At 63.4% G+C, this 57,671-nt stretch carries 48 protein-coding genes, 1 tRNA gene and 1 pseudogene (1 of these 50 running past the window's edge); 22 read left to right on the top strand and 28 right to left on the bottom strand.

What is annotated here, in order from left to right; all coding sequences use genetic code 11:
* From AC1DT7_RS08935 to AC1DT7_RS08915, 5 genes are all read right to left on the bottom strand, one after another.
* Positions 1-547: the 5' end (the start) of a spinster family MFS transporter gene (locus AC1DT7_RS08935; RefSeq protein ID WP_478035586.1), read on the bottom strand. It extends 806 nt beyond the left edge of the window; the window shows 547 of its 1,353 coding nt (coding positions 1-547); its start codon is at positions 545-547; its stop codon lies beyond the left edge, outside the window.
* Between the two features lie 89 nt (positions 548-636).
* Positions 637-3,618 carry a TonB-dependent receptor domain-containing protein gene (locus AC1DT7_RS08930; RefSeq protein WP_478035585.1) on the bottom strand — a complete coding sequence of 994 codons (2,982 nt, stop codon included), beginning with the start codon at positions 3,616-3,618 and terminating at the stop codon, positions 637-639.
* Positions 3,619-3,874: 256 nt separating this feature from the next.
* The gene (locus AC1DT7_RS08925) at positions 3,875-4,942 is read right to left on the bottom strand and encodes an acyl-CoA dehydrogenase family protein (RefSeq protein ID WP_478035584.1); all 1,068 of its coding nucleotides are present in this window, start codon (positions 4,940-4,942) and stop codon (positions 3,875-3,877) included.
* 159 nt (positions 4,943-5,101) lie between these two features.
* Positions 5,102-6,319 carry an acyl-CoA dehydrogenase family protein gene (locus AC1DT7_RS08920; RefSeq protein WP_478035583.1) on the bottom strand — a complete coding sequence of 406 codons (1,218 nt, stop codon included), beginning with the start codon at positions 6,317-6,319 and terminating at the stop codon, positions 5,102-5,104.
* Between the two features lie 183 nt (positions 6,320-6,502).
* On the bottom strand, positions 6,503-7,312 hold the full coding sequence (locus AC1DT7_RS08915) for a flagellin N-terminal helical domain-containing protein (RefSeq protein WP_478035582.1): 810 nt from the start codon (positions 7,310-7,312) through the stop codon (positions 6,503-6,505).
* A 253-nt stretch (positions 7,313-7,565) separates the two neighbouring features.
* On the opposite strand from AC1DT7_RS08915, the gene AC1DT7_RS08910 reads away from it, so the two are divergent.
* Entirely contained in the window at positions 7,566-8,789 is a 1,224-nt protein-coding gene (locus AC1DT7_RS08910; protein WP_478035581.1) for an MFS transporter, read from the top strand.
* Between the two features lie 30 nt (positions 8,790-8,819).
* On the opposite strand, the gene AC1DT7_RS08905 is transcribed toward AC1DT7_RS08910, so the two are convergent.
* Positions 8,820-9,611, bottom strand: coding sequence for an SDR family NAD(P)-dependent oxidoreductase (locus AC1DT7_RS08905; protein ID WP_478035580.1), 792 nt, complete (start codon positions 9,609-9,611; stop codon positions 8,820-8,822).
* Positions 9,608-10,222, bottom strand: a complete 615-nt coding sequence (locus AC1DT7_RS08900) for a glutathione S-transferase family protein (protein WP_478035579.1) — start codon at positions 10,220-10,222, stop codon at positions 9,608-9,610. The genes AC1DT7_RS08905 and AC1DT7_RS08900 overlap by 4 nt, the downstream gene beginning before the upstream one ends.
* 70 nt (positions 10,223-10,292) lie before the next feature.
* Between AC1DT7_RS08900 and AC1DT7_RS08895 the strand changes: the two genes are divergently transcribed.
* The 3 genes from AC1DT7_RS08895 to AC1DT7_RS08885 all read left to right on the top strand — a co-directional run bounded on the left by AC1DT7_RS08895 (position 10,293) and on the right by AC1DT7_RS08885 (position 14,824).
* Positions 10,293-11,891 (top strand): class I adenylate-forming enzyme family protein, encoded by a 1,599-nt coding sequence (locus AC1DT7_RS08895; RefSeq protein ID WP_478035578.1) that lies wholly within the window; start codon positions 10,293-10,295, stop codon positions 11,889-11,891.
* On the top strand, positions 11,888-12,664 hold the full coding sequence (locus AC1DT7_RS08890; RefSeq protein ID WP_478035577.1) for a thioesterase family protein: 777 nt from the start codon (positions 11,888-11,890) through the stop codon (positions 12,662-12,664). Before AC1DT7_RS08895 ends, AC1DT7_RS08890 begins: the two co-directional genes overlap by 4 nt.
* A 135-nt stretch (positions 12,665-12,799) precedes the next feature.
* On the top strand, positions 12,800-14,824 hold the full coding sequence (locus AC1DT7_RS08885) for an acyltransferase family protein (protein WP_478035576.1): 2,025 nt from the start codon (positions 12,800-12,802) through the stop codon (positions 14,822-14,824).
* Positions 14,825-14,886: 62 nt separating this feature from the next.
* Here AC1DT7_RS08885 and AC1DT7_RS08880 read toward each other — a convergent pair whose 3' ends face one another.
* Together AC1DT7_RS08880 and pdxR are read right to left on the bottom strand one after the other, a co-directional pair.
* Entirely contained in the window at positions 14,887-15,270 is a 384-nt protein-coding gene (locus AC1DT7_RS08880) for a hypothetical protein (RefSeq protein WP_478035575.1), read from the bottom strand.
* A gap of 89 nt (positions 15,271-15,359) precedes the next feature.
* Positions 15,360-16,772, bottom strand: a complete 1,413-nt coding sequence (gene pdxR / locus AC1DT7_RS08875) for a MocR-like pyridoxine biosynthesis transcription factor PdxR (protein ID WP_478035574.1) — start codon at positions 16,770-16,772, stop codon at positions 15,360-15,362.
* A gap of 88 nt (positions 16,773-16,860) precedes the next feature.
* On the opposite strand from pdxR, the gene AC1DT7_RS08870 reads away from it, so the two are divergent.
* The 6 genes from AC1DT7_RS08870 to AC1DT7_RS08845 all read left to right on the top strand — a co-directional run bounded on the left by AC1DT7_RS08870 (position 16,861) and on the right by AC1DT7_RS08845 (position 21,528).
* Entirely contained in the window at positions 16,861-17,280 is a 420-nt protein-coding gene (locus tag AC1DT7_RS08870; protein WP_478035573.1) for a cupin domain-containing protein, read from the top strand.
* Between the two features lie 11 nt (positions 17,281-17,291).
* Entirely contained in the window at positions 17,292-17,747 is a 456-nt protein-coding gene (locus AC1DT7_RS08865) for a carboxymuconolactone decarboxylase family protein (RefSeq protein ID WP_478035572.1), read from the top strand.
* Between the two features lie 51 nt (positions 17,748-17,798).
* Positions 17,799-18,440: an HD domain-containing protein gene (locus AC1DT7_RS08860; RefSeq protein ID WP_478035571.1), complete on the top strand. Its 642-nt coding sequence runs from the start codon at positions 17,799-17,801 to the stop codon at positions 18,438-18,440.
* Between the two features lie 157 nt (positions 18,441-18,597).
* A complete protein-coding gene (locus tag AC1DT7_RS08855) occupies positions 18,598-19,368 on the top strand; it encodes an EF-hand domain-containing protein (protein ID WP_478035570.1) in 771 nt (256 codons plus the stop codon).
* A gap of 94 nt (positions 19,369-19,462) precedes the next feature.
* Positions 19,463-20,182 (top strand): response regulator, encoded by a 720-nt coding sequence (locus AC1DT7_RS08850; RefSeq protein WP_478035723.1) that lies wholly within the window; start codon positions 19,463-19,465, stop codon positions 20,180-20,182.
* Positions 20,183-20,220: 38 nt separating this feature from the next.
* Positions 20,221-21,528: a sensor histidine kinase gene (locus AC1DT7_RS08845; protein WP_478035722.1), complete on the top strand. Its 1,308-nt coding sequence runs from the start codon at positions 20,221-20,223 to the stop codon at positions 21,526-21,528.
* 8 nt (positions 21,529-21,536) lie between these two features.
* Here AC1DT7_RS08845 and AC1DT7_RS08840 read toward each other — a convergent pair whose 3' ends face one another.
* Positions 21,537-22,460 carry a LysR family transcriptional regulator gene (locus tag AC1DT7_RS08840; RefSeq protein ID WP_478035569.1) on the bottom strand — a complete coding sequence of 308 codons (924 nt, stop codon included), beginning with the start codon at positions 22,458-22,460 and terminating at the stop codon, positions 21,537-21,539.
* A 101-nt stretch (positions 22,461-22,561) separates the two neighbouring features.
* On the opposite strand from AC1DT7_RS08840, the gene AC1DT7_RS08835 reads away from it, so the two are divergent.
* Positions 22,562-23,353, top strand: a complete 792-nt coding sequence (locus AC1DT7_RS08835) for an SDR family NAD(P)-dependent oxidoreductase (protein WP_478035568.1) — start codon at positions 22,562-22,564, stop codon at positions 23,351-23,353.
* 270 nt (positions 23,354-23,623) lie between these two features.
* Here AC1DT7_RS08835 and AC1DT7_RS08830 read toward each other — a convergent pair whose 3' ends face one another.
* Positions 23,624-25,450 carry a DUF885 domain-containing protein gene (locus AC1DT7_RS08830; protein WP_478035721.1) on the bottom strand — a complete coding sequence of 609 codons (1,827 nt, stop codon included), beginning with the start codon at positions 25,448-25,450 and terminating at the stop codon, positions 23,624-23,626.
* 202 nt (positions 25,451-25,652) lie between these two features.
* Here AC1DT7_RS08830 and AC1DT7_RS08825 point away from each other — a divergent pair, with 202 nt between their 5' ends.
* On the top strand, positions 25,653-27,533 hold the full coding sequence (locus tag AC1DT7_RS08825; protein ID WP_478035567.1) for an ABC-F family ATP-binding cassette domain-containing protein: 1,881 nt from the start codon (positions 25,653-25,655) through the stop codon (positions 27,531-27,533).
* A 23-nt stretch (positions 27,534-27,556) separates the two neighbouring features.
* On the opposite strand, the gene AC1DT7_RS08820 is transcribed toward AC1DT7_RS08825, so the two are convergent.
* The 6 genes from AC1DT7_RS08820 to AC1DT7_RS08795 form a co-directional block, all read right to left on the bottom strand.
* Complete coding sequence (locus AC1DT7_RS08820) at positions 27,557-27,883, bottom strand: hypothetical protein (RefSeq protein WP_478035566.1); 327 nt, start codon at positions 27,881-27,883, stop codon at positions 27,557-27,559.
* A gap of 1,062 nt (positions 27,884-28,945) precedes the next feature.
* Complete coding sequence (locus AC1DT7_RS08815; RefSeq protein ID WP_478035565.1) at positions 28,946-29,920, bottom strand: NADPH:quinone oxidoreductase family protein; 975 nt, start codon at positions 29,918-29,920, stop codon at positions 28,946-28,948.
* An 11-nt stretch (positions 29,921-29,931) separates the two neighbouring features.
* The gene (locus AC1DT7_RS08810; protein WP_478035564.1) at positions 29,932-31,167 is read right to left on the bottom strand and encodes a cytochrome P450; all 1,236 of its coding nucleotides are present in this window, start codon (positions 31,165-31,167) and stop codon (positions 29,932-29,934) included.
* A gap of 50 nt (positions 31,168-31,217) precedes the next feature.
* Positions 31,218-32,903, bottom strand: a complete 1,686-nt coding sequence (locus AC1DT7_RS08805; RefSeq protein ID WP_478035563.1) for a flavin-containing monooxygenase — start codon at positions 32,901-32,903, stop codon at positions 31,218-31,220.
* Positions 32,904-33,352: 449 nt separating this feature from the next.
* A complete protein-coding gene (locus AC1DT7_RS08800; protein WP_478035562.1) occupies positions 33,353-34,087 on the bottom strand; it encodes a Crp/Fnr family transcriptional regulator in 735 nt (244 codons plus the stop codon).
* 5 nt (positions 34,088-34,092) lie between these two features.
* Positions 34,093-35,235 carry an alpha-hydroxy acid oxidase gene (locus AC1DT7_RS08795; RefSeq protein ID WP_478035561.1) on the bottom strand — a complete coding sequence of 381 codons (1,143 nt, stop codon included), beginning with the start codon at positions 35,233-35,235 and terminating at the stop codon, positions 34,093-34,095.
* Positions 35,236-35,363: 128 nt separating this feature from the next.
* On the opposite strand from AC1DT7_RS08795, the gene AC1DT7_RS08790 reads away from it, so the two are divergent.
* Both AC1DT7_RS08790 and AC1DT7_RS08785 read left to right on the top strand, forming a co-directional pair.
* Positions 35,364-38,780, top strand: coding sequence for an indolepyruvate ferredoxin oxidoreductase family protein (locus AC1DT7_RS08790; RefSeq protein ID WP_478035560.1), 3,417 nt, complete (start codon positions 35,364-35,366; stop codon positions 38,778-38,780).
* A gap of 52 nt (positions 38,781-38,832) precedes the next feature.
* Positions 38,833-38,958 (top strand): hypothetical protein, encoded by a 126-nt coding sequence (locus tag AC1DT7_RS08785; RefSeq protein ID WP_478035559.1) that lies wholly within the window; start codon positions 38,833-38,835, stop codon positions 38,956-38,958.
* A gap of 55 nt (positions 38,959-39,013) precedes the next feature.
* On the opposite strand, the gene AC1DT7_RS08780 is transcribed toward AC1DT7_RS08785, so the two are convergent.
* The 4 genes from AC1DT7_RS08780 to AC1DT7_RS08765 all read right to left on the bottom strand — a co-directional run bounded on the left by AC1DT7_RS08780 (position 39,014) and on the right by AC1DT7_RS08765 (position 42,857).
* Positions 39,014-39,271: an FAD-binding oxidoreductase gene (locus tag AC1DT7_RS08780; RefSeq protein ID WP_478035558.1), complete on the bottom strand. Its 258-nt coding sequence runs from the start codon at positions 39,269-39,271 to the stop codon at positions 39,014-39,016.
* Positions 39,272-39,350: 79 nt separating this feature from the next.
* Positions 39,351-40,982 carry an AMP-binding protein gene (locus AC1DT7_RS08775; RefSeq protein WP_478035557.1) on the bottom strand — a complete coding sequence of 544 codons (1,632 nt, stop codon included), beginning with the start codon at positions 40,980-40,982 and terminating at the stop codon, positions 39,351-39,353.
* A gap of 43 nt (positions 40,983-41,025) precedes the next feature.
* A complete protein-coding gene (locus AC1DT7_RS08770; protein ID WP_478035556.1) occupies positions 41,026-41,667 on the bottom strand; it encodes a TetR/AcrR family transcriptional regulator in 642 nt (213 codons plus the stop codon).
* Positions 41,664-42,857 carry an iron-containing alcohol dehydrogenase gene (locus AC1DT7_RS08765; protein ID WP_478035555.1) on the bottom strand — a complete coding sequence of 398 codons (1,194 nt, stop codon included), beginning with the start codon at positions 42,855-42,857 and terminating at the stop codon, positions 41,664-41,666. Before AC1DT7_RS08765 ends, AC1DT7_RS08770 begins: the two co-directional genes overlap by 4 nt.
* A gap of 225 nt (positions 42,858-43,082) precedes the next feature.
* Here AC1DT7_RS08765 and AC1DT7_RS08760 point away from each other — a divergent pair, with 225 nt between their 5' ends.
* Both AC1DT7_RS08760 and AC1DT7_RS08755 read left to right on the top strand, forming a co-directional pair.
* Positions 43,083-44,714: a long-chain fatty acid--CoA ligase gene (locus AC1DT7_RS08760; RefSeq protein ID WP_478035554.1), complete on the top strand. Its 1,632-nt coding sequence runs from the start codon at positions 43,083-43,085 to the stop codon at positions 44,712-44,714.
* Positions 44,711-45,859, top strand: a complete 1,149-nt coding sequence (locus AC1DT7_RS08755; protein WP_478035553.1) for a CaiB/BaiF CoA transferase family protein — start codon at positions 44,711-44,713, stop codon at positions 45,857-45,859. Before AC1DT7_RS08760 ends, AC1DT7_RS08755 begins: the two co-directional genes overlap by 4 nt.
* Positions 45,860-45,869: 10 nt before the next feature.
* Here AC1DT7_RS08755 and AC1DT7_RS08750 read toward each other — a convergent pair whose 3' ends face one another.
* On the bottom strand, positions 45,870-46,775 hold the full coding sequence (locus AC1DT7_RS08750) for an MBL fold metallo-hydrolase (protein ID WP_478035552.1): 906 nt from the start codon (positions 46,773-46,775) through the stop codon (positions 45,870-45,872).
* Between the two features lie 35 nt (positions 46,776-46,810).
* Positions 46,811-49,084, bottom strand: a complete 2,274-nt coding sequence (locus AC1DT7_RS08745; protein WP_478035551.1) for a TonB-dependent receptor — start codon at positions 49,082-49,084, stop codon at positions 46,811-46,813.
* 494 nt (positions 49,085-49,578) lie between these two features.
* On the opposite strand from AC1DT7_RS08745, the pseudogene AC1DT7_RS08740 reads away from it, so the two are divergent.
* Positions 49,579-49,803, top strand: a pseudogene (locus AC1DT7_RS08740) (transposase); the annotation flags it as partial.
* Positions 49,804-49,961: 158 nt separating this feature from the next.
* Here AC1DT7_RS08740 and AC1DT7_RS08735 read toward each other — a convergent pair.
* Positions 49,962-50,046: transfer RNA gene (locus tag AC1DT7_RS08735), tRNA-Leu, on the bottom strand.
* 460 nt (positions 50,047-50,506) lie between these two features.
* On the opposite strand from AC1DT7_RS08735, the gene AC1DT7_RS08730 reads away from it, so the two are divergent.
* From AC1DT7_RS08730 to AC1DT7_RS08710, 5 genes are all read left to right on the top strand, one after another.
* Entirely contained in the window at positions 50,507-51,007 is a 501-nt protein-coding gene (locus AC1DT7_RS08730) for a Ros/MucR family transcriptional regulator (RefSeq protein ID WP_478035550.1), read from the top strand.
* Positions 51,008-51,185: 178 nt separating this feature from the next.
* Positions 51,186-52,193: an alpha/beta hydrolase gene (locus tag AC1DT7_RS08725; protein ID WP_478035549.1), complete on the top strand. Its 1,008-nt coding sequence runs from the start codon at positions 51,186-51,188 to the stop codon at positions 52,191-52,193.
* Between the two features lie 254 nt (positions 52,194-52,447).
* Positions 52,448-52,789, top strand: coding sequence for a hypothetical protein (locus tag AC1DT7_RS08720; protein ID WP_478035548.1), 342 nt, complete (start codon positions 52,448-52,450; stop codon positions 52,787-52,789).
* A 221-nt stretch (positions 52,790-53,010) separates the two neighbouring features.
* A complete protein-coding gene (locus tag AC1DT7_RS08715; protein ID WP_478035547.1) occupies positions 53,011-54,588 on the top strand; it encodes an alpha-N-arabinofuranosidase in 1,578 nt (525 codons plus the stop codon).
* 226 nt (positions 54,589-54,814) lie between these two features.
* Complete coding sequence (locus tag AC1DT7_RS08710) at positions 54,815-55,600, top strand: class I SAM-dependent methyltransferase (RefSeq protein ID WP_478035546.1); 786 nt, start codon at positions 54,815-54,817, stop codon at positions 55,598-55,600.
* Positions 55,601-55,615: 15 nt separating this feature from the next.
* On the opposite strand, the gene AC1DT7_RS08705 is transcribed toward AC1DT7_RS08710, so the two are convergent.
* The 4 genes from AC1DT7_RS08705 to AC1DT7_RS08690 all read right to left on the bottom strand — a co-directional run.
* On the bottom strand, positions 55,616-56,017 hold the full coding sequence (locus AC1DT7_RS08705; protein WP_478035545.1) for a hypothetical protein: 402 nt from the start codon (positions 56,015-56,017) through the stop codon (positions 55,616-55,618).
* A 115-nt stretch (positions 56,018-56,132) separates the two neighbouring features.
* The gene (locus AC1DT7_RS08700; RefSeq protein WP_478035544.1) at positions 56,133-56,666 is read right to left on the bottom strand and encodes a DUF805 domain-containing protein; all 534 of its coding nucleotides are present in this window, start codon (positions 56,664-56,666) and stop codon (positions 56,133-56,135) included.
* Positions 56,667-56,761: 95 nt separating this feature from the next.
* Positions 56,762-57,190 (bottom strand): DUF805 domain-containing protein, encoded by a 429-nt coding sequence (locus AC1DT7_RS08695; RefSeq protein WP_478035543.1) that lies wholly within the window; start codon positions 57,188-57,190, stop codon positions 56,762-56,764.
* A 168-nt stretch (positions 57,191-57,358) separates the two neighbouring features.
* Positions 57,359-57,671: integrase core domain-containing protein (locus AC1DT7_RS08690; RefSeq protein WP_478035542.1), on the bottom strand; the 313-nt coding region annotated here is incomplete at its 5' end.

Here is a 57,671-nt window from a genome sequence, read left to right as displayed (position 1 = left end):
CATAGAAATAGCCGATCGTCCCGCCGATGATCGTGCCGAACGCAGCGCCCAGCACCACACCGAGCGAATAGATCGCCATCGCGCTGGCCCGTTCGTGCGGGGCGTAGAGATCGGCGATCATCGAATGGCTCGGCGGGCTCGATCCAGCCTCGCCCACGCCGACGCCGACGCGGGCCAGCAGCAGTTGCGGGAAATTGCCGGCGATGCCGCAGATCGCGGTCATCGCGCTCCACAAGGCAAGCGAGAGGACGATGATCTTCTTTCGGCTCGTCCGGTCGGCCAGCCGCGCGACCGGGATGCCGAGCCCGGCATAAAAGACGGCAAAGGCAAAGCCGGAGAGGATACCGAGCTGCGTGTCGTTCAGCTGCAGGTCCTTGCGGATCAGCTCGAGCAGGATCGCGAGGATCTGCCGGTCCATATAGCTGAAGAAATAGACGAAGGTCAGCAGCCCGAGGGTCAGCCGCCGGCGCCGGAGCGCCACTTCATCGGCGGTTTCATAAGAAGCGGAGGACTGGACGGGCAGCGCCTGGGGGGAGGAAATCGCCATGTCTGGTTACTCAGTTACTGTGGGGGATCGGGGCAAAAAGCCCGCCGCCCCCACGGAGGGAGCGGCGAGCCAGGGGGATTCCACATTCATCAGAACTTCTTGGACAGGCCGACCTTGTAGTTGCGGCCCAGCGCGCTGCCGGTGAACGGGTCGTAATTGTAATCGAGCCGCGCGAAGGACGGGTCGCGATCGAAGATGTTCATCACCGTCAGGCTGAGCGTCGTGTCCCAGGGCAGTCTGGCGCGCAGGCTGAAATCGGCGGTGAAATAGGATTTGATGTCGGCACCCTGCATCAGGACGGGCGATCCCGGCAGGTCGGCGCGCGGCGCGAACGGCCCCGAATTGGTGTCGGCCCGCTGGTCGCGATATTTGTCGATATAGGTTCCGGTCAGCCGCGCATCGAAGATGCCGGCGCCAAGATCGATATAGGCCTGGCCCTTCCATTTCGGCACCGGATAGGCAGTGGTCTGGAAGTTGAGCTTGCCCGCCGCGTCGAACGCCTTCTGCACGACCACGCCTTCGACGACCTGATCCTCGCTCTTATATTCGATCGTGTAGGTCGCGGTGACGCCGGCGCCGAACCGCGCCGAGCCGATGTCGGTGCGGTAATTGGCCGCGAAATCGAGGCCGCTGTTCCTGATGCCCGATCCGTTGATGATCTGGGTGCGCAGCCGCGAGATGTTGGCGATCGAACAGGTGCCCGCCCCCGCAAAGCCGTTGCCGTCGTTGAACTGGAAGCGTTTGCGCAGATTGGCATAGGCCGGATCGGTACAGTTCGCGGCATTGGCAAACAGCGTGTTGACGATGCCCGCCACCGGCTCGAACAGGATCGAGTCCTTCAGCTTGTAGTTGAAATAATCGACGCTGGCGGAGAATCCGCCGAAATTGAGCAGCACGCCGCCCGAGATGTTGCGCGAGGATTCGGGCTTTAGGCCGGGGTTGTTGCCGACATCGACCGGGCGGAAACTGGTGCCGATCAGCTGGAGCGAAGTAACCGATCCATTTGTCAGATTCTCGTTGCGCGGCCCGCGGAACGTGGTGCCGATACCGCCGCGAAACGCCAGCCACGGCGTCGCCTGCAAACGCACGCGCGCCTGCGGATCGAACGTCGACCCAACCCCGCCGCCATAATCCTCGTAGCGCGCGGCAAGCTGCACGTTGAGGATGTCGAACACCGGCAATTGAAGCTCGCCATAGGTCGCGATCACGTCGCCCGAGGCGCGGGCATTGGCGTTGGTGCCGAGGAACCCCAGCGCGCCCGTCGCCGGCGGGTTCACGCCCGGCGTGGTCTGGTTGGGCCGGCACGCCCCGACATTGCCATTGAGGGGCGATTCACGGCACGGATTGACCGACAGATTATTGTTGTTGCCGTAGTTCACGCTGTAGGTGTCGCGCCGATATTGCGCTCCCACGCCGAACTGAACATCGCCGCCCGGCAGGCTGATCCCGGTCCGCCCGCTGATGCTCGCCTCACCGACGAACAGCGAGGTATCGGCCTGGCTCAGTGATTTGACGAAGAACCAGCGCGCCAGCTCGGCGCTGTTGGCGACGCTCGACACATAAGCCGGATTGGTCGCCCCCGTCGCCAGGTTGGACTGGACCGCATTGCCGAAAGGATTGAGCCAGAGGCACCCGTTCGCTCCGGGCGTGCTGCCCGTGCAGTTCGGCCCGCCCAGCCCGCGCAGCGCGAGCTGAACCCGGTCGCCGAACGAGTCATAGCCGTCGATATAGCGGTAATAATGGTGGTAGGTCGCGTTGATGTTGAAATCGAGGCCATCGGTCAGCTTGCCCGACAGGGTCGCGGTGAAGCGTTCCGATTCCGATTTGCGCAGGCCGACCGACGCACCGGGATCATTGCCATCCGGGTCGGAGAACATCGGATTCCCACCAGTCAGGAACGGCCGGTAGAGCAGGGTCGGGAACAGCACGCCGATGCCCGTCGGAATCTGGGTCGGGTTCTGCAGCTTGTACTGGACCAGCCCCGGATTGTTGGCCGGCACGAAGAAGCCACTCTGCGTGATGCCCGCCGCGGATGACGGCGCCTGGGTGAGCAGATACGAAGGTGAGGTGCGATAGTGCGGCACCGTGGACCGGCCGAACAGGGCGGTCACCTCGAGTTCGATATCCGGCGCCACGTCGACGCCAAGCTCGACATAGGCCTGGCCGCGCCGTTCGGTATCGACCAGTGCGTCATAGGGGCTGTACTGCGTCGCGCACCGGTTCTGTGCCGTGACGAAGCCGCCCAGCCCGACGCAGCTTAGGTCGGGCATCGGATTGGTGATCGCCGCGCCGGTCGGCCCCAGCGCGACGAAGGTCGCCGGGTTGCCGCCGCCGGTCCAACCGCCTTCCGGATTGACCGCAAACGGCTTTGTCGCAAAATCGCGTTCACGCGCCAGCAGCTCCCCGCGCGACTGGAAGCCCGCCGCGAGGAGCACGCGGAAGCCGTTCCCCTGATGGCCATAGCTTGCCGAGATGTCGTAATCGCCCACGCTGTCACTGACGAACTTGTAGTTGCCGGCGACCAGGAAGCCCTTCTGGTCTGCCTTGGTGATGAAGTTGACCACGCCCGCGACCGCGTCCGATCCATAGGTCGCGGCAGCGCCGTCCTTCAGCACCTCGATCCGCCCGATCGCCGCCTGCGGGATCATGTTGATGTCGATCGAGGGAATGCCGTTGCCGGCCGCGACCAGACGCTTGTTGTTGAGCAGCACCAGGGTGCGTTGCGGGCCAAGGCCCCGAAGGTTGACCGTCGCRATGCCTTCGGCGCCCTGCGACCGGCTGTCGAACTGGTTCGAATCGCCGAGCACGCCGTTGGAGGTCGGCAGCGCCTTCAGCATTTCGACGGCGGTCGGGCTGCCCTGTCTCAGCAATTCCTCCGAGGAGATGACATCGACCGGCAGCGCTGCGTCCTCAGGCGTGCCGCGGATCAGCGATCCGGTGACGACGATGTCGGGTGTGGTCTGACCGGCATCGTCCTGGCCGACGGCCGAGCTTTGAGCAAAGGCTGGTGTCGCAAGACCGAGCGCCAGGGCCGAAACGGCGCACGCCGTCAGATACTGCTTCCTGAGCATTTCTCTCTCCCCTGAGTCGGGATGTCGTATGATCCCGTACCGCAAGCTCGAATTGATAGAGAGATTGACGCTACGTCAAGTGAAAGACTCACCTTGAAACAGTACCTGTTCCACTGCACCGCCTTGTCGCACCTCCATAAACACTCCGCTTCGGCCAGAACCTATCTTCGAAATCGGCTATATCTCCCGCCCTTGCCGCACGAAAAAAGGCGCCGCCCGCGAGGGCGACGCCTGTTTTGAACGTCGGATCGATGCGTCAGTAGCCGTTGAGTCGGGCAAAGCGCTCGCGATGATAGGCGGCATTGCCCCACATCGTCTCGAGCACACGGGCCCGCTTGATATAGAAGCCGGCGTCATGCTCGTCGGTCATGCCGATGCCGCCATGGAGCTGGATCATCTCACGGCTGACCAGGTTGAGCGTATCGCCGGCGATCGCCTTAGCCAGGCTGACCGCCTGGTCGACGTCGGATCGGTTGGCGTCGATCGCCTCGAGAGCGCCCTCCACTGCCGAGCGCATCAGCTCGAGCTCCGTGAACATCTTTGCCATGCGGTGCTGCAGCGCCTGGAAGGTCGAGAGCTGCTGGCCGAATTGAACGCGTGTCTTGAGATAATCATTGGTCGCGGCGAAGGCCTGCTCCGCCATGCCGAGCATTTCTGCGCACAATGCGGCCGTCGCCCGGTCGATCACCTTCGCGGCCAGGTCGGTCCCGCCGAGCTTCTCGGCCGGTGCGCCGTCAAAGGTGACCTGCGCATGACTACGCGAATCCGCCATATGCCGCGTCGACCGCGTGACGCCCTCGCCCCCAGCGACGAGATACAGCCCGTCCACCGCCGCGACGACGAACAGTCCGGCACCGTCACCTTCGGCCACGAACTGCTTGGTGCCGCTGATCCTGCCGTCCGATACGCTGGTCGCGACCTTCGCCGGATCATGGATCGGCCCCTCGTCGATCGCCAGCGTCGCAACCACTTCGCCCGTGGCGATCTTCGGCAACCACGCCGCCTTCAGGGCATCCGATCCACCGAGCATGATCGCGGTCGCGGCAGCCGCGGTCGACGCCAGCGGCGACGCAGCCAGGTTGCGCCCGAGCTGTTCGAGCACCAGCCCCAGCGAGAGATAGCCGAATTCCGACCCGCCAAACGCCTCGGGCACCACTATCCCCGCCCAGCCCATCTGGCCCATCTCTGCCCAGGCGGCAGCGTCATATCCTTCCGCCGGCGCCGCATCGCGCATTCGGCGAAAGGCGCCTACCGGCACCTCATTGTCAGCCCACTCCCGCGCCATGTCGCGCAGCATCGTCTGTTCGTCGTTGAGTACGGCCATCATCCTGCCCCTTGAAACTGCTTCCGTCATGCCGGACTTGTTCCGGCATCCATCGATCCGCATGCGGTGCCGCCAGAAGCTCCAGCCCCCAGAACCTTCAACCCATCGTTCGCGGCACGATGGACCCCGGAACAAGTTCGGGGTGACGGCATTCAGCGGTTATTGGTGGTCGAGCATCCCCAGGATGCGCTTCGCGATCACATTGTTCTGGATCTCGGTCGATCCGCCATAGATCGACACCGCCTTGCCCCACAGCCAGGTGCGGGTCTGCGCCAGTTCCGCCTCGCTGAAGCCTTCGCCGTCCCAGCCCAGCCCGTTCATGCCCATGATCTCGATCGACAATTCGGCGCGATCCTGGGTGATGCGTGCGCCGACATTCTTCATGATCGATGTCGCCGCCGACGGCCCCTGGTTCGATTTCGCCTCCAGCGCCGCTCGGCGCAGGGTCAGCGCAAAGGCCCGGCTGTCCATCTCGTGCCGGACGATCCGCATGCGCAGGTCGCCATCGTTCAGCCGCCCCTGCTCGTCCGCGCCGCGATATTCCTTCGCCAGCGCGCCCATCGGTTTGCCGCCGAACAGGCGCCCGACGGATCCGCCGCCCGACAGATTCTGCCGCTCATGCTGGAGCAGCCTCTTGCCGATCGTCCAGCCCTCGCCCTCGCGGCCAACGAGATTGCCCTTCGGCACCTTCACATCGGTAAAGAAGGTCTCGCAGAAAGGTGACGCGCCGGAGATCATCTTGATCGGCTTCACCTCGACACCGGGAGACGTCATGTCGATCAGCAGAAAACTGATGCCTTCATGCTTTTTCGATTTGTCGGTCCGCACCAGCGCAAAGCACTTGTCGGCCCACTGCCCACCCGAGGTCCAGGTCTTCTGGCCATTGACGAGATAGTGGTCGCCCTTGTCTTCGGCGAACATCTGAAGGCTCGCGAGATCTGATCCGGCACCCGGTTCGGAATAGCCCTGACACCACCGCACCTCGCCTTTGGCGATGGCCGGGATATGCTCCAGCTTCTGCGCCTCGCTGCCATATTCGAGCAGGGTCGGGCCGAACATCATCACGCCCATCCCGCCGATCGGATTCCAGGCGCCGATACGCGCCATTTCCTCGCCCAGCACCCGCGCCTGCGCCCGGTCGAGCCCGCCGCCGCCATAGGCCGCGGGCCAGGTCGGTACGCCCCAGCCCTTTTCGCCGAACGCCTTTTTCCACGCCGCCTCGTCATCCGAAAGCGCGGTCGGTCCCTCGACCGTCGCCATCGGATTATCCTTGCCCTTCAGCGCGGGCGGAAAATGGGCCTCCAGCCACGCCCGCGCCTCGCGGCGGAAGGCGTCGATCGGGTTGACGGCGACGTCGGCGTCGGCGGCGCTGGCCATACATGCTCTCCTTCGGGACCGAATCTGAATTTCGGGTATGGTCGAGCATGTGACACAGATCGAATGACAAGCAAAGGGAGGAAAGGCCAAACGCGTTGCGCCGCGCTCGGCCCTTTCGGGCCGGCGCGGTGCATCGTGGAGTCCACGGGCGGCCCGGGGGCGGCGCCTCAGCCGCTGGCGAGCCTATTTCAGCAGCGAGAGCACGCCCTGCTGGGTCTGGTTGGCCTGGGCGAGCAGCGCCGTCGAGGCCTGGCTCAGGATCTGCGCCTTGGCGAGCGCGATCGTCTCGGTCGAGAAATCGACGTCCTCCACGCGGCTGCGCGCGTCGGTCAGGTTGCTGACATTGGTCGTCAGGTTGTTGACGACCGATTCCAGGCGTGCCTGGCCGGCGCCGATCGACGCGCGGGTCGTGTTGACGGCCTTGAGCGCCGTGTCGAGTGCTCCGAGCGCGGCAGTCGCCCCCGATGCGGTCGAAACGTTGGCACCCGTCACACCCGACAGGTCGAGCGCACTGATCTTCAGGCTAACCTTGTCGGTCGAGCCGGAGCCGGTCTGGATCGACACGTTCGTGTCGGAAGCGCCGAACAGCGTCACGCCGTTGAAGTTGGACTTCGATGCGATGTCGGTCAGCTGCGACTGCAATTCGGTGACTTCGGCCTGCAGGTTCTTGCGGTCGTCGTCGCTATAGGTGCCCGAAGCGGACTGGACCGACAATTCGCGGACGCGCTGCAGGATGTTGGTGACTTCGCTCAGCGCGCCGTCAGCGGTCTGGGCAAGCGAGATGCCGTCGTTCGCGTTGCGGATCGCCTGGGTCTGCCCCTTGATCTGCGAGGTCAGCGAGGAAGCGATGGCGGACCCTGCCGCGTCGTCCTTGGCGCTGTTGATGCGCTTGCCGGTCGACAGGCGCTCGATGCTGGTCTGCAGCGCCTTCGACGCCGCGTTCGATGCGTTGGTCGCGCGCAGCGCGGCGACGTTCGTTCCAATAACGGTCATGTTCAATCTCCGGACGTCCTCCCGCCGCCCCCAAAGCGATGGATCGAGCCGTCATCGAAGAGAACGGCAGGGTAAATGCGACATTAAGCAGATTATTTAAATTGGTCCGATCCGGATGAAAAAACAACGACTTGTGGGGACAGTTGTACCGCAGAACCCCTCTTGTCCTCGCCCGCCCGCTTGTGCATGTTCGGTGAATGTTCCGCAGGGCGTACGCGCCATCAAAAGACGCGAACGATTCTGGGGAGAATCCATGCGCTTCGATCATCGTGCCGTGCCGATCGTCCTTGCCGCCGTCCTGATCGATACGATCGGCTTCGGCATCGTCATGCCGGTTTTCCCGCATCTCATCACCAGCATCGGCCATGTCGATCTCGAACAGGCGACGCGGATCGCCGGCTACATGCTGGTCATGTTCGCGCTGGCCCAGTTTTTCGCCGGGCCGGTGCTCGGCAACCTCAGCGATCGTTTCGGCCGCCGCCCGGTGCTGATCGCCTCGATGCTCGCCTTCGGCATGGACTATGCCCTGATGGCCTGGGCGCCGACGCTCGCCTGGCTGTTTCTCGGCCGCGCCATCGCCGGGATCGCTGGCGCCGTCTATGGCCCGGCCAGTTCGGTGCTGGCGGACGTCACCCCGCCCGAGAAGCGCAGCGGCGTGTTCGGGCTGATCGGCGCCGCATTCGGCATCGGCTTCATCATCGGCCCGGCGATCGGCGGGCTGCTCGCCGATTTCGGCCCCCGCGCGCCCTTCGCTGCGGCGGCGATCCTCGCGCTGGCCAATGCGGCAGTGATGATCGTCGCCATGCCCGAAACGCTGGCACCGGAGAATCGTCGCCCGTTCAAGCTGCGCGATGCGCATGTCGTCGGGGCTTTCCGTCCGCTGTTCCATGCCGGCAATGCAGGCCCGCTGCTCGCTGCCTGGTTCGTCTGGCAGCTCGCGCATATGGTCTATCCTTCGACCTGGGCCTTCTGGGCCACGATCCGTTTCGATTGGGACGCCAAGGCGATCGGCTGGTCGCTTGCCTTTGTCGGGCTGGTCATGGCGCTGGTGCAGGGCGGGCTGACCGGCAAGATCATCGCCCGCGTGGGAGAGCGGCGCGCGCTGGTCATAGGCCTGATCTCGGCAGGCATCGCGTTCCTCGCCTTCGCCTTCGTCACGCAGAGCTGGCAGGCCTATATGCTGTTCCTTGTGAGCGCGCTTTCCGGCCTGATCTTTCCCGCGATGAACGGCCTGCTGTCGCGCATGGTCGACGCTTCGCACCAGGGCGCGCTTCAGGGCGGCATCGGCAGCATGGGCAGCGTCTCCTCGATCCTCGGCCCGCTCCTGCTGACCCAGGCGCTGGCGACCGGCGTCGATCACGGCTTTCCCGGCGCGGCGTTCCTGCTGGCGGGTATCCTGGCGTTCCTGTCGCTCGGAATCATCCTGTGGAAAGTGCTGGACCGGGTCCCGCCGCCAGAAGCCATAGAGGCTACTTAGCTCCTCCCCCGGGAACCCGGGAGGACTAGATTAGAGCTCCTTACCCGGCCTTCTCGACAGCCCGACATCCAGATGCGCGCCCGCATCGAGCAACAGCGTCTCGCCCGTCATCACCCGGTTGTCCGGGTCGAGCAGCATCACGACCGGTCCGGCAATGTCGTCGGCGCCAGCCGCCATCTCCATCGGCGTCTGCGCCGCGATCCGCGCATTCAGGGCGGCGAGCCCGGCCTCGCCCAGCCGCTTCTCGAACCAGCCGGTCCCGACATAACCGGGCGCGACCGCATTGACCCGGATCGCCGGTGCCAGCGCCCGGGCTAGGCTCTTGGTCATCGTCACCAGCGCGCCCTTGGACGCGGCATAGGCGACCGAGGATCCGTTGCCGAACACCCCGGCAACGGACGCGACATTGACGACCGCGCCGATGCCACCCTCTCGCATCGCCGGTGCGCAGGCCCGCACCATCTGGAACGGCGCGATGGTGTTCAGCCGGTAGATATGGATGAAGTCATCGGCCGACAGCGCCTCCAGATCCTCATGATTGGCGAATTTCGTGCGGCCCGCATTGTTGACCAGAAAGTCGATCCGCCCGAACGCCTCGATCGCCGCCGCGGCCAGCGTCCGGCAGGCGGAATCCTCGGCGATGTCGGCCTGCACCGCGACCGCCCCCTCGACCTCGGCCGCAAGCGCCTCGGCTTCGTCGCGGCTGCTCGCATAGTTGATGACGCAGCGCACGCCGCGCGCCGCGAGACGCCGCACGACTGCCGCGCCGATCCCGGTCCCCCCGCCGGTGACGATCGCGACCGCCCCCTGCATGTCGTTCATGCCCGGGCGCTCGGCCGGGCCGAAACCCGATCATGCCAGGCGCGCAGATTCTCCTGCTCGTCGGGAATGGCGATCCCGACGAACCCGGCGAAGTCGACCACCGACAACAGCACGATATCCGCCATCGAATATCCCCTGCCGTCCAGATAGTCGCGATCGGCCAGCGCCCGGTCGAACTCGCGCATCGCAGAGATCACGCGCGGCCGCTGGCTCTCCCCGAACTCGGTATATTGCGGCTTCACGACACGCGCCGTGAACGGGTGGCAATGCGCCCACACCATCGACAGCGGCACCATCAGGCGAAGCTCGGCCCGGCGGGTCCACATATCGACCTCGGCCATGCCCTGCGGCCCCTCGCCGAACATCGGCGGTTCGGGGTGCATCGCCTCGAACAGGCGGCAGATCGACACGCTCTCGGTCAGCACGCTGCCATTGTCGAGTTTCAGCGCCGGGATCTGCCCGAGCGGATTCACCTCGAGGAAAGCCTGGCCCTTATGCTCCCCCGCCACGATCGACAGGGTCTCGCTCGGCACGGTCAGTCCCTTTTCGGCGAGATAGATACGCACCCGGCGCGGATTCGGCGCCGGATTCACCGCGTCGTAGAACAGCATCGGCAACCCCTCCTCATTTTTTCGAAGATTGCGTATGGCATTTGCCGCGCGCCTCGCATAGCGCCGTGTCATGACAGCTGCCGATATGCTCGCGAGCGATTTCGCGACCCTGCCCGACCTGATCCGCGCCCATGCGAGCGAGCATGGCGGCAAGACCGCCCTTGCGGCGAGGGAGGGCAGCATCGACTATGCGACGCTCGACACGCTGATGGACCGCGTCGCCACGGCGCTTCAGCGCGACGGGGTAGCCCAGGGCCAGGCAGTCGCCATCGTTGCGGCTTCACGAATCGAGTATGGCGCCGTATTTCTGGGTGCGTTGCGCGCCGGCTGCGTCGCCGCACCGCTCGCGCCCTCCTCCACCCCGGAATCGCTCTCGGCGATGATCGCCGACTGCGGCGCCCCGATCGTGTTTGTCGATGATGACGCTGCAGAAGCTTTGGCGGGCCAGGACATCAAGGCGAAGGTCGTCCATTTTCCTACTTCCCCGGCGAAGGCCGGGGCCCAGTTGGGGGACCTGCGTAACGGGACCCCGGCCTTCGTCAGGGAGGAAGATTTTGAGGAGTGGCTTGCCCCCGAAGGCGCAAAGCCCGCCCCGGTCACCATCGCCCCCGGCGACGGCTTCAACATCATCTATTCCTCCGGCACCACCGGGACGCCGAAGGGCATCGTGCAGAGCCACAAGATGCGCTGGGCCCATATCAACCGCAACAGCTCGGCCGGTTTCGGCGAGGCGGTGACGATGATCGCGACGCCGCTCTATTCCAACACCACCCTGGTCAGCTTCCTGCCGACGCTAGGCTGGGGCGGCACGGCGGTGCTCATGAAGAAATTCGATGCCCACACCTTCCTCGTCATGGCGCAGGAGAACCGGGCGACCCATGCGATGCTCGTACCCGTCCAGTATCAACGCATCATGGCGCTGCCCGATTTCGACCGTTTCGACCTGTCGTCCTTCCGCCTGAAAACCTGCACCAGCGCGCCCTTCTCCGCCGCGCTGAAGGCCGATGTCCTCGCGCGCTGGCCCGGCCTGCTCGTCGAATATTACGGCATGACCGAAGGCGGCGGCACCTGCCTGCTCGTCGCCAACCAATATCCGGACAAGCTTCACACCGTCGGCCGCCCGATCGAGGATCACGACATCCGCCTGATCGACGATGACGGCAACGAGGTGCCCCAAGGCGAGATGGGCGAGGTCGTCGGCCGCTCGCCGGCGATGATGACGGGGTATCACGGGCGTAGCGAGGCGACCCGCTCGGCCGAATGGCATGATGCGGAGGGGCGCCGCTATATCCGCCACGGCGATGTCGGCCGCTTCGACGAAGACGGGTTCCTCACCCTGCTCGATCGCAAGAAGGACCTGATCATCTCGGGCGGCTTCAACATCTACCCGACCGATCTGGAGGCGGTGCTGTCGCAGCACCCGGCCGTCGCCGATTGCAGCGTCATCGGCGTGCCGTCCGAGGCATGGGGCGAAACCCCGGTCGGCTTCTATGTGCCGCACACCGGCGCCAACGCTGGCAATGCCGAGATCCTCGACTGGACCAACGCGCAGCTCGGCAAGACCCAGCGCCTCGCCGCGCTCCACGCCATCGACGAGCTGCCGCGCAGCGCGATCGGCAAGGTGCTGAAGCGCGAACTGCGCGACCGCCTGGCGGAGAACGCCCTGTGACCCCGATCGCCGACATCCTCGCCGCCGCAACACCGGCGGAAAGCGGCTTCCGCACGACCATTCCGGCCGACTGGCTTCAGGGCCGCACCAGCTATGGCGGCCTGTCCAGCGCGCTCGCACTCAACGCGGCCCAGGCCATCGAACCGGACCTGCCGCCGCTTCGCTCGGCGCAGGTCTCCTTCATCGGGCCGCTTGCCGGCGAGGTCGCCGTCACCGCGACCAAGCTCCGCCGCGGCCGCAACGCCGCCTTCATCCAGGCCGACATCACCTCGGACGCCGGTCTCGGCTTCCGCGCAACCTTCGTTTTCATGTCGGACCAGCCCTCGCGCATCGATCTCGACGGCGGGCTGAATAGCAGCCACCGCCCGCCCGCGCCGGACGCGAAACTCTATACCGGGCCCGACGAGTTCTTCACCGGCAACTTCAACTTCCTCGACCTGAAGGAACAGGCGAAGGGCGAGGCCGAATGGCTCCGCTGGGCCCGGCTGCGCGTTTCGGAGGGGCTCGATCCGATGGTCCAGGTGCTTGCCGTCGCCGACGCCCTGCCCCCGGCTGCCTTCAAGCTGCTCGGCAAGCAGCCTGCGCCGATCAGTTCGCTGACCTGGATCGTCAACCTGCTCACCCCAACGCCCGCCACGACCGATGGGTGGTGGCTGCTCTCAGCCCAGTCCGACCATGCCAAGAATGGCTGTTCCAGCCAGTCGATGATGCTCTGGAACGCCGACGGCCAGCCGATCGCCCAAGGCATGCAAAGCGTCGCCATCTTCGCCTGAGCGATTCTCGCGGCCGGAAGGGGTACGAGCCGCCACTTCCCGAACCGCGAGATCAAATCCCACCACAACGGGTTCGATTGCGTATAGCGCCTCCCGAATTGCCGTCTATGCGGCGCGCCGAGGTACAGGAACACAATGCAAACTGGGCAACGGTCCGGACTGGGTTATTCCGGGCTGGGGTATATCGCGTCGATCGACGGGCTGCGCACGCTCGCCGTCCTGTCGGTGGTTCTGTTCCACCTCTGGCCGGCGGTGTTGCCGGGCGGATTCATCGGCGTGGACGTGTTTTTCGTCATTTCAGGCTTCGTCGTCACCGGCTCGCTCAAGGGGCGGCGCTTTGCCAGCCTGGGCGCGTTGAGCGCACATTTCTACGCGCGGCGGCTGGTGCGGATCATGCCGGCGCTGATCCTGATGCTGCTCGTCACCATTGCTGCGGCAACCCTGTTCGTGCCCCGCAGCTGGCTCAGCGACAGCATCCCGCAGGTCGGGCGCTTCGCCTTTCTCGGCCTCAGCAATATCGTGCTGGCGACCGATACGGACAGCTATTTCGGGCCGCAGGCAAGCTTCAATCCCTTCACCCACACCTGGTCGCTGGGCGTCGAGGAACAATTCTACCTCGCCTTCCCCTTCCTGATCTACTGGCATCAGCGGCTCGAAGGCGCCCGCACGCCGACCCGCCGTGTGGTGCGGTCGATCGCGCTGCTGTCGCTTGCCTCGCTGGCGATCCACGCGCTGCTCGACCTGCTCGCACCCAAATTCGGTTTCTACCTGATCGTCAGCCGCTTCTGGGAACTTGGTGCCGGCATGCTGCTGTGCCTGACGCTCGACAGCTGGCGCACCGCGCCGCGCGTGGGGCATCAGTCGACGGGCGTGATCGGCCTTGCGCTGATCGTCATCGGGCTCGCGCTGCCGGTCGAAGTCTGGCTGTTGCGCAACCTGCTGGCCGTTGCCGGAACTGCAGCGCTGCTCGCCCATGTCGTCGCCCGGAGCGATGCGCCGCTCGGGCGGCTGTTCGCCAGCCGGCCGATGGTTGCGATCGGCAAGCGCTCCTATGCGCTCTATCTGTGGCACTGGCCGGTATTCGTGCTGTTCCGCTGGACCACCGGATTGGAAACCCTGCCCCTCGCCCTTGCCGCGCTCGCGATCAGCGTGGCGCTGGCCGCCGTCTCCTATGCGCTGGTCGAGAACCCGCTCCACTATAATGCGCGGATCGCCGCCTTGCCGCGCGGACGCGTGGTAACGGGGGCGATCGTCGCGACCCTGCTCGCCGTTGGTCTGGCCCAGGCGATGTTCGCCAATCACGACCAGCTGACCCTGAGCCGCACGGGCAATGCGCAGGACTGGTATGCCGACAAAGGGCATGAACTGGACCCGGCGCGAAGCCCGTGCAGGGTGGTCGAAACCAGTCGGTCGGCTGGCGGCGCGCAGGTGATCACCTGGCAGGCGGAGGGCTGTGCAGCCTCGCGCCGCACGGTGCATGTGCTGGGGGATTCGCACGCCACCGCCTATACGCCGGCGCTGCGCCAGCTCGTCGCCGAGACCGGCACCACCGTGCATCTCTGGTTCCGCGCCGGATGCCCGGTGCTGCGCCTGATCGACCCGCTGCCGCAGAGTGCGCGCTGCAAACTCTATTATGGCACGATGTTCGACGAGGTGGCGCAGAAGGCGAAGCCCGGCGACACGATCTTCCTGCCCGGACTGCGTATCGACCGGTTCACCAACCAGTTCGACAATGACCGCGACATCAGACTCGACGACCGTCCGGCCTCCCCACTCGGCATCGCACAGGCGCAGCCGATCCTGGCGCGGCTGGCGCAGAATGGGGCCCGACTAGTGATCGAGGCGCCCAAGCCGATCTTCCGCAGCGCGACCTTCCGCTGCGTCGACTGGTTCAACCGCGGCAATCCCAGCTGCGCGGCCGGCACGACCATCTCCCGCGCACGCGTCGAGCAACGCCGCGCGCCGATTATCGCGGCGATGCAACAGCTTCAGGCTTCGGTGCCACAGCTCAGGCTATGGGATCCCCTGCCCCTGCTCTGCCCGGGCGCGACATGCCAGGCGATGCCTGGCGGACGTCCCCTGTTCCTGGACGGCGATCATCTGAGCGGCCACGGCAATGATGTGGTCTATCCGGAGCTCAGGCGCGCGCTGCTCGACTGAAGGAGACCCGGCGCTTCCATCAAAACGGCTTGGCGACGACGCGCAGCGCGACGAAGGCCGGCCTATCGCGCGACTGCGAGCGTCCCGTCATCCACCTCGCGGAACAGCGTGATGCGCATGTCCTGAGCCGTGGTGCCCGACCATTCGACCGAGGTCACACCCGACTGCAGTTCATACTCGGCCGCCGGAATGTTCACGATCCCGCCATATTTCGAGACCTGGAAGGCAAGCCGGTGTGCACCGGGCACCAGCGCGATTTCCCTGACGAACAGGTCGTTGCCGTCCACCTCGGTGATGTTGAGCCCATCGGTCCCCCGCAGCATCGCCGTGGCGTCGTCGCTTGCAAGCGCCTGCCGGCTGCGGCGTGTCTTGATCACCTGCATGATCTGGCCAACCACCACAAAGGCGATGATCACGCCTGCAATCACCCACATTCCCATGAGCATTCTCTCCCTGATCCGGCACGCGCTGTCCGGGCTAAGATCGATATGCCGCCAAATGGTTCCCACGCGGTGATTTTTGCGCGCCCGACCGGTCACCCGAACCGGCGGATCACCTCGAACAGCCGGTCGCAGGACTTGGCAAGGTTGCGCACCGGCGTCGTCGCGACCCCAAGCAACAGCCCCGATCGCGCGCCGTCAGACGACGCGTACCAGGGCGACAGCGGCGACGGCGACATGCCGAACGCCATCAGCGCGCGCGCGACGGCAAGGTCAGGCGCCCCCGCCGGCAAGGTCAGCAGCACCGCCAGCCCCGGCGCCGCAACCCGATCCTCTCCGACATAAGCCTGGAGACACGCCAGCAACGCTTCCCGCTTCGCCGCATAGGCCCGCTTGGTGCGCCGCAGATGGCGCATATAATGGCCCTCCCGCATGAACTCGGCGGTCGCGATCTGCACCGCGGGCCCCGGCGCCGGCGCAAGGCACGCCGCCACCTCGGCACATCGCGCGGCCAGTTCCACCGGCGCCACCAGGAAGCCGAGCCGCACCGTCGGGCTGATCGTCTTGCTGAACGACCCGATATGGATGACCCGCCCGTCCCGGTCGAGCGATGCGAGCGCCGGCGCAGCCCTGCCCATGAGCTGCAACTCGCTCAGATAATCGTCCTCGATCACCCATACCCGGTTCGCCGCCGCCCATTCGAGCAGCCTGAGCCGTCGTTCCAGCGACAGGGTCGGCCCGAGCGGCGCCTGCTGCCCCGGCGTCACCAAGACGAGCTTCGCCCCCCCATGATGCCGCAGTCCGAACGCCACATCGATCCCCTCCGCATCAACCGGGATCGGCGCGATGGAGAGGCGCGCAAGCTCAAGCCCCTTCCGCGACCAGGGGAAACCCGGATTCTCCACCCAGGCTTCCTCCCCGCCCAACCCGAGCACGCCAAGTGCCAACCCGAGCCCCGCGCCGTAGCCGCCGGTAACGATCACCTGCGATGGCGAGCAGTCGATGCCCCGCGCAACCGCAAGATAGCCTGCAATCTCCCGCCTGAGCTCGATCTCGCCGCGGGGGTCCGGATAGAGCGGCGCCGCACTCGCCTCGGCCCGCACCGCGTTCGCCCGGATCCGCGCCAACAGGGTCGCAGGAAAAGTCTCGGTCGCCGGTACGCCCATCTGGAAAAAGGCCGGCCCGTGGGTCATCTCGCGATAGACCTCCATGAACGATCCGGCATCCGAAGGCTGCTCGCTCTTCACCGCGATGCGGGGACGCCGCGCGACCCGTGTGCCGGCCGCCCGCGACGCCTCGATCAGCTGGGCGGCCGCCAGCTTCTCATAGGCGGTCCGCACCGTCCCCCGCGCGACACCGAGCTGCGCCGCCAGGTCCTGCCAGGACGGCAAGCGCGCGCCCGGCTCCAGCACGCCCCCCTCGATCGCATTGGCTATCCCCCGCCGGATCTGCTCCGCCAGAGGCAGTTTCGCCGCACGGTCCAGATTCAGGGTCAGCGGCTTGCTCATACCCCGTGGTACAGGATTTCTCGGCATTCTTGGTGCTTTTTTCTAGCTCATGCCGGGCCATCTTCAGGCCAGCATAAGGAGCAAGCCAATGAACGTCCGCCCCGTCATCGCCGCCACCTGCGCCGCCCTCGCCATCGCGTTCGCCACCCCGGTGCTGGCGCATGACGGCCAGACCGAAACGGTCACGCCCAAATTCAACCAGGCGATCCCGAACATCCCCGGCAAGTCGCTCATCGTGGTCGAGGTGGACTACGCCCCTGGCGCCGCCTCTCCGCCGCACACCCATGCGAAGTCGGCCTTCATCTACGCCTATGTCCTCTCGGGCGAGATCGAATCGAAGGTCAATGACGGCGAGACCCGCATCTTCAAGGCCGGCGAAAGCTGGTCCGAACCGCCCAACGCGACCCATTCGGTCAGCCGAAATCCAAGCAGGACCAGCCCGGCACGGCTGCTCGCCGTCTTCGTCGTCGATACCGACGACAAAGCCCTCACCACCCCCATCAAATAAGGATCGGACCCATGACTCAAAGGCTCGACTACACCCAGATCGCCCCCAACGGCGCCAAGGCGCTCGGCGGCATCTATGGCTATATCGTGCAGAGCGGCCTGCCCGCCGAACTGGTCGACCTCGTCTATCTGCGCGTCTCGCAGATCAACAACTGCGCCTATTGCCTCGACATGCACACACGCGACCTCGTCAAAAAGGGCGTGCCGATCGAAAAGCTCGCCCTGCTCCAGGCTTGGGAAGAGGCCGGCAGCCTGTTCAGCGAGACGGAGCGCGCAGCGCTCGCCTGGGCCGAAAGCGTCACCCGCGTCGCCGAGACCGGCGTGCCGGATAGCGCCTATACGGCAGCGCGGGAGGTGTTCGACGAGAAGCAGCTCGTCGACCTCACCATCGCGATCAGCCTGATGAACAGCTATAACCGCATGGCCATCAGCTTCCGGAACACGCCGCAGGCAGCGCGCAATGGTTGATCCGGCCCGCGGCGGCACGCGAACAGTGCAGCATGTGATGGAGTACAGACGATGATCGGCGAGGTTTCCGGCATCAGGATTCCCGACAGCAAGATCGCCCGCGACCTGACGCGGTTCATCCGCGATACGGAGAGCGACCTGCTCTTTCACCACTCAGTGCGGGTCTATTTTTGGGGAGCGCTGACGGGGCAGCGGACCGGGCTGATCTTCGATCCCGAACTGCTCTACGCGGCGGCCATGTTCCACGACATCGGCCTCACCCCCCGCTACGAGGAGAGCCGGCTGCGCTTCGAAGTGGACGGCGCCAACGCAGCGCGCGATTTCCTGCGCGGCCACGGCATCGCCGAAAGCGATATCGAGACGGTATGGAACGCGATCGCGCTGCACACCACGCCCGGCATACCGGAATTCATGCGCCCGGAGATCGCGCTGGTGCAGGCGGGCGCCGGCATGGACGTTGCCGGCCGCGGCTATGACCGGTTCACCGACGCGCAGCGCGAGGCAGTCGTCACCGCCTGCCCCCGGGAAGCCGACTTCAAGCACGGCATCATCGACGCCTTCTACCAGGGCATGAAGCATCGCCCCGACAGCACCTTCGGAACGTTCAACGACGACGTCCTGGCATACAAGGATCCGGGCTTCCGGCGGATCGATATCTGCAGCGTCATCCTCGGGTCGGATTGGCCAGGCTGAAACGTGAGGGCTCCACCCCATGCGCGCGCGGGAAGTTCATGAAAAATGCGACAAATTGCGACACTTTAGCCGCACGCTGACACAGCCGCGCGACACCCTTCAGCGAAAACCCAGCTCATAGCCGGCGGGACCGGGCAATCACTGAAGGACAACGGATATGCGCAGATATCTTCTCGCCCTCGCCCTGGCCGGAACCGCGATCAGCGGCGCGGCGGTGGCAGGGCAGGATGGCGCCGCGGGGCGCGGCGGCGGCATGCCGCGCGCCGATACCGACAATGACGGCGTCATATCCCGCGCCGAATTCATGGCGCAGTCGGAAAAGCGTTTCGCGCGGCTCGACGCCAATGGCGATGGCGAGATTTCGGGCGACGAGCTTCCCGGCCGCAGCGGCCTGGTGGCGAGCGCGGACACCAACAAGGACGGCAGGATCAGCAAGGCCGAATATATGGCGCAGGCCGCCGCGCGTTTCGCGAAGATGGACGCCAATGGCGACGGCAAGATCACGCCCGACGAGATGAAGGCGATGGGCCAGCGCATGCGCGAAGGTCGTGGCGGGCGCGGGCCAGGCATGGCGCCGCCTTCTCCCGGCACCGACCCAATGAGCGCCGGTCCCATGAGCGCCGGGCCCATGGGCGCCGGGTCGATGGGCGGGGGCCATATGGGCCATCGCGGCGGCATGATGGCCCGCCTCGATACCGACCATGACGGCAAGATCAGCCATGCCGAGGCGATCGCCCAGGCAGAGGCGCGTTTCGCGAAGATGGACACCAACCATGACGGCTTCATCGACCAGGCCGAAATGGCTGCGCGGCATGAGCGGATGAAGCAGCGCATGGGCAAGATGCGCGGCCATGGCCGCCATCCGGGCGGCCCCGGCATGGCCCCTCCTCCCGGCGCCGACGCGCCGAAACCAGACGCCGGCCAGTAATCCCCCGACTGGTCTGGCTGCCGGGCGGGTGTCCCTCCCTCCTCGCCCGCCCGGCATGTTCCAAAGGCGACCGATCATGCTAGATGACGATCTCATGGGAGAAACACCGCACCTTCTGCTGGTCGATGACGAGCGCTCGATCCGCGAACCGCTCGCGCAATATCTGACGAAGCAGGGCTTCCGCGTGACCCAGACGGGTGACGCGGAGGCGGCGCGCACGCGCCTCACCGCCTATGCGATCGATCTCGTCATCCTCGACATCATGATGCCGGGCGAGGACGGGCTGAGCCTGTGCCGCCACATTCGCGAGACGAGCGAGACGCCCGTCATCCTGCTCACCGCACGCAGCGAGGAGACGGACCGGATCGTCGGGCTGGAAATGGGCGCCGACGATTATGTCGTGAAGCCCTTCTCCCCGCGAGAGCTTGCCGCCCGCGTGAAGGTCATCCTGCGCCGTGCCGCCGCCGGCGGCACGCGCCAGCATGCGCCCGACACCGGCTCCTTCGCCTTTGCCGGCTGGGTGCTGAAATCGGGTGAGCGCGCCCTGGTCGACCGCGAGGGTGTCTCGGTCCCCCTCTCGACCGGCGAATATAATTTGCTCCATGCGCTGGTCACGCGCCCGCGCCAGGTGCTCACCCGCGACCAGCTGCTCGATCTGACCCAGGGGCGGGAGGCCGCCGCCTTCGACCGGGCGATCGACAATCAGGTCAGCCGCCTGCGTCGCAAGATCGAGACCGATCCCAAGAATCCGGATCTCATCAAGACGGTCTGGGGTGGCGGCTATACGCTCGCCGCAGAGGTGACTCGCCTGTGAGGCGAATCCGGCTGTGGCCGCGCAATCTTTCCGGGCAGATGGTACTGCTCATCGCCATCGCGCTGTTCGTCGCACAGGCGATCAACTTCGCCATCCAGCTGCAGGATCGCCGGGCCTCGCGCTACGACCAGGCCACCGGTCCGGCCGTCACCCGCATCGTCGATGCGGTGGAGCGCAGCCATGCCGGGCGCCCCGTCGATGAAAATCGCGGACGGGTCCGTCGGGCCGATGTCTCGCCGGTCGACCCGGCCGGGGAGCATCAGCCAGCAGTGGAAGAAGGTCTACGCAGCGCATTGGCCGAGGCGGGATTGAAGGTCGGCCGCATCGAGACTCAGGTCCGGGCGATCAAGCCGGGCGACCGCCGGGTGCGCCGCTGGGGGCCGCGCATGGCCGATCGCATGATCAAGATGGGTGGTGAACTGGTCATCGCGGTCGAGCAGCCCGGCCATGGCTGGCTCGTACTCAACGCGCCTTGGCCGCGTGCCGAGGCCTATCTGGTGTGGCGGCTGATCTGGCAGACGCTGGTGCTCTATGCGATCGTGCTGATCCCGGTGCTGTGGATCGGCCGCAGGATCTCGCAGCCGCTGCGCAGCCTGGCCGCGGCCGCGCGCACCTTCATGCCCGGCGAGGTTGACGTGCCGGTCGAGGAGCGCGGGCCGCAGGATCTGCGTGATGTGATCGCGGCGTTCAACGCGCTGCGCCTGCGCGTGTCGGCGATGCTCGACGAGAAGGATCGGATGCTCGGCGCGATCGGCCATGATCTGCGCACCCCGCTCGCCGCGCTGCGCGTCCGCATCGAATCCGTCGAGGACGATACCGACCGGCTGAAGATGGCCGACACGATCGAGGAGATGAACCGCACCCTCGACGACATCCTGTCGCTCGCGCGACTGGGCCGGCCGAGCGAACCGCTGACCGAGGTCGATCTGGCCGCCCTGGTCGATGCGGTGGTCGAGGATTTCCGCGATCTTGACCATGACGTGACCTTCGAGGAGACCGACCGACTCAGGATGCGGCTGCGCCCTTCGCTGATCCGCCGTTCGGTGCGCAACCTCATCGAGAATGCGGTCAAATATGGCGAATCCGCCGAGGTGCGGATCGTCCCAGGCGAGCGCGCGGTCGCGATCCATGTCATCGATCAGGGCCCCGGCATCCCGCCCGAGCATCTCGGCGACGTGTTCGATGCGTTCACCCGGCTGGAGACGTCGCGCAACAAGGAAACCGGCGGCATCGGTCTTGGCCTCGCGCTCGCCCGCGCCATCGTCCGCGAGGCGGGCGGCGACATCACCCTCGTCAACCGCCCCGAAGGCGGCCTGACCGCAACGATCACCCTGCCCCGCCGTTGATCCCGGCGTCAGGGCGCATCGAAGGCGAGGGGCGGCGCACGCCGCAATTCCTCGACGAGATGGTCGATGAACACCCGCACGCGGTGCGGCAACAGCCCGCCGCCGACATAGACGGCGCTGACATATTCCATGTCCCCCGGATTGCAGTCCTCCAGCAGCGCGACCAGCCGCCCTGCGGCGATCGCCTCGGCGACATGGAACTGGCCGATCCGCGCAATGCCGACCCCGGCCAGCGCCATCTGCCGCATCGTCTCGCCATTGTTGAGCTGGAGACTGCCAGTGACCGGCTGCTCGATCATGTCCCCGCCGCAGCGGAACGGCCAGGTTGTACGCGGGTGGCGGAAATTGAAGGTCAGGCAGTCGTGCCGGGCCAGGTCCTGCGGTCGCTCCGGCACACCGTGGCGCGCGAGATAATCGGGCGCGGCACAGATTATCCGGCGCGTCTGCCCCAGCCTGCGCGCGATCAGCGAACTGTCGGGCAATGTCCCCATCCGGATCGCCACGTCGGTGCGCTCCGCCAGCAGGTCCACCACATCGTCCGTAAGGTTCAGGTCGACCACGATCTGAGGATGGCGCGCGAGGAAAGTCGCCACCGCCGGCGCCACCACCATCGTGCCGAACGGCAGGGAGGCGCTGACCCGCAGCCGCCCGCGCACGGCGCCGCCAGACGCTTCCTGGTCGGCATCGTTGAGCTCCTGCAGGATCCGAATGGCCGCGCGGTGATAGGCCTCGCCCTCGTCGGTCAGGCTCAGCCGGCGAGTCGTCCGCACCAGCAACCGCGCCCCGAGCCTTTCCTCCAGCCGGGCGATCAGCTTGCTCACCGCCGATGGAGTCAGGTCGAGCGTCCGCGCAGCCGCGGAGAATCCTCCCGCGGCCACCACCCGCACGAACACCTCCATCTCGCCCGATCGTTCCATCAGGATACGCGGCATTGATGATTTCCATTCACAGATGCTGATCCGACTTCGGACATAGTTGAACGCGGGCACGATGCCTAGATTGCTTCCAACGAAACCCCCTGTGGAGACACATCATGGACCTCGAACTGACCGACAAGATCGCGCTCGTCACCGGCGGCACCGGTGGCATTGGCCTTGAAATCGCCCGCTCGCTGTCGCTCGAAGGCGCGGCGGTGACGATCACCGGCCGCTCGCAGCAGAAGCTCGACGACGCCATCGCCGACATCAACGCCTCGGGCGGCAAGCCGGTGGCCGGCGTGATCGCCGACGTCGCGACGGCCGATGGCGCCGCCGCTGCGATCGCCGCGCTTCCCCACGTCGACATCCTCATCAACAATCTCGGCATCTATGAAAGCAAGCCGTTCGCCGACATCAGCGATGCCGACTGGAGCAACATCTTCGACGTCAACGTGCTCAGCGGTGTCCGCCTGTCGCGTGCCTATCTGCCCGCGATGCTCGAACAGAATTGGGGCCGCATCATCTTCATCTCCAGCGAATCCGGCCTCGCCGTACCGCAGGACATGATCCATTACGGCATGACGAAAACGGCCCAACTGGCCGTCGCCCGCGGCCTGTCGCAGCTGACGCGCGGCACCAACGTCACAGTCAATTCCGTGCTGCCGGGGCCGACACGGTCGGACGGCGTGGTCGAGTTCCTGCGCAGCCAGGCGACCGATCCCGCCGCGCCGATCGACCAGATCGAAGCCGAGTTCTTCCGCGACGCCCGCCCGTCATCGATCATCCAGCGCATGATCGAGGCAAGGGAGATCGGCGACATGGTAACCTATATCGCCAGCCCCCGCGCCGCCGCCACGAATGGTGCGTCGATCCGCGCCGAAGGCGGGCTGGTGAATACCATCGCGTGACCCATCCGCTCTTCTGCTCCCCTCCCGCTTGCGGGAGGGGTCGGGGGAGGGCCTGTCACATCGGCGGCCGCACGATCCTCGACCAAGCGGCGGCCACCTTGCCGCCGAAGAGCCCCGTCGGCCTGGGTTTCGACGAGGAAATGCAGCGCCGTCCACCGCCCCCTTTTTTCTTCGCCCATAGCTTTTCTGGCCTCGCGGGCGATGGCGCCGACGAATCCTCCTGTCGATCTACGCGATCGGCCGCGGCAAATCGTCCGTTGCGACGGTTGCCTATGCGCCCCCGCCGCGCTTCATCGTCGCGATGCGCTCGTCAATGCGACGCTCGAGGATGACCAGCGGCATCGCGCCCTCCTTCAATATCTCGTGGAATTGCTTGATGTCGAATTGTGCGCCCAATTCGGCCTGCGCCTTTGCCCGCGCGCGAGTCCAGGCCATGTGCCCTACCTTGTAACTGCAGGCCTGGCCCGCCTGGGTGCAGTAGCGCTCGATCTCGCGCTGGGTGCGCGGACGGGCGAAGCCGGTCGTCGCCACCATGTAGCTGGTGGCCTTCTCACGGTCCCAGCGCTTGGCATGGATGCCGGTGTCGACGACCAGGCGGGTCGCACGGAACAGGAAGGACTGGAGATAGCCGGCATGTTCCAGCGGCGTTCGATAGGCCTTCAACTCATCCGCCAGTTGCTCGGCATAAAGCGCCCAGCCTTCCGAATAGGCCGAGAAGAAGCCGATCTTGCGCAGCGTCGGAATATCCTTCGATTCCTGGGCCAGGCTGATCTGCAAATGATGGCCTGGCACGCCCTCGTGATAGGTGAGCGACGGCAGCGTATATTTCGGCCAGTCCCCGACATCCTTGAGGTTGACGAAATAGATCGCCGGCCGCGTACCATCCAGCGAGGCGCGGTTGTAATAGCCGTTGGAGGCGCCGTCCTGAATCTCCACAGGTACGGCGCGGACCTCGAGGGGCTGGGTCGGTACGGTCACGAATGCTCCCGGCAGCTTGGCGTACATCGCCTTCACCCCTTCGTTAAGGCCGGCGATCAGCGTGGCGCGGCCCTCCGCCGTGTCGGGATAAAGCTGGTCCGGCGCGACGTTCAGCTTTGCCAGCCGTTCGCCCACCGTGCCGTTGGTATAGCCCTGCGATTTTAGGATCGTGTCGAGTTCCGCGGTGATCTCCGCAACCTGGGCAAGGCCGATGCGGTGCACCTCGTCGGGGCTCATCGCCGTAGTAGTCGCCTGGTTGAGCGCCATCGCATAGATTTCCTCGCCCCCCGGCACGCGCCAGATGCCGTCGCCCGGCCTGGTGGTCGGCTTCAATCGCTCCATCAACGCGATCTGCCGGTCGAGCGCGGGGTAGATTCTGGCCTCCACGATGCGGGTAGCCTGCGCTTCCCAATCTCCGTCGATGCCCTTTGCCCTTGCCCGCCCGGCCAGCGACTGGACGATGCTGGACGTCGCCGCTGGCTGTCCGCGCAACTTGCGCATCTGGCCGAGCGTGAGATCGAGCGACCAGGAAGGCGCGAGCAGGCCCTTGCTCGCCTCCGCCTCCTGCATGCCGCTCTCCTGATCGAGCACGGTCGCGAACTGGTCGAGCCGGGAAAGATAGGCGTCGGCATCGGCCTTCACCGCGACCGTATGGGCGGTGTTCAGGAAGTCCGGCACCGAGAAATAGGCGCCGCCCTGCTGGAAGATCCGATAGGGCCGTATCGCGCTGTCGATGCCGAACCTGTCCGGTGCGGCGATCTGTGTGTTCAACGAATAGAGCACGACCTCCAGGTTGAGCTTCGCGGCAGGCGACAGCGTATCGCGGACGTATCCGGCAAGCCTGGCAATCGACGCCTTGGTTTCCGCTATGTCCTTCGCGCGCCGCTCCGGGGTGCGCGGCGACAGCCGGCCTTTCGCCGCCGCCATCGCGCCCTTGTCGAGCCCGAGAGAGGTCGCGAGTTCGGGCGAACGCCCGACCGCTTGCTGAAACACGCGTTCGAACTCGATATTGAGCGCTGCGTCACCCGAGGCGGCGGTTTGCGCGAGCAGCTCTGTCGGAGCCAGCGCGGCGGTGAGCGCCACGGCTCCTCCGGACGAGAGAAAGTGACGACGATCCATGCGGGGATCCATGCGCGTGCTCCTGCCGAAAACATAACGGATTGAAGCTTGTAGGTTGATTGGGGCCGGGCTTTCCAGCCTCCTCTTCAACAAAATCGCAGCTTCGGCCATGATCCCCTGGTCTCGGATCCGGATTTCCTGCGCAAGCAGGAGAGATCAGCCGCCCTTCTATTATGCTGCGCTGCATGATAATGGCGCCCGCATGCTGAATATCAACGGTATCACGGTGCGCCTCGGTGGGCGCACGATCCTCGACCGCGCAACGGCAACCTTGCCGCCGAGGAGCCGTGTCGGCCTGATCGGCCGCAACGGCGCCGGCAAGTCGACCCTGATGAAGGTGATGATCGGATCGATCGAGGCCGATGAGGGCGAGATCGAGATGCCGCGCAAGACGCGCATCGGCTATCTCAAGCAGGAAGCGCCGAGCGGGAAGATCACGCCGATCGAAACGGTGCTCGCTGCCGATACCGAGCGTGCCGCGCTGCTCAAGGAGTCGGAGGATTGCCACGATCCCGACCGCGTCGGTGAAATCCACGACCGCCTGATCGCGATCGACGCCTATACCGCCGAGGCGCGCGCCGCGCGCATCCTGGTCGGCCTGGGCTTCGACGAGGAGATGCAGGGTCGCCCGATCGACAGCTATTCGGGTGGCTGGAAGATGCGCGTCGCGCTCGCCGCCCTGCTCTTCTCCGAGCCCGACCTGCTGCTGCTCGACGAGCCGTCGAACCATCTCGATCTCGAAGCGACCTTGTGGCTCGAGAATTTCCTCAAGGCCTATCCGGCGATGATGGTCGTCATCAGCCACGAGCGCGACCTGCTCAACAATGTCGTCGACACCATCCTCCATCTCGAGGGCGGCAAGACGGTGATGTACACCGGCGGCTATGACAGCTTCGAGCAGCAGCGCGCCGAACGCGCCGCCCAGCTTGCCGCCGCCAAGGCGTCGCAGGATGCCCAGCGCGCCAAGCTGCAGGATTATATCGCCCGCAACAGCGCCCGCGCCTCGACCGCGAAACAGGCCCAATCGCGCCAGAAGATGCTGGCCAAGATGCAGCCGATCGCGGCCATGGCCGAAGATCCGACGCTCTCCTTCGCCTTCCCCAGCCCCGAGGAACTGCGCCCGCCGCTGGTGACGCTAGATATGGCCGCCGTCGGTTATACCGAGGGCAACCCGATCCTGCGCCGTCTCAACCTGCGGCTCGACCCGGACGACCGTGTCGCGCTGTTGGGGCGTAACGGCAACGGCAAGACCACCCTCGCCCGCCTGCTCGCAGCACAACTCACGCCGATGGAAGGCGAGATGACTGCCTCGGGCAAGATGCGCGTCGGCTATTTCACCCAGTATCAGGTGGAAGAACTCGACACGACCGACACGCCGCTCGAACATATGACGCGGATGATGAAGGGCATGTCGCCCGCCGCCGTCCGCGCCCAGCTCGGCCGTTTCGGTTTCTCCGGTGCCAAGGCGACGACAAAGGTCGGCAGCTTGTCGGGTGGCGAGCGCGCCCGCCTCGCGCTGGCGCTGATCACCCGCGACGCCCCGCATATGCTGATCCTCGACGAGCCGACCAACCATTTGGACGTCGATGCGCGCGAGGCTTTGGTACAGGCGCTCAACGCCTATGACGGCGCCGTGGTCATCGTCAGCCATGACCGCCACATGATTGAGCTGACCGCCGACCGGCTGGTACTGGTCGATGGTGGTGCCGCCACCGAATATAATGGCAGCATGGAGGATTATATCGCCTTCGTGCTGTCCGGTGAGGGCGCTTCCGGCGGGGATGCGGCGTCGAAGAACAAGGTCAGCAAGAAGGACGAGCGCCGCGCCAATGCCGAAGCGCGCGAGAAGAGCGTTGCCTTGCGCAAGCGCGCCCACGAGGCGGAGGCGCTGGTCGCCAAGCTCTCCAAGCAGCGCAGCGCGATAGATCGCGCGATGTTCGACCCCTCGACGGCCGAGCCCTGGCTGGCGAAGATGAGCATGAGCGACCTGATGAAGCAGCGCGCCGATGTCGCCGCCAAGCTGGAGACGGCCGAGGCCGTGTGGCTGGCGATCAGCGAAGAGCTGGAAACCGTCGAGGCCTGATCTTTGCGAGGCCCGTCCCGGCCCTAGCCGATCTGTCGGCTGGTGATCGAGACGTCGCGCCCGGCAACGGCAACCGCGACGATTCTCGGCGCGTCCTTCACGTCCCCATGGCGCAGGTTGATCGAGATCGGCGCATCGCCGAACCTGTCGCGATGCTTGCGGACCGAGGCGAAGCATGCCTCGAGTGAACCATGATGCGACCCATGAACGGTGACGAGTCCGGCACCGTTCAGCTTACGCCATATCCAATGCGTCATCACCGAATGAAGAGCGTGATTGGCTACATTCTCAATATAGATCTCATATTTGTTTTGGATGATTTTCATACCAGCAAAACACATGCCGATCACTATCGTTCCGGTTCAGAAATTATATCGTCATATACTTCGATAGTTCCAGACTTTAAATTCGATGAAATCGGATATCCTATTAATTAATATCCGTTCATCTTGAACTTTTCTTGCGTGCTCGAAGTGTTTTCGAGCGCCTTTATTGGAAAAAGGCATTGTTCCGGCATGCCCAGCCTCTCCGGTGGAACGGCACCGGTCAATCGACGGGCGGCGCTCTTGCTCACGCAAAAATCACTTCGGCCCGAACATCTCGTGCATCTTTGCCGGACAATGGTCTTCCGACGTCTCCCAGCGCAACGCGGCAAGCATCTTCGAATCCGGGCCCGCTGGATAATCCTGTCGCCCTATTCCGTCGCCGCGGAGAAGACCGCCTCGGCTACCTCTGCTTCAGTGCAATAGGCCGTGGGATAATCACCCATCTTCGCGAAACAAGCGTGCGCGAAGGATTCATACTGTGCCGGAATGAGGCGTCGGGCTCATAGGCAAGCGATTCGGTGAAGCCCGCCTGGGACGCACTCAGCCGCGGCGCCAAGCCGCTCCACCCACTCACCGAAGAAATCGGACACGACTCCGCCAGCGCGTTCAGCACCGGGTTCCGTCGGCGAATCGGCTGCGCGCCGCGCGACGGCGGCAGAGGTGTTGCAGAAAATTGATGGTGTGCGCGGTCGGAATCGAACCGACACTCCTTGCGGGACCGGATTTGAGCAGCACAAATGCGATCTAAGTCATTCTAATACAGCAATATTATGCAACAATCTTCAAAACTGTGTAAGGTTTTGTGTAAGGTTATCGGCTTTGCGCTCTGCCTATTTGTCTTTTGCCATGTTCCTTCCAATCCATGATTTTCAGAACATCCGTTCGACCTTGGCTTCACGTAACGCGGTGCGGTGCCTGCCGCGACCGGAACCAACTGGACTCAGCCGATCGCTAGTGCTCGCCTCCATCATACCGATGACGACACTGGTTCCCAACCGCTCTCTAAGGATCATACGCTGCTTACCGGCATAACCGAGCTTATCGTCATCGCGTTTTGTGAAGCCACCTTGCCCTGAGAAAGTTCGGTCAGCGTGTAATGACGATCTTCCCCAGCTTGTCGCGTGCAACCGTGCGGGCGAGGGCATGTTCTGCCTTGTCGAGCGGATAGCTTTCATAGACCGGTGGGTCGATCATGCCGTCCGCAGCCTGAGCGAAGAGGGCCTGCCAAATCGCACGAGCGCGCGGCATGTCGTTTTCGGTCAGATGGCGGACATCGACGCCGATCAGCGACGCGCTTTTGATGAGCGCAAGGTTGACCGGGAGCCTCGCTATCTCGCCACCGGCAAAACCGAGAACGAGATGGCGGCCACCTTTCGCAAGCGAGCGGAAGGCCGGCTCGAGCATCGCGCCCCCGACCGGATCGACGATCAGATCGAGGCCGGAGGGCGGCAACAGATTGCGCAGGGCTCCACGCCAGTTCTCGACCGAATAATCGACGCTGGCCCGCGCACCCAGCGCCAGCGCCCGCTGACGTTTTTCAGGTGACGAAGCTGCCGCAATGACATGAGCTCCGGCTCGCGCGGCCAGATGAACCGCCGCCGCACCCACACCGCCCGCCGCGCCTAGCACCAGCACGGTCTCCCCGGACTTCAGACGACCCCGGTCGAACAGCGCATAGTGAGAGGTGAGATAATCGACGATCATCGCCGCCGCCGCACCCGATTCCAGACGGTCGGGGATTGGGATCAAAGCTCCCGCTGTGGCAAGCGCAAACTCGGCGACACCCCCGCCCAATTGCCATACCGCCACCCGGTCACCGATGGCGAAACCGTCGACGCACGGACCGATGCTATCGATCGTACCGGCAATTTCGCCGCCCGGAACATAGGGCAGTTCGGGCTTGATCTGATATTGGCCGGTCACGATCAGGCCATCGACAAAGCCCAGCGCGGTCGCATCGACGCGCAGCCGCACTTGCCCCTCGGCGGGTTCGAGTACTTCGGCAGTGGCCAGTCTGAACAGGTCCGTTCGTCCGAGTTCCTGTCCGATGAGGTGGCGCATCGTCGCGGCAATCACCAGCTTGCGTCGAGCCTCGTCAGCCCGCGGAACAGGAAGCTCTCGCGGAAGTTGGCGTTTTCCCAATCGACCGTCATGTTGGGGAACGTCTTTGCGAGATGCTCAAACGCCATGCGTCCCTCGATCCGGGCGAGCTCGGCACCGACGCAAAAGTGGATGCCGCCGCCGAACGACATGTGATCGGCAGCGCCCTCCCGACTCACATCGAACGCGTCGGGGTCGGCAAACTTTCGACCGTCGCGATTGGCGGCACCGACCAGCGTCAGCACGCGCTGCCCGGCGCTGACCGGATGGCCCCCAATCTCCGTGTCGTTGAGCGCGGTACGATAGGTCGCGACGAGCGAGCTTTCGTACCGCAGCGCCTCCTCGTTGGTGGAGGCGGCGAGACCCGCTGGATCGGCGACCAGTCGCGCCCATTGATCGGGATGGCGATGCAGACGGTAGAGGCCGTTGCCAATGATATTGGCGGTCGTCTCGAATCCCGCGCCGAACAGCGCGATTGCGACCGTCGTCGCTTCGTGGATGGTAAGTCCGTCCAGGGTCCGACTGGTCTCGGCCAGTGCGGTCAACAAATCGTCGCGCGGATTGACCAGCCGATCTTCGAACTGCGCGTTAAAAAAGGCTTCGAGTTCGTCGATCCGCCGGTTGGCGATGGCCTGCTCCTCCGACGTCAGCATCCGCGCTTCCATCACCACAAAGGCCTCGGGAATGGCGGCGACCAGCTGAGCCATCGCAGGATGGCGATAGTCGATGCCCATCAGCTCGCATATGACCATGACCGGCAGCTTGTAGCAAAATTGGGTGATCAAATCGGCATGACCATCGGCGATGAAGCTGTCGGTCAGTTCCTGGCAGATCCCGCCGATACGGTCCTGCAGCCCGCGGACGCGTTTTGCCGTGAGCGATTTGGTCACGAGGCCGCGAACGCGGGTGTGCTGCGGCGGATCAAGCATGATGAACGCTTCGGACAGCCAGCGGTAACCGCTGTTCGCCATCACATCATAGTCCGCGCCATAGAAAAGCTTCAGATTGGCGACGAAATCCCCGGTGCCGAAATCCTTGCGGTTCATCAGCACTTCGCGGACATGATCGTAGCGCGACACCACCCAATAGCCGAACTTCGACCAGTGGAATGGATCATTCTCCCGGATCGCGGCAAAGGCCGGATAAGGGTCCGCGAACAATTCGGGGACGGACGGATCGAATGGCTGTACCTCGACCAGGGTTGCCATGACATTTCTCCCTCTGACTGATTCCCGTCCGCGCTCTGCCGGGCGCTGGTTCAGGCGGTTTGTTCGATGTCTTCACCAACCCGCGCTTGGCTGAAAGTCAGATCGTCAGGGTTGGCCTCGCGAGTCATTCGCCAGAAGCTGTCATTGCGCCATGGCGTGATCGCCACGACACGACCGCGCGAGTTGCGATACCAGTTTTCGGTGCCCGGATGGGTCCAGACCAGTTTCTCATGCGCCGCGTCGAGCCGTGAGACATAGTCGTTATAGACATCCTCACGCACCTCGACAGATGTCGCGCCTTCGGCGATCAGCATCTCGATGATGCGCATCGCATAATGAGCCTGACTCTCGATGTTGCGGATCATGCTGCCGCCGTGGCCCGCGCCCACGTTGGGGCCAAGCAGGATGAAGAAGTTCGGAAAACCCGGGACCAAAGTGCCGAGATAGGCCGACGCATTGTCGCCTTCCCAGAATTCGCGCAGCACACGGCCTTCGCGACCGATAACGTCATACGATCCAAGCACGTTCGATGCCTGATAGCCGGTGGCGAGTATGATGATGTCGGCCTCGACCTGCTGGCCCGACCCGCTGGACAACGTGCTACCATCCACCTTGGCCAGCCGCTCGGGGATGAGCATCACATGAGGTTTTCGCAGCGTGCGATACCAGCCATTATCGAGCAACATCCGCTTTGCAAACGGTGGATAGTCGGGCAGCACCAGCGGCAGCAGGTCCTGCCGGTCGCCCAGTTCCTCCTGCACATAGCGCGTGAAATATTCGCGGTGGCCATCGTTGATCGCATTGACCGCGCGCATTGGCTCGGACCAGTCGGGGTCGCGGAACAGGGTGCCGTGAACCCGATCGTTGAACGTCCAGGATAGTCGCTGCTCGACCCAGCCGCGATAGAGCGGGAAGATCTCCATCAGATAGCGTACGCCCTCCGGCACCGGCTTTTTGAACTGCGGAAAAGGGGCGGCCCACTGCTTCGACCGGGCAAAGATCGTCATCGCGCCGACCTGATCGGCAATCGCGGGGACGACTTGCATCGCCGAGGCACCGTTGCCGATCACGGCGACGCGCTTGCCCGCCAGATCGATATCGTCGGGCCAGTTGCTGGTGTGCAATATCTGTCCGGTGAAGCTCTCAATGCCCTCGATTACGGGGATCTGCGGCATATTGAGGATGCCGACCGCGCTGATCACGATGTCGGCGATATGCTCGCTCTCGGTGCCGTCTTCGGCTGCGACGGTGACCTTCCACTGGTTGGTGGCAGAGTTCCACTCGGCGCGCTGTACCTTTACGTTGAAGGTGACGCGGTCGTACAGCCCCTTCTCACGCGCGGTATCGAGCAGATATTTTTCGATTTCGGGCTGACCAGGGAAGTAGCGCGTCCAGTCGCTCGGTCGATTTGCGAAGGTGTAGGTGAGGTTGGGCGTGTCGACGCCACAGCCCGGATAATGGTTTTCAAACCATGTGCCGCCGAACTCGCTGTTCTTTTCGAACAGGTGATAGCCGATCCCCAGATTACGCAACTCCATCGCGGCGCAAATGCCCGATATACCGCCACCGATGATGATCGCCTTTAGCGGCTTGGCGGCCTTGGCGGGTGGCGGAGCGGGTGGGTCGAGGCGCAGCGACGAGGCAACGACGTCCCCATATTCATCGGGCACGACCTCGCTCATCGACACGCTCAACATCTCGGCGAGTTGCTTGTTGGTCGGGCGCGCGAGTGCCAATGGGGATCCACCCAGCCAGGCAATTATCGCGCGATAAGCGGCATCACGAATTTCGCCCTGTATATCGTCKGCAAGACCCCCGGAATCATTGTCGTCGAGTCCCCGACCACGACGCGGCGCATAAGGGCTTTCCAGCCATGCCTTGTCACCGGTCAATTGGACAAGGCAGAGTAGCAGGGCGGGGATATTCGCATGGTCCACACCATCGCGAAGCCTGACGCGATCGACTTTATCGCCGCGGCTCCCGAGCTCCGTGATATTCTGTGCCGTCATGCCACTCCTCGCGCAGCCTTATGGCTGCCTTCATTGCTTTGGACTGCACTCGCAACGGATGCGATAATGCTACTGTCGATAAGTAATAGATACTCATCAGTATATGTCAATTCGAAGTAGCGTGTTTCGGCCATGCATTGGCTTGACGATTTTGGCTCAAACGGCGGAGTCCCAGGTCATCTTTGGACGGGATCAGGTCCGCTGTCTGCGGGGAAGTGCCGTAGTTTCCAGCCCCGAGCGGCAATCTGCCGCAGTTCAGGAAGGTTCTGGATCACCAGCCGACCATGGCGCGTGGTGACCAGCCCCACTTTACGGAACTGCCCCAAAACGCGATTTACCGACTGGCGGGTACCGCCAACCATCAAGGACAATTCGGTCTGGGTAATCGCACGCGAAAAGCCGTGGCCGCCCTCGACGGGCACGCCGAACGTGTCGATAGCGTCGACGATTCGTTGCGCCAGCCGACACGATAATTCGTCGAACGCGAAGCCCGCGAAATAGTCGCTGAGCAGCCGCATGTGGCGCGACAACAGCCGCAGCAACGCGTCGTTGATCGAGGGATGGATCAGGCGAAGTTCGTCGATCATCGTCCGGGAATAAACTTCAACTTCTACGTCCTCGAACGCTTCGGCGGTCTGCGGCCGGGGTTCGCCGTCGACAATGCTGCTGGTGCCGAAACAGTCCCCCGGCTCGAACAACTGGTAGAGAAGCTCGCGCCCGTCCCGCTGCATTACCGACAATCGGACGAGCCCGGTGTGGATACGGAACATCTCATCGCCGGCCTCGCCCTGACCATAGATCAGTCCTCGCGCAGGCACGTGTCGTACCCGCGCTCGCTCGGACAGTGCCGCCAGCGCCTCCGGCGTCATCCACCGGGTAAAGTCGAAAGTGGCGGGGAACGCCTGGGCCACGTGAATCAGGCGACCATATCGCGGTCGATCGAGGCGCAGTCGGGTGCGCCGAGCAGGATCATCGTTCGCTCCAACTCCTCACGCAGGATCGCAAGCGAACGGGTGACACCCGCTTCCCCGCCCGCCGCCAGCCCATAAAGATAGCTGCGCCCGATCGACACGGCATCCGCGCCCAACGCGAGCGCTTTTGCAATGTGCTCACCGCGCCGGATGCCGCCGTCGCAGATGATCGTTCCCCGGCCCTTCACCGCGTCAGCAACCGCCGGGATGGCGTTTACCGGTGCGCAGGCGGTGCCAAGCTGGCGGCCTCCGTGGTTAGAAACCATGATCGTATCGGCACCAGCATCGACCGCACGGACGGCATCATCGGCGCGAACGATGCCTTTGATCGCAAGCGGCCCGCCCCATCGCTGCGCGAGCCATTCGACGTCTTTCCAGCCGAGCGAACGGTCGAACTGACTACCGACATATTCTGCCAGCGTCGTGGGCCCAGCCTGCATCGCCTCGACCCGATGGGCGACGTTGACGAAGTCGAACTTGCGCCCCAAAAGAGCCGGGAGCGACCACCAGGGCTTGGCCGCATAGCTTAAAAAACTCTGCGGCGTGAGCCGGGGCGGCAGGCCGAAACGGTGGACAATGTCGCGCTCGCGCTTGCCCGCGACCAGCGTGTCCACGGTCAGCACTAGACCATCATAACCCGCCAGGCGCGCACGCTCGATAAACTCTTCGGTAAGGCCGCGGTCCTTGAAGATGTAGATCTGGAAGAGCTTCGGTGCGCTGGTTTGGACCGCCATGTCCTCGATCGTCGTCGTGCCGAGCGTCGACAGGCAATAAGGCAGTCCGGCGGCACTGGCCGCACGCGCCACGGCCAGTTCGGCATCGGGATGGAACAGTCGCGTCAGCCCGGTCGGTGCCAGCATCAGCGGCATCGGAAGGCGGCGACCAAACAGTGTCGTTCCCAGATCGAGTGCGGACACATCGACCAAAGTTCGCGGTAGCAGGCGAAGATCGTCAAAGGCGGACACCGACTCGCGCAGCGCGATTTCATCCTCTGCACCACCATCGATATAGTCGAACACCGGGCGCGGCAGTCGGCCAATCGCGCGGTCGCGCAGGGCGGCGACATTGTGACAGCGTGCAAGCTTCATCGTCGCTTCCTCCCTTTCTACTTTTCGTGGCCCTCATAATCCGGTGGCCAAGCTGCTGCTGTCACATATGCGACAGTCTCTCCCGCTGTACGATGATATGTCCGCCCAACAAGGATGGGATTGGTGCAATGATCACGCTCGACGACAAATGGAACTGCGTCTCCGGTCGAATTTTGCTCAGCGGAACACAGGCGATCGCGCGCGTTCTGCTCGCGCAGGCTTGGCTCGACGAGCGCGCTGGGCTGAAAACTGCAGGTTATATCTCGGGCTATCGCGGTTCGCCGCTGGGCAATGTCGACAACACACTCTGGTCGATCGGTAGCCAACTCAAGGCGTCGCACATCCATTTCCAGCCCGGCGTCAACGAGGATCTCGCCGCCACCGCCGTCGCCGGTTCGCAGCAGATCGACCAGGTCCCCCGCGCGCGCTTCGACGGTGTGTTTGCGGCGTGGTACGGCAAGGGCCCGGGCGTCGACCGTTCGCTGGATGCCTTTCGCCACGGCAATTATGCCGGAGCGCATGCCAAGGGCGGCGTCGTGCTGTTCTATGGCGACGACCATGCCGGCAAATCCTCGACCGTCGCCTTTCAAAGCGAACAGGCGGTGTCGGCCTGTATGGTGCCGGTCTTCTACCCGGCCAATGTCGGGGAGATCGTCGAATATGGTCTGCACGCCTATGCGCTGTCGCGACACAGCGGATCGTGGGCCGCGATCAAATGCGTGAACGAGGTGGTCGAACAGACCGCGACCGTCGACATCGACCTGCCCAATTTCGCGCCTGTCTTGCCGGCGATCGCCACGGTTCCACCTGAGGGGCTGCACGCGGCGGTTCGCCCCTTCAACCCGCTGCGCGCAGAACAAATCGTCATCGAGAACCGCTTCCCCGCGATCATTCCCTATGTCCGTGCTAACCGGATCGACCACGCAATCTTCCGGGCTGAACAGCCAAGGATCGCAATTGCAACCGCTGGCAAAAGCTATGGCGACGTACGTCAGGCACTCGACCTGATCGGCCTCGGCGAGCGCGAAGCCGCCAGCCTCGGTCTGTCTTTGTACAAGGTCGGATGCATCTGGCCGCTCGACGGCGAGACGCTCGCTGATTTTGCGCGCGGCCATGAAACGCTGTTCGTCATCGAAGAGAAAAAGAGCTTCATCGAGCTTCAGGTCGCGACCGCGCTCGTCAATGACCGCGCGGCCCCGCGACTGATTGGCAAGAAGGATATCGACGGCAAACCGCTGCTATCATCGGCACTGCAGCTGGAACCCGCTGACCTTGCCCGCATCATTGCCAGACTGCTCGGCATCGAGGAGCGAGCCCCACTGTCGGGTTCCACGGTCACCCCCAATAGTGACGCCAAACGCACCCCCTATTTCTGTTCGGGCTGTCCGCATAGCCGATCGACGCGCATCCCCGAGGGGAGCCTTAGCATGACCGGCATCGGCTGCCACACCATGGCGAATTTTGTTCGTCCCGATGTGGCGATGCTGCCGACGCAAATGGGTGGCGAAGGGGCCAACTGGCTCGGCCTCGCGCCGTTCACCGACATGCCCCATATTTTCCAGAATATGGGCGATGGCACTTATTATCATTCAGGCCTGCTCGCGATCCGGGCTGCGGTCGCCGCAAACGTCAACATCACCTACAAGATACTCTATAACGATGCCGTTGCGATGACCGGTGGACAGCCGGTTGATGGGCCGATTTCGGTTTTCGAGATTGCCCAGCAGGTGCGGCATGAGGGCGTTGGCGAGATTGTCCTGCTCAGCGACAATCCTGGCCAATATGGCAAGGGTGAAGGCCTGCCCGCGGGTGTCACGATCGGCCATCGCGACGAACTCGACACGGTGCAGCGGCGCCTACGCGAACTGTCGGGCTGTTCGGTGCTGATCTACGAACAGACCTGCGCCGCCGAAAAGCGTCGTCGCCGCAAACGTGGCACGATGGTCGATCCGGTGAAGCGGCTGTTTATCGCCGAGGAAGTCTGCGAGGGCTGCGGCGACTGTTCGGTCCAGTCGACGTGCGTCAGCATCGTGCCGAAGGACACCGCACTCGGCACCAAGCGCGCGATTGATCAGTCGAGCTGCAACAAGGATTACAGCTGCGCCAACGGCTTCTGCCCGTCCTTTATCACGGTAAAGGGCGCGGGTCTGCGGAAGGCGAAGACGGCAACGTTCCACGATAGCCTGTTCGCCGACCTGCCGGAGCCGATAGTGTTGGGCGGCAACGTCAACATGATGGTTGCCGGGATCGGTGGCACCGGGGTCATCACCGTCGGGGCCATCCTGAGCATGGCCGCGCATATCGATGGGCTTGCCGCGTCCGCTTTCGACATGACGGGCCTCGCTCAAAAGAACGGTGCAGTGTTCAGCCATTTGCGATTTGCCGCCAGCGTGGGGGACCTGCACAGCCAGAAGCTCGGCGAAGGTGAAGCCGATTTGATGCTCGCGTTCGACCTCGTTGCTGCCCTGTCGGCCGATGCGGTCAGGTCGCTCGGCAAGGGGCGGACCCGCGTCATCGCCAACACCGAAGTGGTTCCGACCTCCGCTTTCCAGTTCAACCGCGATTTCCGGCTGGAGCCCGAAGTATTGCTGGCGCGGCTGCTCAAGGCGATCGGTTCCGATGCAATTCACGTCCTCGATGCGACGGGCATGGCGACCCGACTGATGGGCGACAGCGTTGCMGCCAATATGATCGTCGTCGGCCATGCCGCCCAATCGGGGCTGCTGCCGGTTTCGGTCGCGGCAATCGAGCAGGCGATCACGCTGAACCGGGTGGCAGTGCCTCTCAATCTGCGCGCATTCCGGCTGGGACGGCTGTCGGCTTATGCACCCGACCGGATCGCAGTCACTGCCACGCCCCCGTCACCGCTGCCGGAGACGCTGGACGAAATCGTGGCATTTTGCACCCGCCATCTCACCGACTATCAGGACGCGGCACTGGCTGAACACTATCGCGCTATCGTCGTACGCATCGCCAGCGCGGAATCTGCCGTCGCTCCGGGATCAGAGCGGCTAGCCCGGATCGTGGCAAAGAATCTTGGTTCATTGCTGGCGATCAAGGATGAATATGAAGTCGCGCGGCTACTCACCCTGCCCGCGCTGCATGAGCGGTTGAAGACCCGCTTTGCCGACGGCGCCAAATTTAGCTTCAATCTCGCGCCGCCGATGCTTGGTGGCACCGACCCGGATGGCCGCCCGCGCAAACGTGAATTTCCAGCATGGGCCGTCCTGCCGCTGTTTCGCATACTCAAAGGAATGAAGGGGGTGCGCGGCACGATGATCGATGTTTTCGGCTATTCCGTGGAAAGAAAGGCTGAACGTGCGCTGGCCAGCGATTATGCGGCGCTGGTCGATCGTGTCGCCGCCCGCCTGACCCCGGCAACGATCGATGCCGCTGCAAACGCGCTCGATCTTGTCAGCGGGGTGCGCGGATTTGGCCCGGTCAAGATGGCGGCAATGGCCGAATACGCGCCGCGCCTTGCTGCAGCGGAAGCAGCCTTTGATGGGGAGATCGTCGCGTCTCGCAGTCAGGTCGTGCTGGCATGAAAACCACCAATCCGGTCTTCAACGCAACACGCTCAAACTGGGCGTATTCTGCATGAACACCATGCCCGCGCTGACCACGGCACCGGAGCAACTCAAGCCGATCTGGGACGATTGCGTCCGACTGGTGCAGATGGCCGACGACGCAGGACTCGAAGCTTCCGTGCCGATTGCCCGGTGATAGGGTTATATCGACGATGATTTCGGCCATGCGTCGAACTATGTGCTCGAACCGTTCACCTTCGCCACCAGGCACGCGCCAAGGGTCCATCCGCTGATCGTCGCCAAGCGAGCTGCCCCTCCAGCGCGGTGCCTGCACCATAGGGGATGATCGGCACCCGATGCTCACCGCACAGCCGCATGATAGTCACGATCTCCTCGGTCGTGAGGGGAAAGGCTACCGCATCGGGCGGCATCGTCGCAAAGGGCGCTTCGCTTGCGCCATGCTGCTCGCGCGTCGGCAGGTCGAGCTTGAACCGATCGCCCAACAGCACAGCGATGCTCGACAGGAATACCGATTCAAGCGGTCGCCGCAGTGTCGCCGTGCTTTTCGTTCATGGCGCGCCCTTCGCTCTAACCCGCAAATACCTCGCGGCGCACCCGCAGCCCGGCTTTCTCGCGATCCCAGGTGTCTGCGGTCACCGCCTGCAGTCGAAGATCGTTCTTCAGCACCTTGGCCGAAGGTGTCTTGGGCAGCTCGTCCATGATCCGGATGTAACGGGGGACCATGAAATAAGGCATGGTTCCCATCAGAAAGGTCGCCAGTTCCTCATGGTTGATGGTCTTGCCCGGAACCGGTGCCACGACCACCATTACCTCGTCCTCGGAAAACTCGCTCGGTACAGCGATGGCCGCGCATTCGCGGATGTCGGGATGGGCGCAAACCTCAACCTCGACTTCGAAGGAAGAGATATTCTCGCCGCGACGACGGATCGCGTCCTTCACCCGGTCAACGAAATAATAATAGCCGTCCTCGTCGCACCGGAACGCATCACCTGTATGGAACCAGCCATTGGCCCAGGCCTTGGCCGTCGCCTCCGGATTGCGATTATAGCCGCTGTTCATCGCAAAAGGCCGATCGCAGCGCACCAGCATCTCGCCGATGGAACCGACGGGCACTTCACAATCGTTCGCGTCGACCAGCCGGACTTCGGCACCCGGCCGGACTTTGCCGCAGGTGCCGCGCTTGGTGGGGTTCGCCTCCGACACGATCGGCGACGAGATCTCCGTCATGTTGAAGATTGTATAGATGTCGATGCCGAACCGCTCGGCAAACGCAGGCGCGACATCGGTGAGTGGCACCATGAAGGCCGTGCGCACGCTGTGGTTGCGATCTTCGGGCGAGGGTGGCCGCTTCATCAGGAAATTGGCCATCACGCCGAGCAGGAAGACCATCGTCGACTGGGTTCTCCGGGCGATTTGCCAGAATTGTTCGGTCGAAAACGACTCGATGAGCGCGACCGATGCACCGCGCGCCAGCATCACGAAGGGCGGCCCCATCCCACCGATGTGGAAAATCGGGGCGACGCACATATAGCGGTCGTCCTCTCCCACCATCGGCCAGGATTCGGGACCGGCGTTCGTGAACATGTGCAGATAGGAGGACAGCACCCCCTTCGACGGCCCGGTCGTGCCTGACGTATAGATAATCGACTGAATGTCCCAAGGCTCGATGGGGCGGTCGAGCGGCGCGACACTGTCGCCCACCAGATCGTCGAACCGGTTGACCGGCATGCCGAGGTCCGGCACAGCGCCGCCAGTGGTTACCACCAGCTGCTCGATTTCCGCCAAATCGACCTCGGCCAGCCGCGGCGCGAGATCGGGGTGGACGATCATCAGCTTTGCGCCGGAATTCCTGACGACATGGGTCAGCAAATTGCCGCGATAAGCGGTGTTGAACGGCACGAACACTGCGCCAAGATAATTGATCGCATAAAAAGCGAGCAGGCCATCGCGACCGCTGGGAATGAACGCCGCGACAAAATCGCCCTGCTTGACGCCCAGCTTCTGTAGCCCCGCCGCCTTTGCGATCACGCGACGGCGCAGTTCGGTGAAGCTCCACTCCTCGCCGTCCTCGAAGATAACGTGCGTCTTGTCGGGCCGCTCGGTCGCCCAACGGTCGATCAGATAGTGCAACACGCACGCATTGCGGTTCGGAATACGCGGATCGGTGAAATCGCGCGCGCTGTTTTCGGTGACAATCACATTCAATCTCCTCGACCCTTTTCAGGGAGGCGTGACTCAGTGGTTAGTTGACGCCGATAAGGCGCAGGCAGGCCGTGACGCACTGATCGACGACTTCTTTTCCGGACCGTTTTCCGCCCGGTCGGAAACAATAGCTGATCCAGCTCAGCAGGCCGCCTATCCAGATCGACATCGAGGCCGCGTCCGCCGCCGTGACATAGCCATCGCGCACGCAATCCTCGATCAGTCGTCCGATGCGAAGATCGAATTCATGGCGCAAACGCAGGATGCGCTGTGCATCTGTGCGCTCCAAATTCATCATCTCACGCTGGTACACCAGCAGGTCTTCGTGCCGGGCGACGATGATCTCGGCCGCTTCGCGCAACGAGGCGACGAGCAGATCGAGCGAATTGAGTTCGGTTTCCGCGATCCGATCCAGCGCGGCCAGCGATTCCTGCACACCAATTTCGCAGATCGCGCTGAGGATCGCGCTTTTGCCTTTAAAATATGTGTAAAGGAACGGCTTGGTCGCGCTCAGGCGATCGGCCAGCATTTCCAGTGTCGCCGCCTCATAGCCACGCTCGCAAAACAGCGCGCTCGCTTCTTCGAGGATACGCGCTCTCTTGAAAGCGACAACGCCCGGCTTAATTTCCCGGCCGGTTGGGATGGAAGCAGGTCTGTTCATGGCGACTACGGAATTGGTCATGCGGCCCTTCTTAATATCTCCAGGATATCGGCTGGTGATCTAACAGGTCTTGGATTGGTCCGCCCCCATATATCGAGCATGGTATATTCTGCTACCTTCTGGAACTGATCCTCATGGACCCCGACTTCCTTGAGCGAACGCGGCATGCCGAGCCCACGGATAAACGCATCGAGACTGTCCGACGCGGTTTCGTGCGTGTTGCCCAGACAGGCGTTGATACGCACCTGAGGGGAAGCGTCATATTCAGCATTCCACGCCAGCACCGACGGCGACATGACGCAGGAACAATAGCCGTGTGGCACGTTGCAGGTGCCGCCCAATATGTGGCCGATCGCGTGGCTGGCACCCATCGGCACGCCACCGATGATCGAGATCATCGACTGCCATGCGCCGACCTGACATTTCAGGCGACCCTCGATATCCTTGGGGTCCGCCTTCGAACGGGACAGCCCCTCGACCAACAACCGCAACGCACTGTCGGCGAGGCCGTTGGCGAAGTCGTTCGACTTGTCCGACGCCATCGTCTCAACCGCATGATCGACCGAGCGGACACCCGTCGACAGCCATAGCCAGTCGGGCGTGTAAACGGTCAGCGCCGGATCGAGCACGACCATGATCGGAGCCATCATCCGATGCTCGTAACCCTGTTTGTGCATCGTCACTTCGTCGGTCGAGCCCGACAGCGCGTTGAACTCGCCGCCCGACAAAGTGGTCGGCACGCAGATTACCCGAATGTCAGGACCGACCTTGACCGGATTGACGACCTGTCCTTCTTCGGTGACGTAAGTGCGAAGCGGCTCGAAATCCTTGACCGTGCGCACGTCGTGCTTGAGCAGCAGCGCCACGATCTTGCCCGCATCCGTCACCGATCCGCCGCCGATCGTGACTATCAGGTCGGCACCAACTTGGCGCGCTGCATTGGTGGCGGCCATCACGTCCGACCGGGGCGCATGCGACGCTATTCCGCTGTGCGTTCCCGCATGCCGGTCGCCGAGAGCCTGTTCGATTTGAGTGATTTCGTCGGTTGCTTCGCGCAACGTGGTCGACACCAGCAGAAAAACCTTGCGGGCGCCCATCAACTCTGCCTGTTCGGCAATCGCTTCTCGCGCCGGGCGGCCCATCGTTACCCGCTCTGTAGTGGTAAAAGTCATCTGGCTGGATGCGACGCCACCCGCGACGGTCTCAGTCATCCTATTATCCTTATTGCTGGTTTCAGCCACAGTGACACAGTACACCGCTACTGTACAGTATATTTTCAGACCAGCGGTTTGCGAAATGCTTGACGATCGAATTACCCGTAGGTAGGCGCTGTAAGCGAATTGTGCCGCCTGTTCCCGTTCGCCAATGTGCAACCGTCAAGGTGTCAACGACAAGATCAGGCTCCCCGAAGACAGGAAGCTGGGAGAGTAAGATAGATGAATTCTACGCCGATCCTGTCAGGCCTGATGCAGCAAAATGCACTGACGGTGGACCAGTTTCTGTCATTCGCCGCACAATGGCACACCGATACAGTAGTCGTGGCCAAGCGGGTCGATGGCTCATCCGAACGCTCCAACTATGGCGAGATCGCCTCTCGCGCACGGCAGCTATCGGGAGCACTTCTCGCCGACGGCATCCAACAGGGTGATCGCGTCGCGACGCTGGCGATGAACCACATCCGCCATATCGAAGCATGGTATGGCATCATGGGCATCGGCGCGGTCTGCCACACGGTCAATCCGCGCCTGTTCGATGAACAGATCATCTATATCATCAACCATGCGGGGGACCGCATATTGATGGCCGATGCCGCATTCCTGTTGCTGGTGGCGCGGGTCCTGCCGCACTGCCCGACAATCGAACGGGTTCTGGTCATTCCCGATGGCTCGCCCGAGGCAGCAGGGTTCGCAACCACCGACTATGAACAGTTCCTCGCCTCGGCAGGAGACGCGCAAGCGCCATGGGGCGGCTTTGAGGAATCGACGGCCTGCGGCCTGTGCTACACGTCGGGAACGACCGGCGATCCCAAGGGGGTGCTTTATTCGCACCGGTCCAATTATCTCCACGCGCTCGCCACGCTGCAGCACGCTTTCCTGAACTTATCGGCGCAGGATGTGGTCCTGCCCGCAGTGCCGATGTTCCACGCTAACGCCTGGGGCATCGCCTTTTCCGCACCCGCCGCCGGGTCGAAGCTCGCACTCCCCGGCGCGCGTCTCGACGGGGCGTCGTTGCACCGGCTGATCGAGGAGGAGGGCGTGACCTTCGCGGCAGGCGTCCCGACCGTGTGGCAGGGGCTGCTCCAGCATCTCGAAAAGACCGGCGGCACGCTGAGCTCCGTCAAGCGCATCCTGATCGGTGGGTCCGCCTGCCCGCCCGCGCTGATGCGCGCGCTGGAGGACGATCATGGCGTGGAGGTGCTTCACGCCTGGGGCATGACCGAAACCTCACCGGTGGCGACCAGCAACGCGCCGACTCCGTCGACACTGGCCTTGCCGCGCGATGCCCGCAATGCGCAGGCGCTCAAACAGGGGCGCCCGATGTTCGGACTCGGACTTGCGCTCAAGGATGAGAACGGCGGCATCCTGCCGCATGATGGCAAGACGCCCGGCCATCTGTTGATCCGCGGCGAAACCGTGGCCTCAGGCTATTTCAAGGGCGAGGCCAGCATCGTCGACGAGGACGGCTGGTTCGACACCGGTGACATCGCGACCATCGACACCCACGGCTTCGTCCAGATCACCGACCGGGCGAAAGACCTGATCAAATCGGGCGGCGAATGGATTTCGTCGATCGAGATCGAGAATGCCATGATGAGCCATCCCAAGATCGCGGTCGCGGCAGTGGTCGGCCTGCCGCACGACCGATGGGGCGAACGACCATTGCTCATCGTCCAGTTGAAGGCGGGAGAGACGGCGATCGCCGACGAGATGCTTGGCCATCTGCAGGACAAGATCGCCAAATGGTGGATGCCCGACGAGGTTCGCTTCGTCGACGCGATCCCTCTAGCCGCGACCGGCAAGATCGACAAAAAGTTCATCCGCGCGACGGTGGTCGGGGCGGCGGCGTGAGCGGTCCGCTCACCGGCCTCCGGATCGTCGAGTTCGCGGGCCTCGGCCCGACCCCGTTCGCCTGCATGATGCTGGCCGACATGGGTGCCGAGGTTCTGCGCATCGAACGGCTGGGTGCCGACAATTTCGGCGGCGGTGATGAACGGCATAATTATCTCAATCGCAGCCGCGCCTCGATTGCGCTCGATCTGAAATCCCCGACGGGAGTCGCGCTTGCCCGCGACCTGATCGATCGCGCGGATGTCGCCATCGAAGGGTTCCGCCCGGGCGTGATGGAACGGCTGGGCCTCGGGCCTGATCCGGTGATGCAGACCAATGACCGGCTAATCTATGCGCGCATGACCGGATGGGGTCAGGACGGCCCGCAGGCGAACAGGGCCGGGCATGACATCAACTATCTGTCGATGACAGGCGCGCTTTACCTGATGGGTCCGTTCGACGGCCCGCCAACGCCCCCGATCAACATGGTCGCGAACTATGGCGGCGGCGGTATGTTGATGGTCACCGGCGTCCTTGCCGCCCTCGTTGAGCGTGGGATCAGCGGGCGCGGCCAGTTGGTCGACGCGACGATGATCGACGGCGCATCCCAGATGATCACCCAAATCTATTCCTGGGAGCAGATGGGCCGTTGGCGACCGGGCCGTGGCGGCAATTTGCTCGATGGCAGCGCCTATTTCTACCGCTGCTACGAATGCAGCGACGGCAAGTTCGTCGCCGTTGGCGCGCTGGAACCGCAATTCCACGACAATTTCCTAATAGGCCTTGGGATCGACCCGGCGGGCTATGGCGATCACCTCGATCCAGCATCATGGCCTGAGCGAGCGACGGCCATCGCCGCGATCATCCTCACCCGCACCCGCTCCGAGTGGGTGGACGTCTATAAGGCGGTCGATGCCTGCCTGACCCCGGTGTTGAGCCCGGAGGAGGCAGTGACCGATCCGGCCAATATCGCCCGGCACGTCCATGTCGAGATCGACGGTGCGGTTCAGCCTGCACCCGCGCCAAGATTTGGTCGTACGCGGTCGGAGATATCAAGCGGGCCACCGCTGCCCGGCGAACGCGGTGCCGATCGCCTGCGCGATTGGGGGGTCAATGCGGAGCAGATCGACCGGCTGGTCAGCCAGAACAAGCTGCTGGCGGCCTAAACGGGCGCAATCAGGTTTTGAGGGTTGGCGATAGGATCGGGCGAAAGCCAGTGCCTTCGCGCGCTACCCGGACGAGGTGGTCGCCACCGAAATGCGCGGGGATCAACAGGGCTTCGCGATCGGCAGCCTGACCCAGCACGCGGCGACGGGTTTCGCGCGCCTGTTCGGGATGCTCGCAGAAAATGCTGTTCCATTCGGGTTCGTAGATTTGCGCCGGATGGTGAACGATGTCGCCGCAGAATATGGCATTAGCGCCGTCCGAACTAACATGCATCACCATCGAACCGGGCGTATGACCGGGATGCGCATTGAGCGTGATATGCGGTGCAACCGCGAACCCGTCCTCGGCCCATTCGGCGCGTCCGGCCTCCAAAATCGGGCGAATGCTATCTTCGAACATGCCGGCATTTACGATCGTACCGATCTCGCCCGGCCCCGGCCCCGCAATCAGCGGGTCCCAATACTCCCGATCACCGATCGGGAGAATATAGCGCGCGTTGCGGAATGTCGGTTCCCATTTTCCGTTAACCAGCCGCGTATTCCAGCCGACATGATCGACATGAATGTGCGAGCAGACAACGATGTCGATATCCTCGGGCTGGAAGCCCGCGCGGGCAAGATTGCCGAGGAAATCGGTCTGCAGATTGCCGAAGATCGGGAGGTTTGGTCGGTCCTTATCGTTCCCCGCTCCGGTGTCGAACAGGATGCGTTGAGTGCCGGTATCGAGCACCCAACTCTGCAGGAACGCAAACAGCTTGCCCTGGCCCGGGTCGTAAAAGTCGGGGACGAACTCTTGCTCGTGCGGGTCCCACCCTTCGGGCGTGAACCCTGAAAAGAGTTCGCCGGGGGATGAAAATGTTCCGCGCCACTCTTCGATGCGGTGAACCCGAACATCGCCAATGCTGAAGCGATCCATTTTAGCTCCCGACGAAAGCGACGGTCAGGTTGGCCTCAGAAGTTGAAGCCAACCGTCGCGCCATAGGTTCGCGGCGGCATCACCGATCCGACGCGTGGGAAAGCATAAGTCGCAGCTGCAACGATATTATTCGCAATCACGAACTTGTCGGTCAGGTTCTTGACCCAGGCACCGACCGTGAAACGATCATCCCGAGCATGGAAAGTTAAACCCGCATTGGCGAGGAAATAAGACTTCTGCTCTGCATCGCGGTTGTTGAACTCGCTGAAATACACCAACGACTGCCACTTGGCATCGCCGTTGATCGTGACCTTGCTGTCGCCGAACGGAATATCATAGGCAAAACCTCCGCCGAACGAATATTTTGGCGCGTTGGGTAGGCGTTTGCCACTCAGGTCGACGAGGCCGGGGTCTGACGGACAAGTAGCGTAGGAGATGCTCGGACGCGCCGGAAAGGCCGCGCCGTAATAGGCATTACAGAATTTCTTGAACTTGGCGTTTAGGTACGAAGCGTTGGCATTGATCGAGAAATTATTCGTGACCTTGCCCTCGAGTTCGAGTTCGCCACCGAAGTTGCGCGCGGACGCGGCGTTGATCGTCTGGACGATGCTGTTGGAATTGACGAAACTAACCTGCAAATTACTGTAATCATAATAGAATACCGCGCCGCTGAACAAGATGCGGTTGTCGAACAGCTTCTGCTTGAACCCCGCTTCGTAGCTCCACACCGTCTCCGGATTGACCGCAGCGTCGGTGCTTCCGACGTTGATAACACCCGACTTGAAGCCCTTGGTGACACTTGCATAGACCATCGTCGTGTCGGTCGGGCGATACTCGATCAGGGCCTTTGGCGTAATCGACGACCAGCCCTTCGACACGTCGGTCGGGATGTTGATCCCGATAGCGTCGAAACGGAAATAGCCGACACCCTTGCGATGCTCGTAATTATAACGCGCGCCGGCAGTTAACTTGACGGTCGAGGTCAGGTCGAAAGTACCCTGCAGATAGGCCCCATATGCATCGATCTTCACTTCACCGTTCTGTTCATATGCACCGGCGTCGAAGGTATTGGCTGGCAGGCCGAACAACACGCCGAGGTTGGTCGTAGGCACCAGAACCTGACCATTAAGCTTTTCGTGAAAGTACATCGCACCGCCGAGCAGGGTGAAGCCGTTGCCCTGGTAGTTGACCGTGACTTCCTGGCTCGCCGAGCGGCTCTTTTCGACATAATTATTCTGGCCTGCGACGTTCACTTGTGACGAGTCGAGATCGTCGCGCTGGAAGCGGTCAAACGTGCGGTAGGCAGTGATCGTCTTGATCGAGGCGTTGCCCAGATCGAAGTCCAGAGTGCCGGTTGCGCCATAACCCTTGCGACGGTTGATCGCTTCTTGATCGGAATAGATGTTACGCAGGTTAGGGTTTTCGCCGATCGAATTGTAATAGCCGATGATCGTTTGGCCCCCGATCGCGGTGTGCGGCATGCCATTTTCAGGCACGACCGACGGTCCGAAATAATGGAACGCGTAGTTATTATCGTTCTCATGGAAGTGATCGAGAACCACGGTCGCCTTGATAGTGTCGCTCAGCTTGCCGATGACCGTGGCGCGCAGTGAATAGGCATCGCGATCGTCCACGTCATCGCCGGTGAACAAATTCTTGCCATAGCCGTCGCGCTTTTCATACTTCCCGGCGATACGTACCAGAAGCCTGTCGTCGCCGGTGACGCTGCCGCCGATGGCACCTTCGAGAATCTTGGTGCTATAATTGCCATAGGTAGCCCGGAAATAACCCTTCAGCTCTTCCGTCGGCTTTGCAGTGACCATATTGATCGCACCCGCAGTCGCACCGCGGCCGTAAAGGATCGACTGGGGGCCGCGCAGCACTTCAATCTGTTCAAGATCGAAAAAGCCGCTGAGCTGTTGCGCCGGACGAGGCAGGAGAGCGGCGTTCTGCAGGAATGCAACCGCGCCTTCGCCGCCGATATCGAAATTGTTGAGCCCTACCCCGCGAATGAAGGTGCGGTTGACGCCGAATTGATCACCAATCGAGACGTTGGGGACGACCACCTGAAGATCGCCGATGTTCTGGATGCCACCGGGGCCAATATCGTCGCCCTTGATCGCTGTAACAGCAGCGGCAATGCGGCTCAGCGGGGTGTTCGTCCGCGTCGCCGTTACGATGATGTCGGTCGGCTCGGCGACATCAGCCGCCGCGTCCGGCGCAGCGGTTGCCTGCGCAATCGCGCTGGTTGGCGCAAGGAGCAGCATGGCCAACGTGGCGTGGCAAAAATATTGAACGTGGCTTTTCATTCGACTCCCCTAAAATTTGCTCTGCGTATCGCCGCAGCAGTCTTATATACTCGCTGGTATATCTAGCATTCTAACGGTAATCAAGCGGCTATTAGGATGAAATCGAGTAGGACCTGGATGGCTCACTCTGGACCGATCAACGAAGGCGATTTCGCTCTGATCAAGACCGAAACGATGGTGCGCAGGATGGGCGATCTTTCGCATTTCTCACTGACGGCGTCAGGTGCGTGCTCGCGGATTGGAGCTCTCGCCGGCTGGCCTCTGGCACCGTTCCTGTCGGCCGAAACGCACGCTTAAAGTGCGCCGGTGCTGCAATCTTCATAAAGCCGGACAAATGCTTAGACTTTTACGCCAGGGAAAGCCTGGCTTCTTGAGTTGGCGCCGTAAAAGCGAATGCCAGCCATTGAGCCGCCGGACCTGCTGCCCGTTTCCTGGACCGTTTTGAGCCGGGAAATTCCAGTTTAGGATTGACGGTCAGGTGACGGAGGTGAACGCTGAAGAGATCGAAGTTCACTGATGCGCAGATCGCGTTCGTGTTGAAGCAGGCCGAGGATGGCACGACGATCGGTGAGGTTTGCCGCAAGGCCGGGATCAGCGACGCGACATTTTATGCGTGGCGCAAGACATACGGCGGGCTGATGCCGTCGGAGATGCGGCGGCTGCGGCAACTCGAGGATGAGAATGCCAAGTTGAAGCGACTGGACGCGCGGATGGCGATGGCCGCATCCCGGACATGCTGCCACGTGCCAGCATGACAATGGCGTTCGATTGTCATTTCGGGCAGCGGAGCGCGGGACGTGCGACCCCAGGCGATCCGCATATGCGGACTCCCGCCCCCCCCCCCTGCGGTGAACCTAAAAGAGACTGCTATTTTTGATGGTGCGGGCGGTCGGAATCGAACCGACACTCCTTGCGGAACCGGATTTTGAGTCCGGCGCGTCTACCAGTTTCACCACGCCCGCACGATCCCGGCCAGGCCGGGAGCGCGCAGTTAACCGGGCCTCGCCGCAATTTCAACCCGCGCGCCGTCGATAGGAGCCTGTGCAGGCAGGCGGGGAGTGCCTTCGCCAGATCGGATCATATTTCGCCCCAGCCCGGATTTCAGCGCAGTTCCCGTCATTTGGCGCAATCATGAAGTTGCGTTCATCTTAGAGACAGATTGCGCACTCTAGCGCCCAAAAATCGCGCGGTGACCGCCAAGCAATCGCGAAGTGTCGGTGTACGACAGATCAGAATTATGGCTGCCGACCCGTTGTTATCGATATCACCTACGCTGACCGATATCGCCGCCCTGCATCAGTTATATGTCGGCCTTGTTTCTACTGAAAACGAGAGCATAGAGGGTGCAGAACAATTCATGTATTGCTGTTGACGCCACCGACAATCGCGCTAATGGGCTATATATCCAGTTTGGAGGTAATTATGGCTGACGACACTTCAGATCTCAACGCAACCGAGCTCGCGACCGAGCTGACCATTGCGTGGCTTGGCAACCCCAACAATCGGGTTTCCGCCGATGAAGTGCCGGCCTTTCTGCAAAAGATGCATGCGACCGTAACTGCGCTCGCCAGCACCGGCACCGAGGAAGCGGCACCGGAAGCGACGACCGAACATGTTCCCGCCGTCACCGTGCGCAAGTCGCTCGCGTCGAAGGACCACATCATCTCGCTGATCGACGGCAAGCCCTACAAGACGCTGCGCCGTCATCTGTCGGGTCATGGCCTGACCCCGGACGATTACCGCGCACGCTATGGTCTGAAGTCGGATTATCCGATGGTCGCCGAAACCTATTCGGAGGCGCGTCGCGCCATGGCAAAGAAGATCGGCCTCGGTCGCAAGCCGGGCCCGCGCAAGGCAGCTGCCCCGACCGACGGCACCGCAGCCCCCAAGGCACCGCGCGGCCGTCCGAAGAAGACTGTCTGAGCTTTTCGGAACGTCACAGCAAGGGCGGGCAACCACATGGTTGTCCGCCCTTTCTTTTTCCACGTGAGAAACGTGGAAACCCGCGCGCGGATCCGCCATCGGGAGAGATGACGGAACGACTGTTTCGGCCAATCCGCCGCTCAGCCGCCCTGAACCGATGACGAGCTGGAAACCGACCATGACCGACGGACCGCCTGGAGTGAGACTGGAAGAGCGGGTGGTGCCGTTTCCGGCCTCGATCAGTGGGGAAGCGCGATCGGCACTCGAACGTCTCGTGCGTGACGATGGGATGCCGCTCAACGCGCTGCACGTAATGCCGCCGCCCGAAGATCATGATGCATGGAGTCGCATCAAGCAGGCGGTCGATGCGCAATATGCCAGGGCCGTGGAGGGGCTCGCAGGAAGCCTCCGATCCACCGTCAGGACAGTCGAGGCCGGCACTGCGACCATCCATATCGCGACGCCGGCGACATCGGCCGTGACTGATCGCGCCTATATCGATCTCCATGGCGGGGCGCTGACGTTCGGCGGCGGCGATGCCTGTCGCGCCGGGGCACGGATGCAGGCCGATCAGCACGGCGTCCTCTGCTACGGCATCGACTATCGCCTGCCGCCCGAACATCCCTATCCCGCGGCGCTCGACGATTGCATGACGGCCTATCGCTACGCCCTCGACCGCCATGAGCCGGAGGACATCATCGTCGGCGGCAGATCGGCGGGCGGCAACCTCGCCGCCGCGATGATGCTTAGGGCGCGGGACGAGGGCCTTCCGATGCCGGCGGCCCTGGTGCTGCTGTCGCCGCAACTGGACCTGACCGAGTCCGGCGACAGCTTTCAGGTCAATCGCATGGTGGACGTGGTCCTGCCGGGGTCGCTTCAGTCGAACAATCGGCTCTACGCGAATGGGGCCGATCTCACGCATCCCTATATTTCGCCGCTTTTCGGCGACGTCACCGGCTTTCCCGCCACTTTTCTCCAGAGCGGCACGCGCGATCTTTTCCTGTCGAATGCCGTCCGGCTGCATCGCCTGCTGCACCGCGCACGGGTGCCGGTGGAACTGCATATTTTCGAAGCGATGCCGCATGGCGGGTTCATGGGCGGCACGCCCGAGGACCGGGAACTGACGGAAGAGGTTGCTCGCTTTGTCCAGTCGCATTGGCGGACTCCCACTGCCGGGACCGTATAGTAGGGAAGCCTATCGGGCGTTTCGCGTCCGCCGATCGAGAGGCGGAGCAACGCCGCCTCGGTCGCCCCTGCCGCGGGCGGAAGGGACCCTAAACCGAAACGGTAACGCCCCATCCGCGAAGCTGAACGAAGCCCGCGACCGGGCGACAGATCGCGACACTTTCGCGGGTAAAACGGCACAATTCTGCAACAGGCGGGTTCCAGTACATCCATGGCGCCCAACGAGGGGCCAAGGAGTGAGAAAAGGAGTTTGTAATGCGTAAGGTACTGATCTCGATCGCAATGCTGTCAGCGACGATGGCCGCCGTTCCGGCTTCCGCTCAGGCATGGCGCATGCAGCCGCGGGTCCAGCGCGAAATCCAGCAGGACATCAACCAGCTGCAGAACCAGATCCAGCGTGCGCAGCAGCGCCGCACCATCTCGCAGCGCGAGGCGATCGGCCTGCGCCGCGACGCGACCAACCTGCAGCGCACCTACAACAATTATCTGCGCGGCGGCCTCAACCGCACCGAGGTGTCCGCGCTCCAGAACCAGGTGAACCGCATCCACCTGAAGCTGCGCCTGGAGCGCCGCGACTGGGACGGCCGTCGCGGCTGAGGCTTGCGCCGGACGTAGATGAGGAGGGGCGTCACCACGGTGGCGCCCCTTTTCTGTGTGGCCGACGCAAGCCCCGTAGTCACGACACCCCCTCCCGAGGAACACGCCTTTGCAAGAGTAATGGTCCCCCATTCCTGCGCATGCCTGACCGGCACGGCGTCGCTCCTCCTTGTGATCCTATAGGATTCTCTATACTTGTCCGACAATAAAAGGGAGAGGACATGATGAGGAAGAGAATCATTGCCACGCTGCTGGCATGCGTGGCCATGGGACCATTACCGGCGCTGGCGCAGACCCAGCCGGCCGCCCCGGCGGCAACGCTGACGATCCATGCCGACCAGCCCGGCGCGACGATCGATCGCCGCATCTTCGGCCAGTTCGCCGAGCATCTCGGCACCGGCATCTATGGCGGCGTCTGGGTCGGGCCAAATTCGAAGATCCCCAACACCCGCGGCATGCGCAACGATGTCGTCGCGGCGCTGAAGGCGCTTCAGGTGCCCGTCGTGCGCTGGCCCGGCGGCTGCTTCGCCGACGAATATCACTGGCGGGAGGGCATCGGCCCGCGCAACCAGCGCCCCACCAAGGTCAACACCCATTGGGGCGGCGTGACCGAGGACAATGCGTTCGGCACGCATGAATTCATGGATTTCGCCGAGCAGATCGGCTCCGAAGTCTATGTCTCGGGCAATGTCGGGAACGGCACCCCGGCCGAGATGGCCGAATGGGTGGAATATATGACCGCACCCGCCGGCAGCCTCGCCGATCTGCGCGCGAAGAACGGCCACAAGGCGCCGTGGAAGCTCGAATGGTTCGGCCTCGGCAACGAGCTATGGGGCTGCGGCGGCAATATGCGCCCCGAATATGCGGCCGACGTGACCAAGCGCTATTCGACCTTCGTCAAGCTGCCCAAGGGCACGAAGACGATGAAGATCGCCAGCGGTGCCACGCACAATGCCGAGCCCTGGGCCGAATATAACTGGACCGAAGTGATGATGCGGGAGGCCAGCAAGGAAATCGACGGCACCGGCGTCCATTATTACACCTTCCCGGGCGGCGAGCGGCACAAGGGATCGGCGACCGATTTCGACGAGGAAGCCTGGGCCCGCACGCTGTCAAAGACGATGCTGATGGACGGCTATCTCGACGGCCATGAGAAGATCATGGACAAATACGACCCCTCCGGAAAGAAGATCCTGGCGGTCGACGAATGGGGCGCCTGGCACGATCCGACGCCGGGCAGCAACCCGGGCTTCCTGCAGCAGCAGAACACGCTGCGCGACGCGGTGGTCGCCGCGCTCAACATCAACATCTTCGCCAAGCATGCGAAGCGCGTGAAGATGGCGAACATCGCACAGATGGTGAACGTGCTCCAGGCGATGATCCTGACCGACGGGCCGAAGATGGTGCTGACGCCCACCTATCAAGTGTTCGAGATGTACAAGCCGTTCCAGGACGCCACCTTCGTGCCGATCGATCTCAAGTCGAGCTGGTATAACAAGGATCAATGGGCGATCCCGGCGGTCAGCGCCTCGGCGGCCCGCGGCACCGACGGCCATCTCTATATCGCGCTGGTGAACGTCGATCCCAACCGGCCGGCATCGGTCTCGGCCGCCCTGGCCGGCGTCACCGGCACCAGCGTCACCGGCCGCATCCTCACCGCCGCGACCATGCAGGCACACAACGACTTCGGCGCGCCTGACGCGGTCAGGCCGGCCGCCTTCAGCGGGGCGCAGATCGCGGGCGGCACGCTGAACGTCAGCATCCCGGCCAGGTCGGTGGTGATGCTTCAGGTGCAATGAGCCGGAAGCGGGGTGCGCCGGTGGCGTACCCCGTCATGGCGGGGTGCCTGAGCCCCGCGCCAGCCCGGAATCAACCCTCCTGTCCCCCAGGTGACCTGCGCAATTTCCCCGGGGCCACATCATTCGACCTTCCCCTTGCCGTCAGATCGGAACGCAAAGCCGGTAGGCACCACGTCGCTTGATTGCTAAGCGCCCGGTGCACAGGGCAATTCAGGGTGGAGCGTTGATGACTACCGGTTCCGGTCCAGACAGTAACGCCGCCTCCCCCTATGCCAAGCCGCGCGCAATCCAGTCTCTGGACGAATGCTATTTCTATCACACGATGGACGTTCCGGGCCACGGCACCATCAAGGGCGAATGGGACCTTCGGGGCTCGGTCGATGACTATCTCGGCCACTTCGATTTCGCGAACAAGCGCGTCCTCGATGTCGGCGCAGCCTCCGGCATCCTGAGTTTTCATATCGAAAAACAGGGCGCGGACGTCGTCTCGTTCGATCTTTCGGAGAATTTCGACTGGGACATCGTTCCCTTCGCCGACAATAACAACGACGCGACGCGCAGCGAGCGTCGCAGCCATCTTCGCAAGATCAACAATGGCTATTGGCTATGTCATCAGGCCTTCCAGTCGAAGGCGCGGATGGTGAATGGCGTGGTCTATGATATTCCGCGCTCCATCGGGCCGGTGGACGTGGCCGTTTTCGGAAGCATCCTGCTTCACTTACGCGATCCGTTTCTCGCACTCGAAAATGCGGCACGCCTCACGCAGGAAGCCATCATCGTCTCGGATCTCTCGCCCTTCGGCAAATTCGCCAGCAGGTTCAAGAGAAACCCCAAATTCATGCCGCGCGGCCTGAAGCCGAACGGAATCAATGACGGATGGTACAGGCTTCCGCCCTTGCTGGTGCGCGAATATCTCGCGATCCTGGGCTTCAAGAACAGCGTGTTGACGTGGAACAACTTCAGATACGGCAACCGTATCCGCCCGATCTACACGATTATAGCGCGCCGATGATGTAACTACCGCCGCTCAGGATTTGGGCCTGGTATAGGGAACGAACTCGCCCAGCGTCACGAAACCGTGCTCGATCCGCGACGCGTTATCCAGCAGCCGGATCGAATCCAGGCTGCAGAGCTGCGATCCGCTCGTCCGGCTGACCAGGATGTCGTCGCTGTCCAGCGATTCGGCCCCGATGCGCGGCCGGTTCACATAAAGCGTACCGCCGACCTCATAGACGATGGCGGTCCCGTCGATCACCTGGCTCGACCCGATGGCCGGCTGGCTGAGGCAGTTGACGGGCGCGCCCGCGACACGCCCGGCGATCGCCTTCGCAAGCGCCGCCTCGCCCGCCTTGTTGTCGCGCTGTGCCGCGATGGCCGGCATGGCCGCCCCGATCAGGGCCGCGCCGAGGATGAGATAAGGCAAACGCATGATCATCTTCCCGTTCCAGTTGATGAAGGGAAGATGGTGGCAGCCGCCCCGGCTTTCCAGCCAAACCTTGGTATGGCCGCCCCGCCCGGCCCAGCCGCCGGGCGGGGCGCACAGTCTATTCGAACGTCTCGGCGAGCTGCTCGGTCGAAACCCCCTTGGGGTCGGGGCCGAAGCGGTTCGGGCCGTTGGTGCCKGCGCTGCAATACCAGACGAGCAGCACGATCCCGCAGATCAGGCCGACCAGGAACGCCAGCCCGCCCACGATGGCGAGGGCCGGCATACCGCCGGCCATACTGCCGAACATGATCGCGAAGCCGAGCACATAAGGAAGCAGCGGCAGCAGGATCCACCAGCCGCTGCGGTCGATATCGTGCAGGCGCCGCACCGAAACCGCCAGGCCGGGGATGAACGTGGCGAGGATGAAGAGATTGGCCAGCACGCCGCCGGTGACGGCTGCGCCATAATTATAGACGCCCGGCACCGCGCCCGGCCCGACATTGGTCCGGCCACCAAGGCCAAGCACCGAATCGAGAATGCTGAGGATGATCGACGCCACGACGACGAACAGGATCCACATCCAATATTCCTTGCGCCGCGACCTGCCGTTGAACTGCGCGTAGCGCTTAAGCGGCAACAACATCCATTCCATTGCTGTCTCCCATTCGTCCCGCGCCTGTCGCGCGGCGCAAACCTGCGCCCAAAAAACCGGGACGGCAATGTCGGAAAGCGGAGATGGGCCGGCGCTCAGTCGAACACGCGCGACAGCCGCTCGACACCATCGGGATCGAGCGGGTCCGGGCCATAACGATTGTCGCCCTTCGTGCCCGGAAGGCACATGAAGACGATCATCACCAGCCCGCCGATATAGGGAATGAAGCCGAGCAGGACGAACCAGCCGGTGAGATCCTGGTCGTGGAACCGCCGCACGGAAACGGCGAGCGACGGCACGATGATCGCCAGCCAGGCAATGATCCCCACGCCGAAGAACAGGAAGATCGCGACCGGAGACGCCATAGTTTCCGGATTCGCCCTAAAATCCATGAACGCGAACATGGCAAAAACGACCAGCACCACGGCCACCGTCAGGCCCAGGCTGAACATCCAATATTCCATCCGCCGCGACCGGCCGGTGAAATCGGCATAGCGCTTCAGCGGCAGCAACATCCAATACATGACCGACACCCCCAGAAAGCCACAGCCGGACGACGCGCCCAGGGGTCATGATGACGGCGGCGACCACGCCCGGCAAGCCTCGCAGCATGGGCAGCGTCCAGCCTTGGGCGTTCTCTATGAACGCAGCGCGATCGATAACAGGTGACGTGCTCCCCTGAGTGTTACCACTCAGAGATAGAGTCCTTGCCCTTTGTGCGGGCTGGTTGCTGACATGGCAACGGCCATGGGGGCATGCCCCCATGGCCGTTGGCCGGCGATCTCGGCGGGAGTTTTTCCGCCCAGTTTCGAGTGTGGCCTGACGTTGTTGTAGTCGTCACGCCAGGCCGCCAGTACCCGGCGCGCATGCGCTAGTGACCGGAACAGCGTCTCGTTGAGACATTCGTCGCGCAAGCGGCCGTTGAAGCTCTCGACGAAGGCATTCTGCGTCGGCTTCCCCGGCGCGATGTAATGCCATCCCACCTTGCGCTCCTCGGCCCATTTG

Source organism: Sphingomonas sp. P3_C6, assembly GCF_056402595.1.
The sequence above is the reverse complement of the archived record's forward strand: the minus strand, read 5'-3'. Positions and strand labels throughout refer to the sequence as shown.

Excerpts from the sequence above, each read along its gene's own strand:
- AC1DT7_RS08925 (WP_478035584.1), bottom strand. The coding sequence starts at position 4,942 with ATGGCCGTACTCAACGACGAACAGACGATGCTGCGCGACATGGCGCGG.
- AC1DT7_RS08920 (WP_478035583.1), bottom strand. The coding sequence starts at position 6,319 with ATGGCCAGCGCCGCCGACGCCGACGTCGCCGTCAACCCGATCGACGCC.
- AC1DT7_RS08915 (WP_478035582.1), bottom strand. The coding sequence starts at position 7,312 with ATGACCGTTATTGGAACGAACGTCGCCGCGCTGCGCGCGACCAACGCA.
- AC1DT7_RS08910 (WP_478035581.1), top strand. The coding sequence starts at position 7,566 with ATGCGCTTCGATCATCGTGCCGTGCCGATCGTCCTTGCCGCCGTCCTG.
- AC1DT7_RS08905 (WP_478035580.1), bottom strand. The coding sequence starts at position 9,611 with ATGAACGACATGCAGGGGGCGGTCGCGATCGTCACCGGCGGGGGGACC.
- AC1DT7_RS08900 (WP_478035579.1), bottom strand. The coding sequence starts at position 10,222 with ATGCTGTTCTACGACGCGGTGAATCCGGCGCCGAATCCGCGCCGGGTG.
- AC1DT7_RS08895 (WP_478035578.1), top strand. The coding sequence starts at position 10,293 with ATGACAGCTGCCGATATGCTCGCGAGCGATTTCGCGACCCTGCCCGAC.
- AC1DT7_RS08885 (WP_478035576.1), top strand. The coding sequence starts at position 12,800 with ATGCAAACTGGGCAACGGTCCGGACTGGGTTATTCCGGGCTGGGGTAT.
- AC1DT7_RS08880 (WP_478035575.1), bottom strand. The coding sequence starts at position 15,270 with ATGCTCATGGGAATGTGGGTGATTGCAGGCGTGATCATCGCCTTTGTG.
- pdxR (WP_478035574.1), bottom strand. The coding sequence starts at position 16,772 with ATGAGCAAGCCGCTGACCCTGAATCTGGACCGTGCGGCGAAACTGCCT.
- AC1DT7_RS08870 (WP_478035573.1), top strand. The coding sequence starts at position 16,861 with ATGAACGTCCGCCCCGTCATCGCCGCCACCTGCGCCGCCCTCGCCATC.
- AC1DT7_RS08865 (WP_478035572.1), top strand. The coding sequence starts at position 17,292 with ATGACTCAAAGGCTCGACTACACCCAGATCGCCCCCAACGGCGCCAAG.
- AC1DT7_RS08860 (WP_478035571.1), top strand. The coding sequence starts at position 17,799 with ATGATCGGCGAGGTTTCCGGCATCAGGATTCCCGACAGCAAGATCGCC.
- AC1DT7_RS08855 (WP_478035570.1), top strand. The coding sequence starts at position 18,598 with ATGCGCAGATATCTTCTCGCCCTCGCCCTGGCCGGAACCGCGATCAGC.
- AC1DT7_RS08850 (WP_478035723.1), top strand. The coding sequence starts at position 19,463 with ATGGGAGAAACACCGCACCTTCTGCTGGTCGATGACGAGCGCTCGATC.
- AC1DT7_RS08845 (WP_478035722.1), top strand. The coding sequence starts at position 20,221 with ATGGTACTGCTCATCGCCATCGCGCTGTTCGTCGCACAGGCGATCAAC.
- AC1DT7_RS08840 (WP_478035569.1), bottom strand. The coding sequence starts at position 22,460 with ATGCCGCGTATCCTGATGGAACGATCGGGCGAGATGGAGGTGTTCGTG.
- AC1DT7_RS08835 (WP_478035568.1), top strand. The coding sequence starts at position 22,562 with ATGGACCTCGAACTGACCGACAAGATCGCGCTCGTCACCGGCGGCACC.
- AC1DT7_RS08830 (WP_478035721.1), bottom strand. The coding sequence starts at position 25,450 with ATGGATCGTCGTCACTTTCTCTCGTCCGGAGGAGCCGTGGCGCTCACC.
- AC1DT7_RS08825 (WP_478035567.1), top strand. The coding sequence starts at position 25,653 with ATGCTGAATATCAACGGTATCACGGTGCGCCTCGGTGGGCGCACGATC.
- AC1DT7_RS08815 (WP_478035565.1), bottom strand. The coding sequence starts at position 29,920 with ATGCGCCACCTCATCGGACAGGAACTCGGACGAACGGACCTGTTCAGA.
- AC1DT7_RS08810 (WP_478035564.1), bottom strand. The coding sequence starts at position 31,167 with ATGGCAACCCTGGTCGAGGTACAGCCATTCGATCCGTCCGTCCCCGAA.
- AC1DT7_RS08795 (WP_478035561.1), bottom strand. The coding sequence starts at position 35,235 with ATGAAGCTTGCACGCTGTCACAATGTCGCCGCCCTGCGCGACCGCGCG.
- AC1DT7_RS08785 (WP_478035559.1), top strand. The coding sequence starts at position 38,833 with ATGAACACCATGCCCGCGCTGACCACGGCACCGGAGCAACTCAAGCCG.
- AC1DT7_RS08770 (WP_478035556.1), bottom strand. The coding sequence starts at position 41,667 with ATGACCAATTCCGTAGTCGCCATGAACAGACCTGCTTCCATCCCAACC.
- AC1DT7_RS08765 (WP_478035555.1), bottom strand. The coding sequence starts at position 42,857 with ATGACTGAGACCGTCGCGGGTGGCGTCGCATCCAGCCAGATGACTTTT.
- AC1DT7_RS08760 (WP_478035554.1), top strand. The coding sequence starts at position 43,083 with ATGAATTCTACGCCGATCCTGTCAGGCCTGATGCAGCAAAATGCACTG.
- AC1DT7_RS08750 (WP_478035552.1), bottom strand. The coding sequence starts at position 46,775 with ATGGATCGCTTCAGCATTGGCGATGTTCGGGTTCACCGCATCGAAGAG.
- AC1DT7_RS08745 (WP_478035551.1), bottom strand. The coding sequence starts at position 49,084 with ATGAAAAGCCACGTTCAATATTTTTGCCACGCCACGTTGGCCATGCTG.
- AC1DT7_RS08730 (WP_478035550.1), top strand. The coding sequence starts at position 50,507 with ATGGCTGACGACACTTCAGATCTCAACGCAACCGAGCTCGCGACCGAG.
- AC1DT7_RS08725 (WP_478035549.1), top strand. The coding sequence starts at position 51,186 with ATGACCGACGGACCGCCTGGAGTGAGACTGGAAGAGCGGGTGGTGCCG.
- AC1DT7_RS08720 (WP_478035548.1), top strand. The coding sequence starts at position 52,448 with ATGCGTAAGGTACTGATCTCGATCGCAATGCTGTCAGCGACGATGGCC.
- AC1DT7_RS08715 (WP_478035547.1), top strand. The coding sequence starts at position 53,011 with ATGATGAGGAAGAGAATCATTGCCACGCTGCTGGCATGCGTGGCCATG.
- AC1DT7_RS08710 (WP_478035546.1), top strand. The coding sequence starts at position 54,815 with ATGACTACCGGTTCCGGTCCAGACAGTAACGCCGCCTCCCCCTATGCC.
- AC1DT7_RS08705 (WP_478035545.1), bottom strand. The coding sequence starts at position 56,017 with ATGCGTTTGCCTTATCTCATCCTCGGCGCGGCCCTGATCGGGGCGGCC.
- AC1DT7_RS08695 (WP_478035543.1), bottom strand. The coding sequence starts at position 57,190 with ATGTATTGGATGTTGCTGCCGCTGAAGCGCTATGCCGATTTCACCGGC.